Below are 57,671 nucleotides of genomic sequence, written 5' to 3'. Positions count from 1 at the left end.
TATCCGCAAAAGGCATGCGGACTGGCAATAAAAACGGGGAACAAAATCAATGTTACCGACACCCGGATTTCAAACAATGAGCCCAATTACGTCCTTGCCATCGGGCATGGTACAAATCCGGGACAGCAGGAAGACAACAGCTATTTTTACCTGTCGGTTCCCAATGTTTCGGCAGATGAAATGCCCCTGCTGGCAGCCCGGTATGCAAACGAACTGAACTGCAATCTGACAAACGATTCCATTCATGCAATATATGATCAAACGGAAAAAATCACGCAGATTGCATTTTTTAAAGCCGGAAAAATTACACAAAACGGGAAGACCTTCGAATGCGACAACACAGCCATGGTAATGCTGAAAGAAAACCACGGCAACTGGACAATTGCGGTAGGCGACCCAACAGCCGATGTGTATAAAAAACAGATCACCCTTCACCTGTCTGTCCCTTTAAAAGAAGGGAAATATACGTACACTGTGCCCGGTATTTATCCACGAGACGGAGAATATGCCACTGTAAAAAGAGAGGGAAAAAATTCTTCCATTGTAATTGAACTGCCCGACACCCGGGACGAAGCATATTATAATTACCAGTCGGCGCTCTATTCGGGCGTGCCCGTTGTTTTGGAAATTCCCGAAGAGAAATAATACGTCAAACAGGGTCAGCGGCAATTTTTTTTAAAGTTGCCCTCCCAATCGATTTCGACGTTGAACGGGTTGGCAATTTCATGCAGAATTACCGCCATCTGACACCGTGAAACCGGTTCATTGGGCAGAAATGTTCCAAAACCATATTCCGCCCAACTATTTTCAATTTTTTGCAGAAGCAAATCTTCGTCTGCTTTTTTACAGGTTCCCAGAATAATTCCCGTTTTCATAGCTATTTCGCCGGCTTCCTTCCCCGTTACAAAAGCGCCTTCGAAATGGAATTCAACATCCGGAACCAACTCTTTCAGCCCTTCCGACAGGGCTTTTGAAGTCATTACCGAATCGGGATGAAAAAGGGTAAGGTTGGCCCATCCCTGATTTTTACCTTCTCCTTTAATAATGCCGGTTGCACCAATACGCTGAACTGCTTTCCAGTAAGAATCTTCAGGAGTAATGTCAGAATAAGGCTGAATATAAGCGCCCGCATCCAGCAAAGCCTCCTGCACCCTGCGTATGGGCACATCGGCCGGAGCTACCCCGGTCTGAGTCGCCAGGGCTCCCAATACTCCTGCGGCCTGTCCGATAAGCATACAGACAGGCTGCAAACGGGTGGTGCCGTTTACTATATTGGTAACAGAAACGGATTTTTCGGCTACAATCAAATTTTCCTGGTTGGCGGGAATAAGAGCTCCAAGCGGAAGGGTATACGATGGCACCGGGTAAAAATGCAAATCGGGCACTTCCGAGGGGTCCGGATACGCTGCGTGGTGATGATCAACCGCATAATCGCCAACGGCAATTCCTGTCCGGTAAAGGGCCCTCTGCTGATCAAACGGCCGGGCCATATCATTTACGGTAAAACGCACCTTCCCTTTAATACGTCTTGACTCCCGGTGATAAGGAAATAACGGGAACCCGTCGGCGGTAGGAAATTCACCTTCGGCAATGCCCAGGTTATTAAATCCCAATTCTGTTTGCAGGTAATAGATATAACAGCGGGTGTGCCATTTGGCCTTTTTGTAAGCTGCCTGCCGCCCTGCCTCCGACATTTCGACAACGTTCACATAATAATCATTCCCATTTATAGGCCAGTTGATCATAAATTTGTTATTGGGAAGATGCCCATATTCCATCATGTAGTCGCACCCCCATGGTTCACGTTCGTAATTATCCTCTTTGCAGGAGTCGCTGGCACAGGTGCACCGAAATGGGGCAGGATCATAATTTTCAGGACGGGGGATGGTTTTATCGGCTCCTTTGCCGTAATCTTTAAGGATTGCCACGTACGTAAGATCCTGAACAATGTTGTTTGCTTTTTCCGGTGCAATGGCTTCGCCGGTTTCGTGGCGTGAATCCATACCCACATCGTAGGGAATCCCGGCCATTTTAGCCACGTCACCCAGTTCGGTCCCATCAATAATTACGGTTGCTTTAACAGAAAAACGGGCCTCCCCGGCAGTAAAAACTGCGACCCAGCCATCTTCAGTTTTTTTCAGACTGTGAAGTTTGCTGTCAAATTTTACTTCCAGCTTTTGTTCGGCTGAAGCCATTTCCCAAAGAATGTTTGCCCCAACCGAAGGTTCGAATAACACATTGCTGACCCAGCCTGTATTCACCGCTCCGGCGCTCCCGTAATGGTTATACAGCTTTTGCCTGAATTCTTCCCAAAGCCCGGAATAAAGCCTGTAGTTTCCATCAATGGCGCTCACTCCCGCGGAGGTAAGCATTCCTCCCAGCCACGGGGTTTCCTCAACCATTAAAGTAGAAGCTCCCAGGCGCGCCGACTGGATGCCTGCCATGGTACCGCTGGCCCCTCCTCCTATGACTAAAACATCTGCTTCAAGGTCATAGGCCATTTCCTTCCCTGTACAGGAAATAAGGCTGGTCAGCAAAACCAGCCCCAAAAAATGTAACAATTTCATGCTAAAAAAATATCCGGCTAAAAATTCAGAATTATTTTTCGGCTAATCTCCCGAGGGTTTGCCAGCATTGGTACAATCCGCGCGGAACGTGAAAGCATCCTTTCCATTTTCCCCCTTTCAGGTTCAGCAATACTTTGCCCTGCCTGTCGAGGTAACCAAACCATTCGGGGTACTGCTCATCAGCAAAGTGCGACCAGGTGTAATCATGTACTTTTTCAAACCACTCCAGCGATTTTGATGACCCGGTAAGATGATAACTTTTCAGCAAGGAAATGAGGGTTTCAATATGTACCCACCACAGTTTCTGGTCCCACTCAAGTTGCTGGGTCGGATGTCCGCCGGCGTCCATAAAGTAAAAGATGCCTCCGTATTTTTTATCCCAGCCATGCTCCAATGTCTGGTGCATTATCTTTTCGGCTTTCTCAACCACCTCGTTATTATTGAACCGGACCCCTAAATCCATGATAAACCACATGGCCTCGATGGCATGGCCGGGGTTGAGCAGACGTCCGTCAAACGTATCGGAAAACGAGTTATCTGTGTTTACATTTTCAACAACCAGCCCAAGCTCGGGACGGTAAAACACGTTGAGCACTTCGTTCATAACCGACCGGGCTGTTTTTTTTACCTCCTCTTCTCCCAGAATATGTTCCATTTCGAGAGCAAGGTTGCACATTATCATAGGCAACGCAAAATTTTTAAGGTTCCGTGTCCCCGGAAAAGCCTTGTTGTATTTCCCTTTGGGGTTATCCTGACGCTCCACAATCCGGTCGAAGGTTTTGCGGGCAATATCCCTGTACTCGGAATTACCTGTGGCCAGGCCCAGTTGTGCAAAAGCCATTGCGGCAAACGTGTATGAAAAAATGTTGTAGGGCTGCACCAACGGGTTCCCTTCACGGGTCAGACTAAAAAACCAGTTGTGATTGCCATCGTGACCAAACTTTTTAAGAAATTCCCCGCCCTGAACGGCACAACGGAGCCACTCCGGATTTTTTTCCACCTTATTATACAACATTGAAAAAAGCCAGACTTCCCGTGCCTGAAGCCAGATAAATTTATCGGTATCAAATACATTCCCTTCGCGGTCGAGGCAGGTAAAATACCCCCCAAACTCTTTGTCTTGCGATTTATCCAGCCAAAAAGGGAGCACACGATCAAACAACTCGCTTTTATATTTTTGTTCTAATGCCTTGAAATCCATAATATATATTCTTATTTATGCTTTTTATTTTCATCCCTGAGCCAAAACAGTTCAATCTCTTCAAGCGATTTTCCGGTTGTTTCCGGCATTAACCGCCAAACGATGAACATGTAGGGGAAACACATTGCTGCAAAAAGGAAAAAGGTACCTGCCGGTGTCAGATTTTCCAGCATCCACGGGGTAAGCTGACCGATTAGATACGTTCCAATCCACAAAGAAAGGGTCGCGATTGACATGGCAAATCCCCGGATACGCGTAGGATACATTTCTGAAAGAAAAACAAAAATTACAGCACTGATGGAGCCCGCAGTGAAAAAGATATACGCAAGGAAACAAACCAGCAGGAAAACACCAGACAGCCCCAACATACCGGAAAACAAAAAGTAGAAGCCAATAAAAACCAGCGAAAGAACCATTCCTGAAACTCCAAAGTAAACCAGTTTTTTACGCCCCACTTTATCGATAACAAGCAACGCCAGCACGGTTGTCACCATGTTTACCGTACCAATAAGCGATTGATAAAACAGGGAATCTCCACTGGACAGGCCGCTGCTTTCAAAAATGGAAGGCCCGTAGTAAAGCACGGCATTCACCCCCATAAACTGGCCCAATATGGCTATGGCAGAACCGATAATTACCGCTTTACGGAATCCCGGTTGCATGAGCACTTTCCAGTCTGATTTAGCTTCTGATTGTAGTTGCAGCATCTTTTTTGTTTCCAGCACCAGGCGTGCGATGTCTTCTTTTTTCACAAAAATTTTCGCAAAAATTAAAGAGGCCTGGTTCTCCCTTCCTTTTACCAGCAACCAGCGCGGACTTTCAGGAATTAAAAAAGTTACCATAAAAAACAGCGCGGCAGGCAATGTTTCAGCTCCCAGCATCCCGCGCCACGGTTCCAGTCCAAAAACTTTTTGCAAGATTGCGCTCGACGATGAAAAACCGGCAGAAAGATTGAGCAACAAATAGTTGACCAGGTATGCCCCTAAAAAGCCTACCGTTATGGCAAGCTGGTATAACGAAACCAACCGCCCCCGGTGCGAAGCCGGCGATACTTCGGAAATGTACAGCGGGCACACTACCGAAACAATTCCGATTCCTGCGCCTCCCACAATGCGCCAAAGAACCAACTGGTTAAAACTGTTTGAAAGGGCGCACCCCACAGCTGAGGAAGTAAAAAGAAGAGCAGAGAGAATCATGGTGCTTTTCCGGCCCAGGTGATCGCTCAGCCTTCCGGCGAGCACAACCCCAACGATTGATCCAATTAAAGCACACCCCACATACCAGCCACTTTGCATGGTACTTAAGCCGAATTGTTCCGTAACCTGAGACACCGTACCCGAGATAACCGCCGTGTCATACCCAAATAATAATCCGCCCAATGCCGCAACAAATGAGATAAAGGCGACATACCTCATATGGACAAATTTGTTGTCAATGTTCATCTGTTTTTATATTTAATTAACCTATTTCGTTTTCGTTAACCGTACCTTTTTCTTTCCAGGTATTATCCGGGCCAGTGAGTTTCTAATCCCTGGCTACGAATCCACCCCTGAAATTCTTCCAGCAAGTTTCTGTTTTCCCGCACGGCCCTGGGGAGCGTTTTTTTCTTCCGGGCAAAGGCAATCAATGAACCAACAGCTTCGCCAATGCTCCATTCGACCGGGTGCAGCCGGTAACATCCGTTGGTAATATGCGTGGTGCCAATATTTTTATTGGCCGGCAGCAGGTTATTCATACGTTGTGGCAGCAAAGCGCCTAACGGAATTTGAAACGGCAGAGAGCCAAAGTCGATGTAATTGTCGCCCTGGCTGCTGGGATGAAGGTCGATATGATAATACCCTGTTCCCACACTGTCATAAAAACCGGCAGCTTTTTTCCCGGCCTCTTCTCCGGCCACCAGTTTCCGGTTTTCCGCTCCCACATGTTCTTCCAGAATGGTAAACTCTGCCTTAATCCTTCGGGATTCCCTGATGTAAGGATACTTGGCCATTCCGTCATTGGTTCCCATTACATCGCCCCGCAGGCGTAACCCCGGCCAGCCAAGACCTCCGTCAGGCCGCGGCGCTTCGGTCTGCAACCAGTAAAACAGGGATAAACTTAACTGACGGGAAGCTTCGATGTGTTTCTTAAACTCTTTTTCGCTTACATCAATGATGTCCCCTAAAAAATAGTCATTCTGCGGCCAGTTTACAATGGTTATATCGCCGTCATATATTCCGGGGGCAAAATTATTTTTATTGATTATCCGCCGGTAATTCCAAAGGTTCAACACACTCCCTGTCCGTACTCCTTCCGGGTGAAACCCAAGTTCTTTGGGCTCCAAAGTCCTGGGATTTGAATAGTTCAAATCCAACAGTTTCCCTGCCCAGGGCGGTGTCATTTCTGGGACGTAATTACTCCAGAAGCTGTAATCCTCCGGGCGGTCGATAATATTGTTTACCCCGGGCTGATAATCCATGGCAAAACACAAGGTGAATGCCTGGTTATTTTTGGGGTTTCCTTTTTCCGGGGCATGCAGTTCGCCGGTCTGCTTTTTTGATTCGGTACCGGTAACATATTCCGTATTGGTAAGCGGAAGAAGATCGCCACACTCCGTCGCATCGACAAAGTAAGGAGCTTCCAGCACCACTTTCTGATTATTTTTCAGGTTTGTTGCCTCCACAAATTTTACCATGTCGCCGGTAACATCTGCTCTATATATTTTATGTTCCGTCAGCAGTACCAATTTACCGGAACTCATGTAAGGATGCAACATTTCCAGCAACACAGCCACTGCCACTTTGGGTTCGTGACATAGCCGGGAGACAGAACCATCGCCGGGATTGAGATTTTCGCGGTTGCGGGCTCCCTCTGTCAAAGGATAATTGCGTTTATAGTAGGCCCGCACCCGGTTTCTGAAATCCCGATATGAAGAAGGTGCACCATGTGTTTCAATCCAGGAATGCTCATCCGGCGGAACACCTTGCTGCGATAGTTGCCCTCCAATCCAGTCGGTTTCTTCCGTCATTATAACGCTCAGGCCATTGCGGCATGCAGCCAGGGCAGTTGCACATCCCCCCATTCCTCCGCCTGCTATAATAACATCGGCAGATAGCCCGCCGGGACTAACTTTATTCTTTTTATTTGCATTTGCTAAAGCGGAACTCTTTACCGGTGCGGTTAACAGTAACCCTCCGCTTCCGGCAGATACAAGAGTTATAAAATTTCTTCGTTTCATATTTTACTGATTGAGTTAACTTTTTATTTCAGGTTCTGCAAATAGTCCATGTACCGGTTGTATAAATGCCCCGCCTGTAAATAGGCCGATTGAGGGCTCATAAAATGCGAAAACTCAAAGGTAATGGCCTGTTCAATTCCGGCTTTGGCTGCCATTTCAAGTTTCAATAAAAGCTTTTCCCATTTGATGGGCATAAATTTGATGGGCATGTCTCGGTCGAAAGTCTCCGAATTTGTCCAGCATTCAAGGCCAAATTTGTCGGCCAGGGATTTATTGATTTGAAGGAAGCTTGTCAAATCCTGGTAATCCACATGTCCGTCCTGAAACGCCACTATATCAACGGCCCCTTTTATTCCGTCAAAAATTTCGCACCATTCAGTCTCATGTTGTTTCAAGGTAACCCCACAGCTTTTTGTGGTATTGGTCTTGTATTGGGTTACATTTTTGATTCCATCGATATAGGGAGAAATGAGTACTGATAATCCATTTGAAATATCTTTTCCATGCCTGGCCAGTTCCGCATAAAGATCTATAATCCGGCCTGTATCCCGGCTGATTTCATGAGGAATATACCATCCTTTAAAAGCTGGCATTTTCTCATATCTTTTCCAAACCTCATCGATAAATCTTTTATTAATATCGATCTCCTGCCCAAATCTTCCGTCAGTCCAGTATTTACCCGAATCATACAATCCGAAGTAAAAATCCATTCCGTTTTCCTCAGCCAGCTCCAGAAACATCTGAACCAGATCTACCGGCGGACGATGTGCTCCTTCCTGTTGCATCAAAACTTCAGAAGGGAATGTTTGCCATTTCCGATAGCCGGCACGGATAAGAATAACTGTATCGATACCTGCCTTTTTCATATAACTGAAATCTCTCCTCCACTCTTCTCTTCCCCAATTCTGATGCGGGATATCATGGCTTATCTCATCTAAAAAAGTACCCTTTATCTTCATCCTTTTCTCTTTCAGTGTTGTAATAAACTTATATTTTATTCCTATTTTTCATGCTATTAAAGTTGTTTATTTTCAAAGGTATAGTATGCCAGTCCGGCTTATGTTTTACACGCTCGTTTCATAATCCTTTATTTTATCTAACCAGTTAAATTTTAATATGATGGATGTCAAAATAAACACAGCCAGTGAAATGAGCACCCCCTGAGGCTTCCGAAGTACAAAGTACACAGGGGCCGTTATTAAAACGGTTTGCCAAATAATCCCAATAACGATATTGAATGCATCCCGTGGCAAATCCTTGTTTTTGGTTATGCCGGGGTATTTTTTCTTTGCTTTGAGGTAAACCGGTTTCCACCACCCCCAGGGACGCACATTTTTATAAAATTCAATCAGTGTATCATCATCAACAGGTTTGGTAAAAAGACATCCCAAAAAACTGCCGGCCGATGCCATAATAAGGATGATTGGGAACAGGTATATGTCAGGCGTTGCGGGAAAAAACAGAAACTTAATGGTTGAGCCTGCCAGTCCGGCCAGCATTCCCCAAAAATATCCATACCCGTTAAAACGCCACCACACCCATTTTAACACATTTGCAGCGACATATCCACCGTATAACGACGAGGTAATCCAAAGGGTAAGTGAATTAATGGATGCAGAGAAAAAACCAAAAATGATTCCGACCACTACCATACCGATGGAGGAAAAGTAGCTGATACGAATATACCGTTTTCCGGAAGCATTGGGATTGATATACTTTTTGTATAAATCGTTAACAATATAGGCCGGCGCCGAATTAACAAATGCCGAAAAAGTGGACATAAAAGCGGCCAACAACCCGGCCAGAATAATTCCCTTCAGCCCCACAGGCAATAAATTATTTATCACAAACGGAAGTATTTTTTCGAAATCGAAAGTGCCGTTACTCGCCTCCAGCATAGGCCCGACCGACACCAGTGCCAAAATACCCAGTCCGGCAATCATCAGGTACCTTGGCGGATAGAGGACCAGGGAAGTAAGTCCGCTCATCTTGGCGGCATCGCGCGGTGTTTTTGTTGACAATATGCGTTGCATATCGTAACTTGGCACGGGTCCGGCCAGACTGGAAAAAATTCCTTTGAATAACATCATCATTACCATGGCCCCCAACATGCCATATCCGTCTTCAGCAATTTTATCGTTTGCCTGAGCAAAGATGTCAGTCCAATCGAGGCCTCCATCCCAACGCGGAACAATATCAAACCAGCCATTGGGAACCGAAGCTTCTATTTGCTCTGCCGACACATGTTTCATGGCAAACCAGGCTACTGCAATACAGGCAATGGTCATCACAAAAAACTGCATCACCTCTGTGGCCACCACACTATACATACCGCCTTTTATAACATACAATGTGGTAATGGTAAGAAGAATAGTCGCATAGGCATATTCAGAAATAATATGTACCCTGCCCAGCGAAAAAGATAGATCCCAGGGAAAAATCATCACGGCAAATTTCCCGATCCCCACAAAAAAGTAAGCAATAAAGCCAATGGCGCTAATCACCGCAAAAACGACTACAATAATGTGGGAAAACTTCCCGCCGCGGTCATTCCCAAACCGGGTGGTAATCCACTCTGCGCCCGTCATTACATTCGAACGCCGCAGCCAGACAGCCATAAAAATCATGACAAAAATCTGATTCCACACAGGCCAGAGCCAGGGAATCCAAACACTTTTTAACCCATAAACAAAAAAGATAGTAACCGTCCAGGCAGCGCCGGACACATCAAACATTCCGGAACCATTGGATAACCCCAGGTAATACCATTTCAATTGGTTTCCGCCCAAAAAATAGTTTTGTAAGCTTTTCCCGGCTTTTTTTGAAATCCAGAAGCCAATAAAAATGCTAAGTACAATATAAAGGGCAATGATCGATAAATCTATCCAATCGAACTTCATCCCTGATAATTTTACAAAATCTTATTTGTCATATCCGTAAAGTAACTTATATTTTTTTCTATATCCGGTACCGAATTATACCAGTTGTGTTCGTATTCAATGGAAAACAGCCCCTCGAAATTTTGTCGTTTCAACTCGGTTAGCATTCCATTTATATCCAGAATACCTGTTCCCCATATTACGTCGTGTTGTTCTGCTTCGCCCTCTACCTTTTCTTTAATATCTTTAAAATGAAGCGCTTTTACACGGCCGTCCAACTTTTTTAAACACTCCACGGCATCGAGGCCCATTCTCTCCCAATGCCCCACATCGGCACAGGCTCCAATCCGGGCACTCAATCCTTCCACTGCTTCGAGAAACATATCGGGATTCCAATAATTAGAGGGTTTTGGATGATTATGAATGGCGACATCAATTTTATATTTATTTGCCAGACTGTCTACATATTTCAGATGCTTATACTCCGGCTCGCAGGTAATTATTTCAATCCCCATGGCATCGGCAAACCGGAAAAGCTGCTCCCACTCCTGTTCGTCTTTACAAATAACCACCCCGCTGGCCACAATTTTAACCTTTTTCGATTTGGCATATTTTAGCACCTGCTTCCGGGTATTTTTATCCATCCGGAAATCCATTGTCCCTTCCATTCCTTCCCCGAGCGGCTGGCCATAATAAACTTCAATGTATTTTAATCCCAGTTGTTGTGCCTTATCAACTGCCTCCTGAAAAGTAAATTTATGGAAGGTATAACTTTGGACCCCCAGTTTCCAACCGGCTTTTTCAAAATGACTTTTTTGAGCCGCGCCATTTAATGATAAAGCAAAGGAAAAAACAATCAGTATACATTTAACAACAAGTTCTTTTATAGCCATAATTTTTATGAAGTATTAAAAATAAAAAATGAATTAAAAAAAAAGCAGGCAGAGTCGTTACAAAAACAACTCTACCTTATTTCTACTAACTAATCTCAGGGCATATCCGGCAAAGACCACCCACTTCTATATGTGTGATTTATCCATTCTTCTGCCATTTCCCGGGCATTGAATTCGGCATAATCCCTTTTGAATTTTGGATCGCCGTCAATCACTTCAAATTTATCATTCGTAACCACTTTAATTTTATCCGAATCGGAGATATTGGTAAAGCGCATGTTTTCGCCATCCCAGTCCAGAATACGGTTCAATCCCTGAAGACGAACAGCCAGCACACCCATTACCACCATTTCGTTAAACGGGCCGGAATAGGCAAAGTTGGCGTTTGTTTCCGTGCGGTTTTCTGCTGATTCTTTACAAGCCCGGATCCAGTCGCGTTCGTGTGCCCCCGACCATGGTCCGGATTCAGATCCCGGAATTCGGCGTAATACCGGTTCGGGTTCTTTAAAATCTTCCATTTTGGAGTAAGGCAGTAAGGTAGGCTTCATTCCATAATAGCTGGTCATTATTTTACCTTTGGTACCCACGAAGAGCAATCCACCGCCACTGTCTTTCCCTAAAACTTCGCCATCCGGGAGTTCAACAGGACGAGCTGGTAAAAGCCCCCCGTCATACCAGATTACTTTCACTTCAGGCATTCCAACGTTTGGCATACTTTCGCGGGCAGGGAAGGTGTATTTTACGACTTCCGCATGAGGCGGACTTTCGGTATTTACCAACGTGGAAGAACCTTCCACCTGGGAAGGATATTTCAGGTTAAGCGCCCAGAATACCGGGTCGAGCACATGGCAAGCCATATCGCCTAATGCGCCGGTTCCAAAATCCCACCAGCCACGCCAGTTCCACGGAGTATAAGCCGAATGATACGGACGGTAAGCAGCCGGCCCCAGGAACAAATCCCAATTCAATGTTTCCGGAACTTTCATATTTTCGACCGGGCGCTGTAATCCCTGCGGCCAAATGGGGCGATCAGTCCATGCATGTACTTCGGTAACTTCGCCGATTGCCCCGGACCAGATCCATTCGCACACCCTGCGAATATCGCCAAATGAATTCCCCTGGTTGCCCATTTGAGTGGCCACTCCATATTTTTCGGCCAGTTTGGTTAAAAGCCGTGATTCGTAAACGGAATGGGTCAGCGGTTTTTGGGTATACACGTGTTTCCCGAGGGTAATGGAATGCGCTGTTACCCCGGCATGTGTATGATCAGGTGTTGCAACCATTACCGCATCAATGGAGTTACCCGCTTTATCGAGCATCTCACGCCAGTCTTTAAACTTTTGGGCTTTAGGGTAATCCTTGAATGTTTTCCCGGCATAATTCCAGTCCACATCGCACAGGGCCACAATGTTTTCTCCGCTCATATTACGCAGGTTATTGCGGCCCATACCCCCGATACCAACACCGGCTATATTCAGTTTATCACTGGGGGAAACATGCCCGGCAGCTTTGCCCAAAACCGAACCAGGCACCACGGTAAACGCAGCGCCGGCCAAAGCAGTTTTTTTGACAAAATTTCTTCTGTTTATATTCTTCATCTGTTCATAAATTTGTTGTTCAATATATTTATAATTGTTTGTTACTTAATCCTCTAAGTCACACCAAACACAATGAATAACATCACAAATCATCCTCCTTTTTATGCCACAACTTCCATGAACCTTCTCCGCTGGAACGATGAAACTGTATTTTTTGCCAGCTAATCCGGGTTATCCCTTCTCCCCTGAAATACTCTCTGCCAATCTCCTCCCGGTTAAAATATACTTTAGAACGATACGGATCCATCTTTTTTTCTTAAAAATCTAAAAAAAAAGAGAACTTTTGTTTAAAACTGAATGTATATGACGAACCCATAAAGTTCATGCTTCTCATACGCTGTCATTTCACTTTAAAAAACGATTCTTTTTCAACGCCTGATAAAGTTTTGTTGAATCAGGGTGCCCGGCATACGCTTTACTTCCGGGAGCATTTATCAAACCGGTGTACTGGTAAATAAATATTTTTTCCACAAAAGGGGAAACCGCTTCCAGTTGCCTGATAACCCGTTCGGCCGGGGCGGGCAACAGGGCACTTTGGTAAACCTGTCCTTCAAACTGAAAAACTTCCACATCAGCCCAAATCTTTGATTTTGCCGCCTTTTTGTGTAGCTTATATAAACTTTCAAAAAATCCGGCGCTCTCCTCCACCTTTGTTTTTTCAACGCCAATTTCATCCTGGTATGCTATAAAATCGACATCCAGTTGTTCCAGCTGCCGCAGGTAATTATCATCGGCTTTTACATTGCGGGTTCCGTAAGGCGCAATCAGCGTTTTGGCTTTTGGGGTAAGTTTTGTCGCTTCGGCCGTAGAATGGTTTACATAACGGATAAAAAAATCATCATAATGCCCCTGAATCCCTGTTTCGTTGGGATAATACCAGCCATAAAAACTTTTATGATGCCCGTATTTTTCAGCTATTTCATTCATGGCGCGCAGCCTGATTTTCTCAATCTCTTTATCCTGCATCAGAAAAGCAGGCCTGGTCCATTCTCCGTAAAATCCATTGCTCACAAAAAACTTCACGCCATATTTATCAGCGGCGGACAGCACAACTTCCAGGGGATCCTCACAGGCCAACTGGTGCCCGGGGATAAATTTTGACGGATAGAAGGTTTTATCGCGAATGGCCGTATTCAGCAGCACAAGATAACGAATACCGGACTGAGCTATTTCTTTTATTTTATGCTCCCACTGGCTGGCAGTAAAACTGGCCAGGGTAGCGTTCCAATACTTCCCTTCGGCCAAACTATGGTGCTGAAATTCGAACCAGGAGCCTACAATGGGTTTTATTGCATTCGAACTCTTCATTCCTGCCGTAACAGAGGGCATGATTCCAAGTCCCATCGTTGTTGCACTTAACGTTTTTACAAAGCGTCTTCTTGATATCTCAAAGGCCATAATATTTTATCACTTAATTACTCCTACTACCCGGCTTTGCCAGACAGCACTATTTCTTTCATTCTAGTCATTCTCCAAAGCGCGGTCGATGCCCCGTTTAACAGCATTCCACTGGTCGTACATTCTTAAATAAATCATATCGAAAAACATTAACCCGTCGCCCACCGTCAGCGTAATATATACAGCTTCTTCCGCATCGTTTGGCTTGTTTTCATAATTTAATCCGTATAAGCTCCCGATAACATTTACATCTCCCAGGGTAACTTTCTTCGCATTCAGGATCGCCCCTTCAACGGTCCATTCATTTTCTGCGCCGTACAACGTTTTACCGTAAGCTCCCGTCATGTATAAATCCAAAAGGGAGGCATATCCATAGTTTTTGTATTCCGGAGTTGCCCAGGAATAATGGGCAGAAGCATCAAACCGGTTACTGGCCCAGTTCACTCCTTCGTTATAATACGATGAATACCACGATCCGGTGTAGGTGCCAAATTTGATATCCGGATTTACTCCTTTAATTGTTTCCCCTGCCTTTTGGAAAAAATCATGGGTAATTTTCGCCCTGAATTCCAGCCACTGTTTATAATATAATCCTGGTTTTACCTTATCTGCATTCCAGGTAAAAACGGAATAGGGAAATGCATCCACCGTTTTTCCGATATATTTTTCAAACGCAGTTTTTGTGAGCTGAGAAAAATCGCTTTCAATGGAATTAAAACGGGCCCTGTCCAAAATAATACCATCCAGGTTGGAATAATTTTGCGCCAGTTCCCTGATGAGAGACAAAAGATACGCCTGCACTTCCGGATTCACCGGATTAAAAAACTTGGCGTGCGATCTCTCGTCATCCATGATTGAGATAATGCCGGACGGATAATAGAGCTGCGTTGCCCAGGAGCTCTTTTCGCTATCCCGGTACAAAACCCCTCCGTCACGTATATTTCCTCCCACCATGACATTGATGTTTGCATTCACTTTCAGCCCCAGGTTATGTGCTTCTTCGATGAAAGTACCAAGATAATCCCAGGAGGCCGTTCTTTCCACATGATTTAACGTTGTGATTTGCTCCACCAAACTGCTGTTATACAAAACATCTCCACAGGTTGGCCTCACATCCACAACAATTTCCGTGAATCCGGTATATTTTGCTTTAACGAGACAGCTCCGAATATTTTCTTTGCTGTTTGCCAGAAAATCAAAATTTGCCGAAGCATCCATCCATAAAATCCTGGGCTTTTCATTTACCGGAATGGAAGGCAGCTCGACAGGAGGTTCTTTCCATTGCACCTCATCGTCTCCAAGATCATATCCTTCAGAACCAGAACATGCAGTGAATAGCAGCAGACAGATAAATGCGGTATAAAATTTATTATTCATAGCAGCAAGAAAAAAATCGGATCTAAATAATGTCATAATATACACCAAAAAAATATCAACTTAAAAAGAACAGAGAGGCGGCTGAATTTCCGGCAGACGCTTCCTGACATTGATTACTACAGGAAATTTGGCGCCAAAATCCAGCCCTCCTCTTCTACTCTCTATCCGGCTGACGCAAATATTAATAGACTTCCCAAAGTTCTACGCCTCCGTTGGTACACAAGAATGCAACCAACGCAGATTGTCCGTCCGGACTCACCCTCACTTTCACCTCGCCGGTAACATTTCCGTTACTGGCAAAATTTGGATCTAACGGAAACTCCAACCAATTATTCCATTGCCTGAATTTAATAAGATCCATAATCGAATTAATTTTATCCGGTCTGAGCATTACCTTTCTGAGGTCGAAAATCTCCCGCATCCAGTTATACGTATTTTGCTCAAGCATAAACATATAGTAGGCTCCATCCATTTGAGCATAATCAAAAGCATGGCCTCCACCTAACCATTGGTGATAAATTCCCTGAATGTGATGCTCTGATTGATAGATTGGCTGATTGGTTGTTCCATCCATATACGTAATGGCAACTTTGGCAACGCCGCTCTCGTAGCGGGCTACAAAATAGTTGCTGTTGGCCCCCACCTCAATCGGTATAATTTTGGCCTGTACGCCCATGGTATAGTCGAGCGAATAATCCACTCTTCTGGGTTCTTCCGACACTACCTGCCCGTTTTTGATTTCCCATTGCAGGAACATGTTTTTATTGGAGAGGCCCAGGTAGAGGAACGCATGGTCGGTCATATCGCCTCTTACATAAATCTTTCTACCAACCTGTACTCCCGGAATATCCAGTACATATTCGAACAACATTTCAGGGGTTGCCGTTACGCCTTCCCACCAATACATGTGTATTACATCACCTTCAGCCACACCAAAGTTACAAGAAGCAATATTCCCGGCATCATCGGTAGCCATGTGCAGCGGCACGGTTCTTTGCAGGCTGCCCCAGTCGATTCCTTCCATGGAAATATCACCGGCTCTTTCTCCGTCAGAAATGTTGACGTAAAAAAATCCGCCCCTGTCGTGTACCACTACATAATCGCCGCTGAAACCCACCGCACCGTTGTTATGGTTGGTAAAGTTCAATTCAGTGGCTGTTTTTCTCCACAGCGTCTGATGCTGATAAACTACACTTAACCGGGCTTCGATAACGTAAGCCTGTCTTTCTCCGTCGGCTCCTACCACTTCAAACTGATACGGTTCGGAGAGATCCACTGGTCCGACAAAAGCCGGCTCCACACGGGCATTGTTGGGAATATTTGCCGACACACTAATTTTTGTCATATCGGTAGTTTTCAACCCATTTACATCAGCATCAATGGCGATAACACCTTCTGTATCCGTTTCTTCTACTGTAATTTTGGTATCAACCAAATCAGCAGTAAGGAAACTAAGTGCCGTCAGTTTATTTCCGGCTGTAGGGACCAGTTCTTCAGGTTCCTGGCACCCTGTAAGCAGGAAGGCTAAACTGAATATGCACAACGATAATAATATATATACATTTTTTTTCATGATTGTTCTTTTTTTACCAAAGCGGTGTTTGCTTGCATAAAGGATTATTATCTATCTCATTTTGCGGAACAGGGAACTTATAATAGCTCTCTTTAAACACGCGATCCTTATCATCACATTCTACCGTTTCATAAATGAATGTGTCTCCATCCTTCGTGATTTTGGTACCATGCATCCTCACTCCGTTGAGAACTTCTGTTGCCAGTTTCCAACGACGTAAATCCCAGTAGCGTTGTCCCTCAAAAGCGAGTTCAACTTTACGTTCTTCGCGGATAATCTCGCGCAATGCTTCTTTGTCTGAGACAGTGATTTTCGGCAACTTGGCCCTTATACGGACTTTATTGAGCGAAACCAGGGCTTCCTCGCCTCTTCCCAGTTCATTGAGCGCTTCAGCATGATTCAGAAGCACTTCGGCATACCTTACTTCATACCAGGTTTGTGAGCTCACCTCATCCATAGAAGCTTTCTCATCAATCATTTTACGGATATAGTATCCTGTGGTGGTACCTCCGGAACTTTGCTGTGCAGCGTAGGGTTCAAAACCGTCTTGTCCTCCCACAAACGTTTCAATGGTACGTCCTTTCCAGGTTGCACCATTATAGAGCACAGAAGCATAAAAGCGCGGTTCCCTGTTTGCATAAGGATTGGCAGCATGCTCCGGGTTATTCCAGTCGAATTCACTCCCATCGGCCATCCGGTAAGAGTCAACCATTTCAAGTGTAGGCCCGGCAATACCAATAATACCTTCGCTCTTATCGCCTTTGGGGCAATACAAATGATGGAACGAATGTCCTAAAGTACCCCCAAAACGATACGAAAGAACCCCTTCCTTGCTGTCTAATGTTTTGAAAATTTTATCATAGTCCGACTCCAGCCCGTATAAATTACCCTCTTCTTTTATCACCTCTTCTGCTGCGTCAATAGCATCCTGCCATCTTTCAGCATAGAGCATAACTCTCGATTTGTAGCCATATACTCCCCCTCTGGTCAGACGTCCTAAACTGGCAGCGTCCCATTTTGCGGGAAGGTTTTCAGCGGCAAAATCCAGCTCTTTTGTGATAAAATCATAACATTCACTCTCGGTACTTCTTGCTTTATACGCTTCATTCGGGCCATCGATATAGTCCCGGATAATTACTCCGCCATGGCTTCTAACCAGCATAAAATGCAGGAACCCTCTAAAGAACCGGGCCTGGGCTTCCATGAGCAGCTTGTCTTCTTTTGAATAGGTAACATAATTCTCCAGACCATACAGAAACTCATTGATCCGGCGAATCCGGTTGTATTCATATTGATAATCGGACAACACATTGGTTGTCGGGCTAATGATCGGACTCAGGATTGTTTTGTTCACGTCGCCGCCATTAGGTCCCATCACATGCTGGTTGTACTTAACGATGTCGCTAAAACCATCGTTTAATGCCACACCTGCATATTTTTTGCCGTAAGGGCCATACTCATAAATTGGTTTATAAAACCCGTTGATATACAAATATGTATTCTCCTTTGTCTTCCATATCTCTGCTTCTGTGTACACTGTGCGAGGTTCCGGGTTAAGGTATTCCTCGCTACAAGCACCCAACAGAAGAAATGCGGACAGAACAAGTAACTGATATTTCATCTTACTTATTTTCATTGTTGTTCCTTTTTAAAATGTTACACTTAGACCGAACTCGTATGTACGTTGCTGAGGATAATACCCGTTGCTTATCTCCGGAGCTTCCGGGTCGATACCATACTTATTCAGACCGGACCATGTGATAAGATTTGCCCCGGTGAAACTCAACCGGACAGCCTCCAAACCAACTCCTTTTAGGTAGCTGCTATTCAAAGTATATCCTATCTGGGCATTTTTTAACCGAAGATAACTGGCATCACGCATCCACCAGGAGGAAGCCCACCCGTTAGCATTACCCACCTCTGCGGCAACAGTAGTAAGACGGGCAAACTCAGAATCCATGTTTTCAGGAGTCCAGCTGTCTTCTATCAGGAACCTGGGTGAATTACCGTTCCCATGGAAAGGACGGGTATAGATAGTAGCATCTACATGACCATTGCCGTAAACCCCACTTAAAAAGATGTCGCGGATTGCAGCACCCTGGAAAAAGACGGATGCGTCAAAATTCTTCCATGAAGCGCCCATATTGAGGCCGTACATCAATTCAGGGAAGCTACTGTTTCCGAGGAAAGTATAATCCTGAGAACTCTCCACTTTACCATCTCCGTTCAAATCTTTGTAGATAATATCCCCTGGCCTGATCTGGCTAATCTTCTGAAGGTGGCTTAACGTAGGCGTATTCATGATCTGGGCTTCGCTTTCGTAAAGGCCTTCCGCAATAAATCCCATTTTTTCACCCAGTTTTCTTCCGGTACGTTTTTGATACGCCGGTGTATTCGGGCTCTCATTCATTTTCAGGACTTTATTCCTGGACCACCCCAAATTACCTTTAATATTATAATGCACCTGACCCACTTTATTATTATGGCTCAATACCAGTTCCAGACCCCGGTTTGCCACTTCGCCTCCATTCACGGTTCCCGGGTAGTTTCCTCCCAGAGACCAGGGAAACAGGCTGGCACCACTAATCAGGATATCGCGGGTGTGTTTGTAAAAGTAGTCAAACTCTATTCCGAATATCCCTCTGTTAAACATCATTTCGAAACCGAGGTTGTAAGTGGCCGTTTTTTCCCAGGTGATATCCCTGTTTACCTCTCCGGCAGTATATACTGAGATATACTCTTTATCGCCAATATAAATAGTTGGAGGGTTTCTTCTCATCATATTCAGATAAGCAAACTGCCCCACATTCAGGTCGTTACCCAGTACACCGGCCGAAGCGCGAAGTTTCAGGTTCTCGATGACATCCTTTAACCCACTGAAAAAGGGTTCCTCCGAAATTCTCCATCCGGCAGATGCAGCGGGGAAGAAACCCCAACGGTTATCGGGGGCGAAACGGGAAGAACCGTCGTAACGGGCTGCCAGTTCAACCAGGTATTTATTGTCGAAACCGTAATTGATCCTCCCTACAAACCCGGCGCGCTTGAATATACTGCTGTTTCCCCAGACATTAGGTTTTCCGTTATTGTCTTTAATATCATTCCCCATATCCAGTTCATGCAGGGTAGTAACATCATAATCAATGGCCACAGCCCCCAGGTTTTCACCTTCCTGCAACGCCTCCTCAAACAGGAATAATCCGGAAATATCATGTTTACCAAATGTATTCGCATAATTGATTGATGGCTGTAACGTCCTCCGGTAAAACTGACTGTTTGCATGCGTAAAAGATTCAACGTTATTCGCTGTCACAGACAAATTCGTTAATACTTCGGTGTAGGTATTAGAAACAATATCGTAGCTGTTTACCTTTACCGGTGCAGCCCATGCGCGGCGCGTGGTATAATCTTTATCGTAGCTCATTTTAATACCAAACTCCAGCCCTTTCACCCAGGGAAGTTCCCAGGCAAATTTTGCAGAAGACTGCAAAACATTCAACACGGAGTTATTGTAGCCCACATTATTATAAACCACAGGGTTAAACGTGTTGTTTTTATTAAAATGACCTACCGTAGGCAATCCTTCGTAGGTAGTCGGCAAAAACGGGAATACTTTGGATGCCAGTGTTACCGGATTGTTCCAAGACTGGTTAGACACACTGAAATATCCCGATTTGCGATCTTCCTGCCGGGCTGCTAAATCCAGCTCCAACCGAAATCCGTGATTCAGGTTTATATCCACATTCGACCGCACATTATACCGTTTGAAATCGAAGTTGTCAATAATACCATCTTGCGAAAGATAACCTGCCGACAAGAAATATTTTACCGACTCATTCCCCCCGTTCACGTTTATGTTATGATGGGTTGAGAAAGAGCCCGGCTTCATAATCTCATCAAACCAGTTGGTATTTTGTATTTTTCCTTCCGGATCACCATTCAGGGCTTTCTCGTACAGGCTCTGTGTAAAAACCGGATCTTTCCCGTCCATCTCAAGGGCTTTGTTATACCACTTGATGAAGTCTGGCCCGTCGAGGAATTCAGGAAAAAAAGTATTCTGGTTATACGAAACCTTTCCGGTGTAGGTAATTTTTGGCGCCTGTACAGTTCCTCTTTTGGTTGTAACCAGAATGACACCACCAGCCCCCTGAACACCGTAAACTGCCGCAGCAGAAGCATCCTTCAAAATGGATATCCTGTCAATGTCGTTGGGATCCAACTGGGCAAAACTTCGCTGCACTCCATCCACAATCAGGGTAGCTGAACTTTTTCCTAATGTAGAAACTCCCCGCACCCGTATTGAGGCTCCGTCAGACCCTGGTTGTCCGGAAGTTTGCAGGGTAGAAAGACCCGGTAATTTCCCGGCCAGTAAAGAGGTGATATCTCCCGAAGGAGCCTGCAACAGATCTTTGCTTTCAATCTGTGCTACAGATCCTGTAACACTTACCTTCTTTTGGGTACCATAACCTACTACGATGACCTCACCCAGCTCTTCCGTGTCTTGCTCCATTGTAACATTCAAGTAGGTCCTGCCATCCAGAGGAATCTCCTGAACCAAAAACCCCACATAGGAGAAAACCAGTGTACTATTGGCAGATGGTACAGAAAGAGTGAATTCCCCGCTCCCGTCGGTAACGGTACCCTGGTTCGTATCTTTCACCAGGACATTCACACCAATCAGTGTTTCTCCTGTTGCATCAACCACTTTCCCTTTTACATTAACCTGTGCATACGCAACGCTGGTTAAAAAAAAGAATAGTGCCAGAAACAGACTTTGTAAAAATCTGTTCTTCCAAATAAAAGATCGTTTGTCACATTCCATTGATTTTTTTTTTACAGTTTTTAAATTGAATAAAGTTGAATCTCAATTATAAATATTCAGTCCTTCAACTCTCTGAATACAAAATATTTCTGAAAGATTTCAGGTCTTTCGCCCATGCTCTAAGGATCTCTTCCTCCTTTGAGTAAAAACTCCCTCCTTCGAAAGGAGAACGTGGTTTCTTTATCTTCCCTAAAGGTTTTATGGCCATCATCCGCTGTTAGATTTTCTACTATTTTGGTTGAGTCCACGATTCCGTTTTTAGAATTTTATCTTCCCTTCAGTATTTTCATTTCAGAAGATGGATTAATCAACGCCTTCTTCTGCTCTTTGCGTTATCAAATGAATGATGCGGCGATACAATGCCCGGTCAGCCTCCTCTTCGGATTGAGACAACTTGTAAAAAGCATCTCCCCCCTGGTAATAGGCTACTTTTAGTGAATCAAAAACCCCGTTTTTTTCATAAACATCCAGATAATCCGTTAACCGGTATCCCCATCCATTATTTTTCAACGCCCTGTCGTCAAACTCAATTTCCATATTCATCTGAAACTTACGGGCCCTGTCGCAGGCTTCCTGCAAGCGGGAATAAGGAATACTCTCACTAAAGAAATAATTGGGCTGATAATAGGGTACATTAAACCCCAGGTTTCTCCATTCCGAATAGCCATCGGAATTAAAATAGGGAATCCAGTAGAAATCGTATTTTTTCCCATACACATAGTCAGCTACATCTTTCGCCAGGTTTCTACTGTTTGTGGCTTCTTCGGCCAACCAGTAAAATCCAACCAGTTCAACATGTTCAAAGTTCGCATCCTGAAAAAGCTGTTCGGCGAAATCAATGTACCATTTGCAGGCATCAATCCGGTCTTCCTTTCTAAAAAACTGGAGAGACCGGCCATCCAGTTGCCCCCAATCCGTTTGATTAGGAATGGGTTCGGGAATACACAACACAACTTTTCTTTTCTCAAATTCTCCGGTTACCCGTCCGGTTTTACGCATCTCTTCTATCTGTTCGTTCAAGGCATGGATGCCGTTTCCTTTGGCAAAATAGTTTTCCAGCAGATTTTCCCATTCGGTTTTACGTGCAGCCATGGCCTGGTATCCGGAGGCAAAGCCGCGGCCTCGTCCATCGTGGATTTCCAGAAAGAGAAATCCATCGAACAACCACTTTTCTTCTCCGTTAACCTCCGCAGATACATAAGGAGCAAAATGTTCTTTACCCCATTGAATCCTACGGTGAGCGCCACCATCATAAATAAGCACAAGGTCATTCGGCACCGCCTGATAATGCTCCGGTTCACCCGTAGAAGATTCTTCTTTAAAAATTATCTCCTCCTCATTATCGTCGTGGCTTAATTCACGAGAACAAGCCATTATACTTATCATGAGGAAACTTAGAAAAAAGAGAGATGCTTTCTGCAGATTTGTCATCATACAAAAATTTTAAACTCGGATTGAGTATGTATTTATCCTAAACTGAGATTGAATTACCTGCTATCCCGGGAAGTAGCAGATATTTAGAGATGATCAATAATTCTTTTTATGAAAAACTGAATTTTATCATCTTTTTAAAGTAAATTTGTGATGTATATGCAATTACTTTGCCTGCCCATGAGCTTGACGGAGCCATGTGGCAGGCTCTTCTTAGTCTTCTTCGCTACTTTTTTTCATTCCTTTTGATTTAGATTATTATTGTTATTTATTAAATAAGATTTTTTCTTCTTAATACCAGAGCACCAGCGCCCTTAATAGCTGCACTTGTCCCGATTGAGCTAAAGGTAAGTTTACAAGACTGAAGAGGCAATGAAAGAGCAGTATGTACCATCCCCGACTTGATTGACCCGGACAAAATATCTTTTGCCGGCGCAAACTTTCCGCCAATAATTATCACATGCGGGTTTAACAGGTTTATCATATTCCCCAATGCATTCCCAAGTTTGAACCCTATATTATATGTAAGCGAAATGGACAAGGCATCTCCTTTCCCGGCAGCATGAAGGATTTCTTTATAACTAATCTTTTCATTATTTCCATTCATTGCCAGCAATGAAGTTTCTCCGGCTTCCATTTGTTCCTTAAAACTTTCTTCCAGCGCATATCCTGATGCTTCGGTACCAAGGCACCCTCTTTTCCCGCACAAACACAACTTGTTCGATTCAACAATTTGCATATGACCAAATTCACCGGCAAAACCATCATCTCCCGAAACAATTTCGCCGTTCGTAATCATAGTCATACCCAGGCCCTGACTTAAATTAACGACAAAAGCGTTTTTTTCATTTTTGGCTTTCCCAAAAACCTGTTCGGCCAATCCGATCAAGTGCGTATCATTTTCAATATAAGCTGAAAACTGAAAGCTCTCTTCAAAGTATTCGACCAGAGAATTTTCCAAAAAATTAAAGTAGTTGTAGGAATTGCCTGTTTTTGAATTGATTCTTCCGGTAATGCCAATTCCAATTCCTAGAATTTTGTTTCTTTTAATTCCTGACTGCCGGATGGATTCATCAATAAACGCGGTAACCCCTTCCAGGCATTCCTGAGTATTTTCGAGAATAAAATCTTCCTGTTCAACAGAGTATATTTCCTCCATGGCCAGATTGTAAACAGAAAAAGAAAGGCCTTTCAATAAAACGATTACACCAATGGAAAAGGCATAATCTTTATCTACTTTGTACAACGAAGGGCGTCTTCCATTTTCGGTTTCTTTTTTTCCTGACTCAATAATTATCTTGTCTTCAATAAGCTCATTAATAAGTCTTGTACCTGTTGGAATACTTAACCTTACTTTTTTACACAATTCAGGAATCGTTAAAGCCTGCTCCGCTTTATTCAGTATTGAAATAATCTTTCTCTTTTGAGAGTCATGTCTACTTTGATTACTTACATCGTCGATATTTTTCACTAATAGATCCATGCAGGCTTTTGTAACAATTATTATTTGATGGGTACAAGTTTATATTTTTTTTTATTAACTACAAATGATTTTATTAAACTTTTTTTAAATAAAAAAATCATAAATGACTTCAATCATGTTTTTCCCTTCCATTGAACACCTTGGGAAGGTAATATACTGAAACTGAAAATTAATTCAGAGGTAATTGGGTTACCTGAAAAAACTGTTTGAGCCTGCTTTTTTCATAAAATTCACTTCTTCTTTTTCATGAATGTGCAATAAAATGAGGGAAGTAACGTGGAAACCTCCGATTTAGAAAGGCTCCGGTTTGAGAAATGACAACAACCACAAAATAGAGCATTCCGTAACCGCAGGAAAGAGGCTTAATTCTTTTGAGCCAGGCTGTAGTAAAACAAAATTAACACAGACGAACAGACTGACAGAAAGCGCGATAAAACCAGCGCCAGTCCGTTTATCCGGGAAATGGGAATAATCATTCCTCCACAGCAAATAATTCCCAATTATTTTGAAACTTTTTCCTTAAAATTGCAAAAATTAAAAAGTACAAAAAGGCCCATAGCTGCGATGTAAAGCTGAGGCATATCAAAGGATGACAAAGCGTTTACCTAATCAGAAAATGAGCTCCATAAATTCCAGACAAATGAAAAAATATTTTACTCTTTTCGGGTTAATCCTGATCATGTTACCCCTTTTCAGCCTGGGACAGACAGAAAAAGGGAAGTTTATAATCTATGCCGGCACCGATTTGACGGCCGCATTCGGAAAAAATACGATCAAATATGACGGAAATGATCTTAAAAGTATAAAAACAACCGCCATCGAATTTGAGCCGGCATTCGGCTATTTTGTTGCCGACAATTTATCGGTGGGCATAAGCCTTCCGCTGAGTTTCCAGAAGAATGGCTACGACCTTTATGAAATAAAGGAATCCGTTTATGGCGCTTCTTTGTTTGGCAGATACTATCTGGGTGAGAATCAATGGAAGCCTTTTGTTGGCGCCGAGGTTGGGTACCTCGCTTCAAAAAGTTACTCCGAGGTAACCGGTTCTGAGATGGATGATCTTTTTGGCGGGCTCGCGTATGCAGCCAGCATTGGTATGTCAAGTTTTATTAACCAGCATGTTTCTTTCGATTTCTCTGTCGGATATGCACACGCAAATATGGGATACAGTCAGGACCGCGAATTGAAAATGGCAATTTCGGGCATTGGCATTGAAGTTGGACTTTCAATAATTCCGGGGAAATGAAAAAAGTACTTTTAGGCCTGGTCCTTTTAGCGACTATTTCATTTGGCTGTGTGGAGGACGATCCTCATTCATCCAAGGTACTGGAGCTTGGATTATCTACAAAGGAATTATACGCCAAAGGTGTTACCGCACAACAACTCTATATGGCAGGGACAACTCTTGAAAAACTGGTACAGGCCGATGTTCCTGTTTCTGAATTGGCTGACATTGATCCGGTTTGCCTGCATGACATCCTCATGGCAGGAGCCGCAGTGGAGGAACTGTCTGATTTCATCAAGTTGACATCTCCGGAACTGAATGATCTTTTGGAACAAGGATTTGGCATTGGATTTCTTGCCCGTTCAGGATACGATGAAAGGCTTAAAAATGAAGGGTACCTGGGAACCTTAACCGATATAGACGGGAACACTTATGACTGGGTTAAAACAGGAAACCAGATTTGGATGGCAGATGCCCTGAGAACAAGCAGGTATAGTGACGGCGAACCCATAACAAAAGAAATGACAGGCCGCGAAATGGTTATGCTGGAGGATTCGGTAAAGTGCTACCTCGATCCCTGTGATGCGAATCCGATAACTTCTGAAGAATACTGTAATGCCCTGCCCGGTTACTGTTATACATATACTGCGGCAACCCGCCAGTATTATGCCGGCATGGGACAAAAAATTAAAGGTGTATGCCCCGACGGATGGAGGCTCCCCACGAAGGAAGATATAGAGATTTTAAGAGAATACACCTCTTCCAATTATCCACCGGAAAGTTATCAATCGAGTTTAATGGCCCCTTATCTTTGGGATGAGAGTACAATGAAAGGCGATGACTTCTACGGCTTTTCAGCCATCCCTAATGGTAATTACTATTATGATTACCTGACTGGATTCCTTTACATTTCAAATTCACCGGCCTGGGCTGCCTATTACTGGACGAGCGAGAGAAATGATGCCTTTGATAATGAATTCATTGACTACAGGGCTACATACTGGTCTTTGGGAGGCAATCAACTTTTTATGTCCACAGCAGATAAACGATCGGCGTTATGTGTCAGGTGTATTCTGGAGAGCCTGGATTAAAACATCAGGAAGCTGCTAAAAAATAAATCCCCCGCCTGTCTCCGGTATTTTCATCAGGGATAGGCGGGGAAAAGTGCTTCAGGAGCATGCTTGACAAGCTACCCGGGTGAATAGCATGGGTTAGTTGTTCCCTTTAAACGCTGACAGGTCTGCGAGACGCTGTCAGGTTATTCGAGCTACAGGGAAAATCTTATTTCCCACTCTCCCTCGTTGCAAACGGGGAGTGGGGGAAAGCCTATCTGCTGTATAACACATTGCAGATTAAGATCATAATTACTAATTTGCCACACGTATAATCCCCGGTTCTGGTTAACCGGCCCAAATAGATAAAAATGATATTAACCACCCGCAAATTGGTATCAACGGAGCATATTTCCCGGCAAAATGACTGTTTGTGTCATTTAGTCCATACAAACAGCCCGTTTTTTCAAGTCTGTAAAAAAGGACCAACGACAAACCGGCAGGTTCCGTAAAAACCTGCCGGCAGTGATAAATAACGCCCTTTTGAAGGGCACAATATTAACTTTTCAAAAATAACAAATTATGTCTTACTCTGATGATTTTGAACAATGGAAAGAGAACATCGAAAACGTTCCGGAAAAAGATGTTAAGCTGCCAAATCTTCCTATCGATGATTTTGTGGCAAGTACCGAAACCCTGGCCATTGATGCCAGCGAAGACCGCGACGCCTTGGCGGCTGCCGGCCTGGATGTGACGCTGATTGACGAATTGACGCCACTAAGTGGCGCACTGCGTTATTGCCAGGCCAACTGGATGAGTATCTTTCGGGCGCGTGAGGAAGCCCAAAACCAATGGAAAGAACAATCGCCCCAGGCCTTTGAATTCCGTGATGAACTCTTGCATGATTTTTCATTTGCTTACCGTAATCTTGACGATGTTAGAAAGAAAGTGATACGCATCCGCGAAGGCGGAAGTAATGCTGACATGGTACAAGACCTGATTGATTTGGCTGTTTTGGGCGAAAAATACCCGGAACCGCTGGCAGCTATTCATTTCGACATGGAAAAACTTCAACAGGCACGTGCCCTTTCACACAGTATGTCGGAATTGCTGGCTGCCTCAAACGGCGCTGTCGGCGAAGGCAACGAGTCTAAGGTATTGCGTGACAAGGCGTATATCCTGCTGGCCGAAAAGGCCCGGATTATTCGCGAATATGGCCAGTATGTGTTCTGGAAAGACGAAAACAAATTGAAAAGATACTATGCTTAGCAACTTATAAATTACTGATTTTAAACGCCCCTGTGGGATTTGGCCTTCCACGGGGGCTTTTTACCCTTCCCAACGACTTTTCACCCTCCATAATACAATTTTTTGTGCTCTCAACGCGATTTCACCTTCCATAACGGAAATTTTCAGTCTCACAATGAGAATTACCCCCTCCACAACAAGAATTTATATGCTCACAACGGAAAAGGACCCTCCACAACGCAATTTCTGGTGGTCACAGCAGGAATTGAGTGGCCCCTGTGCAACGGTTCAGAATAACGCTCCTGCCATCGCTTCAATATATCCCAATAATGACTCCGACTCAGATGAAAACGATCCCTGATCTCCTGCACAGACATGTGGTTGCCATCAAGCTGGCTAACAATCCACCGGCGAAAACTAATTTCATACTTCCCAAAATCAACTTCAAAATCTTGAAAGCCTTCCATGTGGGTGGTCAAGATGGTCTCTTGTTGTTTACTCATTTTTACTTTACTTTTGTGTCAAGGTATTTCAGTGTATTACAGTAATGAAAAATGGCTGGCAGACCACCAGTATGTATAAATAATATATTAGACCCTGGCTCGAACATTTTCTTTCTCATCATATCAAGCATTCCATTAAATGCCCTGGCGGTATAAACCGGGTCTAACAAAATCCCTTCTGCTTTTGCTAAAAGCATTATCGTTTCAGTTTCCTGCTCAGTAACCACTCCATAACCGCCTTTATCATATTCCCTTTTTAACTGGATTTCAGGCTGCATTTTAAAATCTGGAAGTTGATGTTGTCCAATTACAGATGAATATAGCTCTATAATTTTATCCTCCAATAATTGCCCGTTTGTTTCATCTTTATCAATATTAATTCCTATATACTGGCATCCCAGCTTATAAATATCTTCGCCCGCTAACAATCCGGCATGTGTTCCGCCCGAACTGGAAGCAAAAACAATATAATGGATGGGCATCTCAATTTCAGCCAATTGATTTTTTATCTCTTCTACTGCGTTGGTATATCCTAAAGCACCTATCCAATTGGATCCGCCATACGGTATTATATATGGATGAAAACCTTTCTCTTTTAATTCTTTTTCTACCAAATGCATTCCCTCTCCCTTTCTGTTTTCTTTAGAAAAATGAATTTTGCCACCAACCAAATGTGACAGTAAAAGATTACCATTATAACTCCTGGGTTTTTCTCCTCCTAATAATAAATGGCACTCTATTCCGATACGGGCGCAGGCAGCAGCTGTAATACGGCAGTGGTTCGATTGTAAAGCTCCTGCTGTTATTACAGAATCGCAACCTTTATCCAAAGCATCCTGAAGGAGATACTCCAGTTTCCTGACTTTATTGCCTCCAGTTGCCAAACCATTGTTGTCGTCCCTTTTGATAAATATTCGGTAATCGGGAAACAAGTTTGAAAGTTTCTTTAGTTCATGTAAAGGGGTTGGAAAAAATCCTAATGATATTTTCTTTTTCATATAAATGAATTTTAGTTTATAATAACATGTATTTTTTATTTCATGTTCTGCTTCATCCAGTGAACCATATATTTTCTCATTTTATTAAAAAAAATGATTGTAATCCTTTGGTGCATATAATATTTTATTGTTTTGCTGAAAAAGGTCATGCACTTTTTACTTCATCTATGCAAATCTTTACATCAGAGAATAATACACTGTACAAGCCAACTGTCCCCCCCAAAAAATTACTTGCTGTTTAGATACGTTGCAGGTCGACAAATTCCTGCTTATTCAGATATTTTCCGGATCAACTTTTGAACAGCTTTCAAAGAGGATTTTCCTGATAATATAATCTTCCCTTTCAATACGGCCCGCGATACAATCATTTAACGGGGTGCATTCCGGGATAGATCCGGTCCATGAAATCATGGAGTCCCGGGTCGTTTGTGTCCTTCTATCCTATTCAGAAACAGTTTTGAGTATTGACAGCAAGGAATCCCTAGAAAATTGTTTGTCAGCGATACTTATCAAGTAATCCTTCATCATCTTATCAGCAGGTTTTTCCTACACCGTAATATCTTCTATGTTCTGGTTGTTTTGACATCAAACATAAGTAGGCATGCAAAATAAAACAAGCTGATCTTATTAAACTTTTCAAATTATTTAGGTTTACCTCTTTATTCAATTTCCATTTTGATTTGAAACTTCCATTTTCTCATATTCAGACTGTAATTTTTTAAGATCAATGCTACTTGCATTTCCGTTATGAATTATTAGCAGGTAATACAAAATGACAGGTCTGTCAATAGGTATTGCCACCGGATTTCTTCCCGGAAAAACAACATTTTGCATACTTCTTTTCGAACGTAATATCCATGGTTCCGGATAATTGGGTGTTTCTGGATGGCAGAGGATTGCTATCCCGCTGGTTTCCCCTTCACTGCCAAATGAACCTGAGAAATCCATCCAGGGGCCCGCTTCAATCTGAATCAATTGCGGCGTAACCATCTTATTTTCCGAAACGAATGCCAGATCTCCCGGATGTTTTATCCGCGCACAAAAGCCGCCATAGCCTTTTTCGTCGTCCGAACCTCCGATCTCAACACCGGGTACCAGGGCCGTCAGGGAAATAGCAAAGTCTATTTTACGAATACCGTTTTGAAATTGATGAACTGTTATTGTAGTTTGTTCGCTAAGAAATGGTTTGTCCCCTAATAATGAAGATCTCCAAACGGCATTTATATTCAGTTTGGCGGACTGGTCAACGGTCGTCCGGATATTAGTAACTTCCTGTGCAATGTTTTCCATAATCCAGCCGTCACCCAGGCTTTTGCCGTTGACACTCATTTGATGCCAGGCCCAAAAAATTCCACGGTGGTGGGGGTGGTCAGCCGGAGATTCCTCAGTGAGCGTATCGCCGTTTAGACTGTACAGCGGATGCAGGTAATTGCAGCAAACGTATTGGCCGTTAAGCAACTTCGGCTTCTTCTGATAAAAAAATACATATTGCCCGTTTTCCAGTAATTCTATTCCTTGTTCATTCTCTTTAAATGTAAAGGAGGGTTCTATTTCCCGGGAACTGCAAGAAATTATAAGAAGCAGGAAAAAACAAGACATCCTCAGATGTCGTTTTTTAAAAAGTTTTTTTTCCATGATATTTTTTGTTATGGACACATTTAGGCCAAAAACGAAACTTTTTATCATCAATTAAACGATTTTGCGCTGTACCGGATCCCATTCAACCCTGCGTTTTTCAACATACGATTTATGTGCCATTAAGATAGTCACCCCCTCTTCATAAGCCTTTTCGATATCGCAAGTTGGGGTTTCCCCGGAGCGGATACAATCAATCCAGTTTTTAATGTGAAGGTAGGTAACATCCACATTTCGCCCGTTCACCACTGTCGAAGTTAATCCCCTGGAAGAGTAGTATTTTTCTGTTGCTGAAGTCACTGCATCAATAGCTCCTGACCCCGGAGTAACCGTTAATATCGGGCCTCTTGTGTCAAACGTTCCGTCCTGAATCTGACGTTTGTATTTAGTAGAATCATAGTCGGCAGTAACACTAATCGAACCACCCAGTTCCATTGAGGCGTCGTGTCCCATTATTACACGTCCCCGTTGACGGGCACTCGCCAGGCAACCACTATACATTAGGGTGAGTTCCTTATCCGGGTATTCAAATACTGCCTGGATAAGGTCCGGCATTTCGCGGTTATCCTTCCAGTAGTAAATTCCACCGGAAGCAACTGCTGATTTGGGAATTCCAATCCGTAACAACTGGTTTATGGCATCATATTCGTGTGAAAAAAGCTGACCAAGCATTCCTGTATCGTAATCGAACCACTTTGTCCAGTTATAGTACCTGTCTATACTAAACGGTACTTTTGGCCTGTTGCCAAGCCATTGTTCCCAATCAATGGTTTCAAGACTTCCGGGTTTAGGGTTGCCATCTGCGTCCAGATGCCTAATCCAGGCACCACTGGCAGAGTTCCGATTCGTTGTCGTCTCAATCAACGAAATTTTTCCGAGAATATCTTTTTTTATCATCTCTCTGGCTTGCCCGAAAATTACATTCTCGGTAATCTGATGCCCTAATTGGAAAACCCTGTCGCTGTTTTTTACCGCATTGTAAACTTCATTAAGCTCTTCCTCTGTCAGTGCGATACTTTTCTCACAGTAAACATGTTTACCTGCTTTAACCGCGTCGGTAGTTATTCGTGCGTGGTGATGGTCGGGTGTTGCCACAATAACGGCGTCAATTGAATCATCGGCCAGCATTTCCTGGTAACTGCGATATCTTTTAATATCGTATTCCGCACCGGTTTTACCGTTGACACGAAGGCCTTCTTTGGCGATATCCATCCCTCTTTCAGCATGAAAGTCAAATACATCACAAATACCAACTAAATCTACATTCAAATCCTCCTGTGCCAGCCAGTCTTCAAGATTTCCTCCGGCTTTTCTTGATTTAGCATCGGAAAGGTGCATAAAACCCAGTCCCCTTGCCAATGCACCGGCCCTACTACCAAAACCAATCATGCCCACCCGTAATTTGTTTCCATTTATTACTGAATGCGTTGAATTTTCTTTCGGTATATTTAGGTACTCCAATCCTAATTCTTTGATTACCTGGCCTTCCTTTCTGTTGGCGTATGATCTGTTTTTCATCAACTCATAACCGAAAACCCCTAAAACCGGGACACCCGCCAGCGCTTTTAAAACAGTTCTGCGATTAAGATTATTATTTTGTGGCTGATCCATTTTTTGATTGGCGTTTTGTTTTGATTCTTTCTTATCCATTATTTTCTTTCCTCCTGTTTTTTTCTTTTTATTATACGATTTAAAAACAAATCGAATCCAACAATCTGGCTGGTTGGGAAAATTGCCAGTGCAAACAGTGTCACAGCTTCAATAAGTGTTTTGTTGATTATCAGATAGTTTCCTTCAGATGGTAATGAATATTCCAACCCGGTCAATGGCGGGTTATTCAGGAAATATAAAAAAAGTAAAATTGCTCCGAAGACAGAAGCAGTGCGTGCAAAAAGCCCTAAGATTAAACCTGCTCCTATGGCAATCAGTCCCCAGGTATTCAAAAAATCAACTACATTCAGTACACCTGCATTTGATGTAACCCAGTTTGAAAAACCTGACATAATCCACTGTGATTCACGGAGAAATCTCGCAGACGACCAGCCAGGATTTAATAATTTTGAAAATCCTTCGAATAACAGGTGCCACCCTATAAAAATTCGTAAAACAACCAGAGTTGTCAGTTGCAAGTTGGTAAATGGTTTATTGCTTTTCATAATTAATATATTCTTATTAGTACGTATTGCATCATCTTTATCAAACTATCCACGATTTGGATTAACCGGGATATCTTTTAATTCAGAAATTTTAACAAGTCTTTGTTCTTCGATGCTTTTCCAGGCTGCAGTTCCTACTAAAATGGACATAGCGCCGTCGCGTGTTCCCGCCAAATGTTTATACAGATCGAATATGTTTGGATTTTTAAATATCTTGTCGAGTAAGTGCATATCTCCTCCACCATGTCCTGTACGGATTAGCGGCAGCTTCACCAATTGGAAGTATTCCCTTGTAAATTCCACCTTTCGGGGCGTTGGTATTACCCCAAGGTCTTCAGCCAGGCAATAGCTGACAGATGTCACGAAAAGCATGACTATGATTCCACATCTATAAATATTTTTTCGTTTTAATGAAATAATTTTTGCCATATATTTATTCTTTTAACCAGCCTGTAAGTGCCTGCATTACACCCTCACCAGGGAGCGGTATTATTTTTAGATAGTCTGGATTATTATTAGCATAAATTGCTTCAGGGAAAGCCATTTGGCCTGCAATTAGTTCTTTGTTAGCCGGCACTTTTTTCCCGTCGAGTATTCCGATGAATGTGAGTTTTCTGGGTGCAATACATGCTGCCAAATCTGGCAGGTCATAAGCGGTTAAGGCGCCTGCAACACCCCAGTCAAAAGACAAACTATATTGATACATCTTAGTTTGCGTGATGTTGTGATATGACACCGGCGCTTCAACAAGTGCAATCCCTGTTATTGACGGTTCAAATACTGCAGCATGGAGCAGCGCCGGGCATCGTTCCCCAAACGCAATAGCTTGTATATTTACCGTCTCAATCTCTGGCAGTTCTTTCAAAAAATCGACTACTCTTACAATGTCTCCTGCCTGGATCCCCACAATGCTTCTGCCAATCATCATAGCACCATATCCATGCGAGCCAGGGTAACCTCTGGACGATCGTGTCTCGCCAATACCTAATAAATCCGGGACAGCAACCACGAATCCTTGTTTAACAAGTTTTTCTATATTGCCTCCGGGAGCTATATCTTTTTCTTTTCCATCCGGATGGATGTATATAACCGGAGAATGGATTTTACTGTCGTTAGGAATAGCCAATAATAAGGGTATTACATAATTCTCACCTCTTTCTAATGCATACATTTCAATAGCATATCCATCTCGTTGGTAGCGTCCCCTGAAAACATGTTTGTTTCCTTGTTCAGGCGTAATAAAACCTGAAAGTTCCTTCGCCTTCTGTTTTACAGTTTCCAAATGTGACGGGTTATTCTTTCTGGATTGTTCTAATCCTTTTACTAAATTCTCCGCCTCTGATTTAATCAGATCAAAAACTAATTTTCCTTTATAGGATGTCGAAAGCTGGCCGGTAGGGGTTACATTCAGTTTTTCTTGAGAGAATATTTTCACATCCTTTTCAGCCGGGTCGCCTGGATTTTCCAATTCTTTTTGAAAGAAAGCATAAGTTACTTCATTGTTTTTCCGTGCGAATCCATGCGTATAATCTGCTTCGGACATAGTAATGTTTTCCTGCTTACCAAATGCCCGGTATACTTCTTTTACTTCCTTATATGTCTCCCGTGCACCCTCGATACTGAAAAAGTCATGGGTTGTGCTGACTATCAATGTTGGTTTTGGAGCACGTATTTCCAGAAGATCGGCATGGTCAATGCCGTTAATTAACCCATGATAGAAATTCTGCTCTCCATCCTGGGTTCCTATAGATTCAAAGAGACGCCGGTAAGAAGTAATGTAACAGGAAGGAGCCGAAGCTTTTACACGTTCATCGAAAGCGGCGATAAACGCAGTTTGTGTACCTCCTCCTGAAAGTCCTGTCAAACCAATCCTGTCCGGATCAACTTCTTCCCGCGATAAAAGATAGTCGATTGCACGAATGCCATCCCATATAAAGTATTTTGCTAAGGAATAGCCAGCAAGGAAACACTGGTTGGCCAAAAATGAATGTTCGTGTGTAGCTGAATTCCCAATAACATTTCCGTTTGTATCCAGATCATAATACTGAATTCTTTCCCCCTGACCAATCGGGTCAATTGCAAAGACTATAAATCCTTTTCTTACCAGATTAAGAATTACGTTTTGATATACATCCCGCCGGAAAGATTGAATAGAATGTCCAATTACATTTAATATTGCCGGCTTTTTTTCTGTACCAGAATTAGGAATGAACAGGCAACCGCTAACATAAAAACCTGGTATCGACTCATACATAATTTTTTCAACCCTAAATTCATCTTCCTGAATGATTCCGGTAATTTTGGCATTGAGTGGTGTCTTTTCGGGGAAAGCCCCCACAATAGCTGACAGGGTACTTTTTACTTTTTGTTGCCTTAATATCCAATCTTGTTTGTTTTTTAATTGAGTAATTTGCTGTTCCCTTTTATCCAACAGTTGATATGCCTGCCGGTTGAGATAGAGTTGAAGCATATTTTCCCCGTTGCTCCATTCAACCCACCCGTCGAATACCTTTAGATTTTCTTCCTGGGAGTACATGTATAATGGAGCAAACATACAACCAAATATTAACACTATTTTCACTTGTGTTCTTAGATATTTCATAATATTTTATTTGATAATTATAACATCTGTAAGTCTCAATATCATTATACTAATGATCACATTTATTCTGTAAGCCATTTAATAAGAATAGTACTCGTTTTATCAATTCTATCTGGTATTATTTTTAAATTGTCTGAATTATTTTTTGTGTACACTGATCTCGGATAAGTCATTTGATCAGCAACAAGTTCTTTAACAGCCAGCTTTTTTTCTCCGTCAAGCAATCCGATAAATGCCTGTTTTCTTGGTGCCACACATGCTGCCAAATCTGGCAGGTCATAAGCAGTTAAGGCGCCTGCAACACCCCAGTCAAAAGACAAGCTGTATTGGTACAGCTTTGTTTGCGTGATGTTATAATACGATACCGGCGCTTCAACAAGTGCTATACCTGCAATTGACGGTTCAAATACCGCAGCATGTAGCAATGCCGGACACTGTTCCCCAAATGCAATCGCATGTATGTTTTCTGTCTTAATTTTTCGAAGCCTTTTTAGGAAATCCACAACCCGGACAATATCACCAGCCTGAATGCCAACTATGCTTCTTCCAATCAATATAGCTCCATATCCGTGAGAGCCAGGGTAATCTCTGGAAGATTGCGTTTCGCCAGTACCCAACAAGTCAGGAGCGGCTACTATAAAACCCTGTTTCACCAGTTTTTCAATATTGTCACCGGGGGCTATATCTTTTTCCTTTCCTTCCGGATGAATGTATATAACGGGCGAATAATTTTCATCCCCATCAGGAATCGCAAGTAAAAGCGGGATTTCGTATTCTTTATCTCCCGGTAAAATGTATTTCTCAACAGTATAACCATCACGTTCATAACACCCGGTAAAGATTGGGTTGCCTCCTGTTTTGGGTTGGACATAACCGGAAAGTTCTTTTGCCTTCTGTTTTACAATCTCTAAATGTGACGGATTGTTTTTTCTGGATTCTTCCAGATCTGCTGCAAGCTTTTCAGCCCCGGGTTTGATCAGGTCAAACACCGTTTTCCCATTATACGATGTAGAAACCATGCCTATAGAGGTTACATTCAGTGCGTCCTCAGGTAGTATTTCCAGGTCTTCCTCGATTGGGCTACCAGGGTTTTCCAATTCTTTCTGAAAGAAAGCATAAGTCGCTTCATTATTTTTACGGTTCAACCCGTGCCGGTAATTTGCCTCTGCCAGGCTAATGTTCCCTTCCTGCCCAAATGCCTGGTATACTTTTTTAACCTCTTCAAATGTTTCACGGACACCCTGGATACTGAAAAAATCATTGGTAGTGCCCACAATCAAGGCTGGCTTTGGTGCCTGTACTTCAACCAAGTCTGCATGGTCGAGGCCGTTCGTCAGCCAGTGAAAAAGGGTTTGCTCCCCATCTTGCGGGCCAATTGTTTCGAGCATTCGCCTGTACGACGTAATGTAGCAAGTAGGTGCCGAAGCTTTTATACGATCGTCAAAAGAGCTAATAAATGCCGTTTGCTGGCCACCGCCGGAAGGCCCTGTTAAACCAATTCTGGCTGAGTCAACTTCTTCTCGCGATACAAGGTAGTCGATAGCACGGATGCCGTCCCATATATAATATTTTATCAATGAGCCGCCCATCAGAAAGTACTGGTTGGCTATAAAAGAATGTTCATTTGTTGTCTCCCCTTCAATAACAGATCTTTCTATATTCGGATCATAGTACTGAATTCTTTCTCCTCCGCCAATCGGGTCAATGGCAAAAACAATAAACCCTTTTTTTACTAAGTTCTGGTCAAAGTTTTGATATAAATCGCGACGGAAAGATTGTGCGGAATGCCCTATTACGTTTAGAATAGCTGCCCTCTTTTCTTTTTTACCTTCTGGAATATACAGGCAGCCTGTCACAAAAAATCCGGGCAAAGATTCGAAAATGATCTTCTCTATCCGAAAACCTTCCTTGTGTATAACTCCAGTAATTTTAGCATTGAGTGGTGTTTTATCAGGGAAATCTCCGATAATATCTGACAATATAGTCTTTATTTTTTTTTGTCTGTTTTCCCAATCTTGCTTTGTCTTTAACGAAGCTATTTCTTGTTCACGCCGATCCAGCAAATTGTAGGCTTGCTGGTTGAGGTAAAGTTGTAAAATATTTTCCCCGTTGCTACATTCAATCTTCTTGTATCCCTTGGAAGACCAATTAAATACTTTTAGATTTTCTTTTTGTGCAAGACATGTAGTATGTGGAAAAAATAAAATCCAATACATGAGAAAAATTTGAGTTGCAGATTTTATTGTTTTCATTGTATCTTTATCACTTTACAAACTATAATCACATTTATTTTTTCAAGATGAAAAGATTATTTATACAAAATGGAGCATTGAGAATTGTATTATTTTTCATATAAAGCTGCTGTTCCAATTTAATTTGTTCTTTCAGTAAACAATTTAGTTACTGCATCATTAAATATTTGTCTTTAAATTGAGCGATTGGGTTAAATCATTTCTCATTTTTTACTTGCAAGTATCTTCTATATTATTTTGGCAGGTGGTCATTCATTTGAAGATCCCGGAAATTGAATAAAATCAAGAAAATTTTAAATCAATTTCCGGGATTATTCTACCTGACTATAACACCGATTTATTGGTATAATTAATTGTCCCAGCCAGGATTCTGTTCCAGGTTCGGATTTAGAGTCAACTCTTGCAGTGGGATACTATATAAATAATCCTGATTAGGCCTGAATTGATTTCCATTGGGAATCAGACTTTGTAAGATGTCAATTAACCCATTTTCGTCAAGATGAACAGTTAATTCGGGAAATTCATCCTGTTTAAACGGGTAGCCTTTAAACCTTTTACCAGTGAACAAAGCATGTGCTGCCCAGCGTCTCCAATCCATTTCGCGCAAACCTTCAAAGACGGTTTCCACCCTTCTTTCCCTACGAATCTCGTACAATTCATCCGGGATGGAATATCCATAATCCAGCCTATTTGGGTCGGTACTCTGAGGAATGATTGTAAAATCCGGCATACCAGCCCTGGCACGCAACTGGTTTAGCTGTTCGTATGCTACCACACCATCCAATTCGTATTTGGCCTCGGCATAATTGAGTAATACTTCGGCATAACGAAAAATAATAAATCCCTGATCGTTTTCATCAGCATAATTAAGAGTTTGTGTTGTATTTGTATATTTTCTAAATTGGAAACCTGATGAATTTTGAAAAGCTCCACCTTCATCAATTGGTGGTTTGTCCCATACAATATTAGATATACTGCTAATTACTTCACCCGGTATCCATACATTTTGATGTAACCTTGGGTCACAATTGTTGGCTATAGCCACCATAAAGTCATTTCCTTTTGTTGTTTCAGCTAAGCCCAAATAATCAAAGGAGTCCCCATCCCTACCAAGGTGTGACGTTACATATGACCAGGTAGTTCCATATCCAAATGGATAAGTTGTTGCATAAAAATTAGCATTATGCCCGTATCCCTCATCTATGTTATAAGCTTTGTATAATAGAACCTCATCAATTGATCCCATGTTGCTCATGGAAAACAGGTCGAAGTAGTCTGTCTCCGGATTTCCTGTGTTGTATATACCAACACGATAATTTCCATTCATTAGTTCCTCCGCCGCATCAACACAAGCCTGAAAATATTTGTCGGGATTAGCTCCGGGAGTGCTAAACTGGTCATTAAGCATGGCATGATACTTTTGCCATGTCCCTTCGAAAAGTGCCACACGGGTTTTGAAAGCTAAAACAGCCTCCTTATTAATAGAGTTATTTCCCCAGGGGGCATCATTCCTGCCTGAAATATTCACAAACGCCTGATCCAATAGAATTAATAAGGAATCTACTACCTGGGTTCTCGGATTCCTTGCCTTCATCAATTCCTCATCATCAGGCATCAGCGAATGAGTGTACCAAGGTACATCGCCATACCTTTTTACAAGCTGAAAATAATGATAAGCTTTAAAAAACTGTGCTTCTCCCAGATAATGCTGCCATGTTGAAAAATCATCTTCACACCTACTGTAATTATCAAAAAAGATATTAATAGTTCGGATAATCTCCCATTGTGATTTCCATGTACCTGTTGCAGGCGTTACTCTCCCGGAAAGGAGGTTATTCACTCCAGTACTAACAATATTGTCGGAATTTTCCTCATATCTTACAGATGCGCTGGGAATACCGTCATGACCCTCAACAAAATCGAGATAAAACTGTGCTGTATAATTTTGAAGATCCGCTGATGACTTCCAGTAGTCATTCGTGCTTATCTGGTCTAATGGCGGGCGGTCTATAAAGTCTTCGCATGCCATAACTAACGGCATGGCTAAAATCAATATTAAATATATTCTTTTCATCATTCTTAAATTATAAGTTTGTTAAAAATGCCTAATAAGTTACGGTCACACCTAATGAATAAATTCTGTCAGGCCTGTAATCTTTCCCAGGAGATTTGTATGATCCTGCCACAGACTGCGCATCTAAACCTTTAGGCAAATGATCTACACGAATCAGGTTTTCACCTGTAAAATATACTTTTAGATTCTGAAGGCCCATTTTAGAGCTGAAACTTTTCGGAAAAGTGTACCCCAATTGTACATTTTGTAGTTTAATGTAAGCGTAGTTGGCCAGGTACCTTGAATTAATGTTGAAATTTTTTGCGTTTGCACTTTTACCGGTATATGGCCTCGCATAGTAAGCATCTGTGTTGATGTTTGCTTCGCCTTCGTATAAACCGACATATTTGGTTCCCGGTTGGTCGCGGTAATAATCCAATTGATCCTTTTTGGGGTGAGACCACACGGCATTTTTCCATCCATAATAATTTGTGCCAGTATCAACTGTAAACCCATAGTCTCTTTTTGCCGTTCCTTTCCATAACATGGAAAAGTCAAAACCTTTATAATTTAATCCAGCGAAAATTCCATACTGGTAATGTGGAGCAGAGTACCCAATTATTTTCCGGTCACCAGGGTCGCTGACAGTGTTACTCCCCATATCAATTTTTCCGTCATCATTAAGGTCTTCATACTTAACATCGCCCGTGTTCCATACATTATAAATATATGACTGGTCAACGTGTGCGTCTATTTCTTCCTGGGTTTGGAACAGTCCAAGGGCCGACCAACCCCAAATTTCGTCAATCTGTTGTCCTTCGCGCCAAGTGCTTAATATACCGGTGGGGTTATTAAATTTAGTAACAACTGATTTGGCATCATACAGGTTCAGGTTGACAAAATAACTTAAAGCGTTCCCTAAATTCTGTTTCCACTTCAATACTAACTCAAAGCCCCGTGTACGCAGAGAAGCATTATTTGATCGTGGTACATCTGCTCCTAATACACCTGGCTTTGCTTCAGCCGGGCCAATCATATCAGTGGTATTTCTTTCATACCAGTCAAAATCAATTTGTAATTTCTGATCTAAAAATCCTGCATTTAAACCAAAATTTGTGGTGGATGCGGTTTCCCAGGTTAAGAACTGACTAACTAAAGTAGGCGTTTGAGTATAGCCAATTTGCCCGACAGCATTGTAATTGGGTAGCCAATCAAGACTCGTTTTTGAAATTGGAATTAATGCCAAATCCTGGTAAGCAGCAACTTGCTGGTTCCCAAGCTCACCCCAAGAACCCCTGATCTTCAAGGTATTGATTACAGGAATTATTTGTTTCCAAAAATTTTCCTTACTCACTACCCAGCCAGCCGAGAATGAAGGGAAAAATCCCCACCGGTTCCCCTCCAGGAAGCGGGAGGTGCCATCGTACCGCACATTGGACTCAAACAGGTATTTTTCCTTGTAATTGTAGGAAAACCTGCCAAAAAATCCTTCGGTGGCCCAATGTCCCAAACTCTCCTGTACAGTTGGAACTCCTGTAGCTGTCTGTAGAGATACGATGTCAGGAACTATCAGACCTTTTGCTCCTGATCTCAAGTTTCTATCTGTTCCGGTTTCGTACTGCATACCTGCCATCAGGAAAAAATTATGCATTTCATTCAATCTCCGTTCATACGAAGTGTATGCATTGGTCGTCCAATAATAATCGCTACTATGGATTTTCAAAACTTCGCTGTTAACCCAGGCACCTGAAAGTTCACCGGTTATCCAGTTTTCTTCCCTAAATGCCCGGGAATAACGGGATGAATAATAATCCCAGGACTGATATGCAAAATCTGCGTTTATTTTCCATCCCTGAACAGGTCTTATTTCGGTTTTAAATGTTTGCCAGTTTTCTGTCTTTTCATTGTTGTTAAATCCGGCTTCAAAGAAGTTTCTCACATTGGATTGTGCCCAGTTCCCAAAACTATTGGTAAAGGGTTGCAGTGGACCGGTATTATGAAGAATATGAAACAGGATATTGTAAGTATCATCATTATCTAACCGTCCTGCATTTGGATAGTGCCTTTGGCTTTTCATAAATCGGGTTTCATAGGAAAAATCCCACCAATCGGTGATCTCCGTGTTTATTTTTGCTATCACATTACCCCTCTTAAAATAGTCGTCTCCCCATTCCAGTGTGCTGGCCTGATCTAAATATCCGAGAGCGACATAATAAGCTGTTTTTTCAGAACCGCCTTGGATATTAAAGTTGTGCGAGTGACTAATATCAGAACCTGTTGCCATATCCCAATAATCATTATTGGCATGTCCTGCCAGGTTGCTGGCCCACCATCCGTTAGTTAATGGGTATGCATCCCAGAACTTTACCTGTTCGACTGGAAAATTATCAGGAAATGTCGAGGCGATGTAGTCATAATCTCCATTCTGGTAAGCAATAATTCGGTCAATTGTTTCAGGGGCTACTGCGTAGGTTGAAAAATAATTAAGCTGTCCTTCATTTAACACACGTGCAAATGTGTATGAATCAAGTTCTGGGGGTAATGGCGCTGGAGTGACAAGACTCACGCGTCCATTATAAGTAGCAGAAAACTTTTGGTTCTTTTTACCTGATTTGGTGGTAATGAGAATCACGCCATAAGGGGCACGAGCACCGTAGATGGCTGATGCGGCGGCATCTTTTAGAACAGTAACCGATTCCACATCTCCAGGATTAAGACTATTCATGTTACCTTCAAAGCCGTCAATCAGAACATATGGACTTCCACCGTTTAATGACCCAATTCCCCTAATATCCATGTTCATTTCAGCGCCGGGTTGATAGCCATCCCTGCCAGAAATGGAGAAATCAATCCCAGACAACTGTCCCTGAAGTGCTTGAGACATGTTGGAAGAAGCACGATTTTCCAGCATTTCGCTAGAGACGACATCAACAGACCCAGTAATATTTATCTTTTTTTGAGTGCCATACCCAATTGCCACCACTTCTTCAATCCCAACTGTTTCTTCTTCCATTGTTACATTAATATTGGCTTTTCCTGCCACAAGAATCTCCTGTATTTTCATTCCCACAAATGAAAATTGCAAGGTGGCATCAGCCGGAATATTATTTAACGAATATTCACCGTCGGCATTGGTAACAGTTCCCTGTGTAGTACCTTTCAATACCACGGTAACCCCGGGCAGTGGCTGGCCGCCGGAGTCGGTTACTTTCCCTGAGACTGTTTTGGGTTGCTGAAAGAGGACATCTTTTGCCGGGAGATTTTTTTTCACCAGAATCTGATCCCGCACAATGGTAATAGAAAGCCCTGTTTGTTCACTAACCAGATCGAGTATCTCATCGACCGACGTATTGCGGACTTTTAAGGTAATTGTTTGACCTGTGTTTAAAACGTCGCCGCTAAAAAAGAAAGTCAGATCAGTCTGTTTTTCTATTTCGTCAATAACTTCTTTAATAGTTGCCTCTTTAAATTCTACCTTCAATTTCGCTGGTTGTGCATACGCAGGTGAATAAACACTTGCTGAAAGTTGTACAACAAAAACCATCCAAAAAATGAATGTAAATTTCATAATCATCCAAATTTTTAAGAGATCATTCCTTCGCAGGAAATGACTCATTTCACACTTTTTTTTCATACTTTTGAACTGTTAATTAGTTACTATTTTTATGGTAATTAAGTTGATGAAGCGGAGAATGGGACCACATCCTCCGCTTTCTTATGTCACTTTTTTCTGATCGTTACAACATCTTTGGTTTTATTAAATTCAACATTAAATTTTATTGGCGAGGCATCCCGGATAAGCGCTAAAATCTCGTCCAGTGTTTCGTGCGGTTTAAAGTGCCCTGTATATCTGATGTCTTTAAGTTGTTCATCCGCTATTTCTATCTTTACATTAAACCTCCTTTCCAGTATCTTTTGAATCTCCCGGAGATCCAGGTTTTCTACAACACTTACCCCATCTTTCCAAAGCGATGAATTTGCAAGGTCTGTCTGAATTATTTTATATCTGTTTGTTTTCTTGTTCAGGACATATTTTTCCCCCGGGCTGATTTTATATTCGCGTCCATTTTTTTCAATGGCCACGCTACCCGAATGTAATGTTATGCTGTTTATATTATCATCAGTGTATGCCGATAAGTTAAAAGAAGTCCCTGTTACCCTGACATCAAATCCGGGAGTTTCAACCACAAAAGGTTTTGATGCATCTTTTTCAATTTCAAAGAAGGCTTCTCCGGATAAAACAACTTCCCGCTCTTTTCGATTAAAAGAAGAAGGATACTTAAAATGAGTGTTTGCATTTAAAAACACCCGGCTTCCATCAGAAAGTATAACCTGTGACTTCTCCCCTCCCGGAACAATAATCTCATTCAAAACATACGCTTCCTCATTCTTCGTGTGGGTAACGTTGTTTATAATAATTCCTGAAACAAAGGCAATAGCAACCAGGGCTGCCACCTTTGCCCAACCGGGTAAACTTATTTTTTTATGACGGGGGGTATTTGATTCGGAATGTAATTTTCCCCTGATTCGTAACCACGCTTTTTGGGTTTCGGCAGTGTGCCTTTGGGTAAACTCATTCTCAGCAATATAATTTTTAAAAACCTGGAGATTGTCATCGGCTGAATTTATCCAGTCAACTAATTGTGACTCTTTGCTTTCTGACAATTCACCCTGAAGATATTGTTGAAATATTTTTTGTTTATCCTGAAAACCGTAATTCATAATGTAAAATACTCTATATAAGTAATACAATTATGAAATAAAATACCGCCCCCCATGATGCAAAAAAAATTCTACAACTCTTTAATCATTTCTATTACAACAAGGGCCAAAAGGTAATTCGATGTAAAATGTTCTTTTAATTTTTGAAGCGCTTTGGTATTGTGTTTTTCGACTGTCCTTAATGTAATATTCAGCTTTTGTGCAATCTCTGAATTTTTTAATCCATTAAAACGGGAAAGGTAAAAAACTCTTCTGGTTTGCTCCGGAAGGTTATTCAATACCACTTTAATCTCGCTTTCCATTTCGTTGAAGACAGTTTGATGGTAGGGGTCGCTAAAAAAGTCGGTATAATATAGTTCCTCTCCCTTTATCTTATCCTCTAATTCAGCGTTATAACTATTTACTATTCTTTGATGTTTAATGTAGTTTAAGCAGGCATTCCGTACCAAGGTAAATACATAAGACCGAAATGTGTCTTCTTCAATTTTTTCCCTTTCCTTCCAGATTTTCAAAAAAGCCTCCTGAATAATATCCTCCGCTTCCACCCTATCCGGAATAAACTTAATTGCAAAAGCCATTAAACGGGGGAAATATGCTTTAAAAATAAATTCGAACATTCTTTCATCACCGAATAAAAATTTATTCTTTTCTGAATGTTCGTTCTCTTTAATTAGGTTCATCAGGAACAAAAGTAAATTATTTTGAACGTGATTATAAAAATCAATCCAAAATTACCATTTCAAATTTAATCCGCGCATTTTTCTATAAACAGAAACTTTTTTTATACCGGAATTAACCGGCCTTTCTTCGTAAAACGGCTGAAATAATTTTCAGATACTTTTACCTGAAAATTTTTAGTAGTATTGTATAAAATAAGCAGAAATGAATGAAACATTTAAAATATATCCGGTTTCTGTAGAAGAAGCAAAAAAGATTAACGCTTCTGTTAATGAACCACACCAACACGACTACGAGGAATTGATTATCGGGATTGAAGGGCAACTGGAGCATTTCATTGATTTTGATTCTACCCGGACAGATTCACCCTACGCCAGTTTTATCACAAAAGGGAAGGTACACCGTGTTCAGCCACGGTTAAAAAACGAACTTTTTTTTGCCTGGGTTATTCGGTTTCAAAGCGAATTTATTCCCGAAATCATCTTTCAGCTTTACGGGTTTTACCACAATCAGGCAAATATTGAATTTGAACGGGGAACCTGTTTCGACCGGGTAAACACCCTGTGCGAAATGATGTACCTGGAATATCAGCAGGAGAATCCGGATCTGGCCATTATACGTCACCTCCTTCAGGCGGTGTTTATAATGATTGAATCGCAACGCAAAAAAATTCTTCCGGATACGGAAGGACTTCTTAAAACCCAAAGCCAAACCTTTAAAAACTTCCTTGCCGTGCTGGAGGAAAATTTCAGAAGGCCGGCCGGAGTTTCATTTTATGCCGAAAAGCTATTTATGACACCCCGAAACCTGAACGTAATATGTCAGAACATTCTGCAGCAGAGTGTTTCAGAAATAATTGAAACCAGAAAGCTGACCGAAGCAAAAAATATGCTGATAACCACCGACCTGACCATTGCCGAAATTGGCTTTGAGTTGGGTTACAATGAAAAATCATACTTTACCAACGTCTTTAAGAAGAAAACCGGACAGTCGCCATCGGCTTTTCGGACCTCTATGAAAAAACTCTTTTCCTGATTTTACAACAGCTTTTCCGAAAACTGTAACCACACTGTCCCGGTCTGCCTGTATTTTTGTACCGTTAGTATAAATCATTAAAAAGAAAGAAAATGGCAACAACAAAATGGGTATTAGACCCAACCCACAGTGAACTTTTATTCAGAGTAAAACACCTGATGATAACCAATGTAAAAGGTGAATTCAGAAAAATTTCTGCAGAAATTGACGGCGAGGATTTTACAAAATCTCGTGTTAAAGTAACCATTGACAGCTCATCGGTTTTTACCAATAACGAAGACCGCGACAATCACCTGAAAAGTGGCGACTTTTTCGATGTGGAAAAACACAAGGAGCTTACCTTCGAGTCAACATCGCTTGTTAAAACTGACGACGATGAATTTAAACTCAAAGGAATTCTTACCATTAAAGGTATATCAAAAGAGGTGGTTCTTGATGTTGAGTTTGGCGGAACCAACAAAGACCCCTGGGGAAATGAAAAAGCAGGATTTTCACTCACCGGAAAAATCAACCGGAAAGACTGGGGTTTGAACTGGAATGCTGTACTGGAATCTGGAGGTGTTTTGGTAAGCGATGAGGTTAAAATTCTGGCAGAAGTGCAGTTTATGAAACAAAACTAAGCACAAAGCCACTTTACAGAAGAGACAGAAAACAATAGGAAACAATTAATTAGTGTTCTTGACATGAATCAGTCATTAATAAAAACAATGCAAATAGCCAATACTAATTTTGCGCTATTATTACTTCGGGCCGGGGCAGCTTTGATGATGCTGACACATGGGGTTCCAAAACTGATGCAATTTTTTTCGGGTGAACCCATTGCTTTTGCAAGTGTTTTTGGGATGAGTACGGTTTTATCCCTTGCACTTGCAGTATTTGCAGAAGTAATTTGTTCCATTTTTATATTATTCGGACTGGGGACCCGGCTGTCATCCATTCCGCTTATTATAACCATGCTTATTGCTGCTTTCCATATCCACGGTGCTGATCCCTTTTCCAGCAAGGAAAAGTCCCTGTTATTCGGATTAATTTTTATCGTTCTGTTACTAACAGGAGCCGGGAAATATTCGATTGACTATTTACTTTCAGAAAAGATGAAGAAAAGTCAGTAGTTGCATGATTACTTTGCGTACAAGAGAAAGAGGATGAAAAGAAAACACTTCTTAAAAACAATTTCGGTATTGCCGTTAACAGCTGTTACCATGAAAATGCAAGGATTAAATAAAATGACGGAGACCTTTGAAAATACCGAAAAAATGCCGGTACTTTTTCTTGGTCATGGCAGCCCCATGAATGCCATTGAAGAAAATGAGTTTGTAAGCGGATTCAGAAAAATTTCACAATCGTTTGAGAAACCCAAAGCTGTACTTTGTATTTCCGCGCATTGGGAAACCAGAGGAACGTTAGTCACCGCAATGAAGCATCCACGAACGATACATGATTTTGGAGGATTTCCTAAAAAATTGTTTGAGGTACAATACCCGGCTCCCGGGAGCCCTGAGTTAGCTGAAGAAACCAAAAACCTGGTACAAATGACCGAAATTGGGCTGGACCAAAAATGGGGACTGGACCACGGCGCCTGGTCGGTCATTAAGCACCTGTATCCGGATGCAGACATTCCCGTCATTCAAATGAGCCTCGACTATACCAAATCGCCTGCCTATCATTACCAGCTTGCCCGGGAACTTTCAAAACTGAGGGAAAAGGGAGTCTTGATAGTTGGCAGCGGAAATATGGTACATAACCTGAGAAGGGTTGCCTGGGATAAACTAAATACGGAAGATTTCGGGTTCGACTGGGCCATTGAAGCCAACACAAAAATGAAGGAACTTATCCTGGACAGAAACCACCAACCTTTAATTGCCTATTCGTCCCTGGGAAAAGCGTTCCAGCTTGCTATTCCTACCCCGGAACATTATTTACCACTGCTGTATTCGCTTGCGTTAAGTGGAAAAAAAGAAGAAATTGAACTGTTCAACGATAAAGCTGTTGCGGGCTCATTAACCATGACTTCTGTAAAAATCGGATAATCATCCAGAGGGAACCAAAATCCAGTCTGGCTGGCAGGGAGAGCAATTAAAAACCTAAAGAATTACCCGTTTGCCGGTTCACTGCATCACACAGAATTGGCAGCATATAATCCTCTATTTACATGCATTTTTTGAGTATGATCATTCTAACAACAGGCCCACACATCTGGAAGATATTATTTATAAAAAATTTAATGAAACAGCACCTCTGAGGATACTTCCTGTTCCTCAGTTCCGGGCCCGCTCCATTTTAGCTGAAGGCTTTTTGCAAGCCCCTGCTGGAAATAATCAACTTTTATCGGGTGCCATCCTTTTTTCAAGCCAATTTTTGAGTCGAGCACCTGTGCACGATGTCCTCCATCATTATCAATAATCAACTTGTCATTGATATACAAAACCGCTCCGTCATTTGCTTCGAGCCAGAATCTGTATACACCCGTTTCGAGAACTTTTAGATAACCTGACAGGTTGTAACCAAATGCCCGGCCATCTTTTATGGCATCCACATTAAATGTTTTCAAAACTCCGGTATCCAGAATTGGTGCCAGGCTTTGTTCTTTTGCATTTTTTATCTGGGGCCCTTCACGATAAAGAAACTTAATACCCGGTTTCAAACCATCCACATTTACCGCGTCGAGCATCGCAATTTGTTTAAAATGAACCGTTACCGGATAACCTGGATTTTTGTCATCCGCAAAACTTATTGTTTTCAGAACAGTTGGTTTCGAAACAACAATAGGATCCTGGTATGAATTGGAATGCCTGGTCGGTTCGGTCCCGTCCAGCGTATAATAGATTTTTGAATTCGGTTCAGTTAAAGACATTTTAATTTCGCGGCTGTTGAGAAAAAGGACATCAGAGAATTCGATATCCGGCGATGCTGCAAATTTAAATTTATTGTTGGATGCAACCGGCCTGTCGTCAACATTTGCCCCCCAACTCTTATTTGGCGAATCCCCCATCTCAAAAACAAGGGTTCCTCCATTTATTATATCGGCATGTTTTAAATAACTTTTTGAATACGGATTTTCGTTAAGAATTGCTGATTGTATATAGATGTTTCTTTGGTCATTATGTTTAGCAATAATTTCGAATTTTTTCCCATTTTCAAGGTTCATTGTTACTTTATCAAAAACCGGACTTCCAATGGCATAGTAGTCTAACCCCGGAGTTACCGAATAAAAACCCATAGCACTCATTACGTACCAGGCCGACATTTGGCCGCAGTCTTCGTTTCCCTCTAAACCATCCTGTTGATTTTTATACATTTCAGTAAGAATCCGGCGAACCATTTCCTGAGTTTTCCAGGGAAGGCCAACATAATTATACAGGTAAGCAATATGGTGGCTTGGCTCGTTACCATGTGCATACTGACCAATCAAACCCGTAACATCGCGCAGGTTAATTTTCGAAAAATCGGGTTCTATTGAGAAACAGGAATCAAGCCAGGCTTCAAAAACGGTATCGCCCCCCATTAATTCGATTAAACCGTTAATATCATGCGGAACAAACGTAGAATACTGATAAGCATTTGCTTCAGTATAATGATTGATGGTTTCTTTGGGATCAAAATTATCGACAAACCTGAAATTGCTTTTACGGCCACGCATAAAATTTACTTCAGGAGAAAATACATTTTTATAAAAATTGCCCCGCTGACTGAAACTCTTTTCAATATCGTTATCTAAATCTTTTGCAAGACGGGTAACACACCAGTCATCATAACAATATTCAAGCGTTTTCGAAACCGATTGCCCTTTAAAATCGGCAGGAATAAATCCGTATTGAAGATATAACTCTTTTTCGGGACGGATTGAGTCATTAGCTAATTTGACCATTGCTTGCAGTGCTTTTTGCACATCAAAATCGCGAATTCCTTTTTCATAGGCATCTGCAACAACCGAAAGCGAATGGTAGCCAATCATAGGCGGCACTTCTCCTTCTTCGTTGTTAAACTCCATTATTAACATGCGCCCGTTGTGATCATACCGTTCCAGGAATGTGCGGATAAAATCAACAGTAAGCTCTTGATTGATTATTGTAAACAGAGGGTGAAGTGCGCGAAAAGTATCCCAAAGAGAAAAGTTGGTATAATTGACGAAATCATTTGCAGTATAAACTTTTCCGTTGGTACTGCGATATTTGCCGTCAACGTCCATATATACATTAGGATGAATCATAGAGTGATACAACGACGTGTAAAAAATAATCTGTTCTGTTTCTGTACCCCCTTCAACCTGAATTTTATTCAATTCTTTATTCCAGGTTTGGCGTGCTTCTTTTTTTGCCTGTTCAAAATCCCAGCCGGACATCTCTGATTCAAGATTCTTTCGGGCTCCTTCAATACTGACTGTAGAAATGGCAACCTTAAGTAAAATGGGTTTTTCGTCTTGTTGCTTAAATTTGAAAATACTTTTTATTTCATTGGCTTTTACGGTATCCGGTTCAGTTACCGGCGTGTTGTTTACAGCTATTTCATAATTTTCAAACGGCTCTGAAAAACGGGCTACAAAATAAATTTTGTTGTTATTACAGCCTGAAATCTCATTCCCGTTCACAGTAACAAATCCATTTTCGAGTTTCAGGAAAACTCCCCGGCTTATATTTTGGGGGAATGTATATTTATGGAATGCAACGCGTGTTGAAGCAGTGAGTTCAACCATTATTTCCGGATCATTCAGAACTACCTTATAGTAGCCAGGAGCAGCCGTTTCATTACTATGAAAAAACGCAGACTGTACATCTGAAGTATACAAATCAGGTTTATCTACAGGCATAACTAAAATATCGCCGGGCGCCAAAACACCTCCACCTGCCATCCCGCTTAAATGCGTATGACTAAAACCATAGACTACTCCAGATTTTTTATCATCCTCATATTCCATATACGGACCAGGTTGAATCATTCCATAGGGTAAAACCGGGCCTGTAAACGTATTACCTCCGCCAATTGTGCCAATAAATGGATTTACCAGCGCAGCATAATCTTTTTCTTTGGAGCCTGTTTGTTGCGTACAACCGGCATGGATAAAAACGACTAAAAGAAGCGTAAAAATTTTGAAGTAGTTCATCGTAGACTTATTCTATTTATTATAATATTAATTTATCAAAAGCTACTATTCTCCCGCATTGCCTCTTCACAATTCTATTTTCTCTCCCTGCTCTTTAATTACATTCCCTGCAACTTCAGACTCCGTGGTATCCTCTCCCCATGGAGAAAAAAACTTCCTGACCTTTCCTAAAATAATTTGAAAAATTTTATTTCTAATTTCTGATAGGAGCAAATGTTTATTCTGCATTTACTGGTTTACAAAACTATTTAATTTTTTATTTCTGCAATTTCTTTCCTGTATAATATTTCAGGCTGCCCATACTCACTCCTTTATGTGTTATCCCGATTAAAAAAACAGGTATGATTTTCATCCTGTTCTTTCCTGCAGCTCCCTATTTTATCGCTGGTTTTTGTTACCGGTTTATTCTTTACCAATGCTTTTACCGTCGCATCAAATCCCTTTATTTTCTGATGCTATCCCAAATATTCCTTCAGGTTTGAATGTTGGGTATTTTACATTGAATATTTCTGAGAAGAGGGGCAAAAATCTTAATCCTCTCTTCATTCTCTTTGTGCTTTCTTTGTGGTTAACTTTTTTATATAACCACAGAGGACGCAGAGAAGACACAGAGAACCGCAAAGTAGTTTTACCAACCCAAATGTTTTTTTCTGCTTTGGATATTTCGTAAAAAAAAAACAAATTTCCAATAATCAACAACCAATACCCAATACCCAACAAAAAACTGCTATTTGGATATTGAACATTGAGTATTCTGCATTGGGTATTTTCCGAAAAAAGAAACATATTTTCAATCCTCTCTTCATCCCCTTTGTGCTTTCTTTGTGGTTGTCTTTGGCTAATTTTATTTAACCACAAAGGGCGCAGAGAAGACACAGAGAGTTGCAAAGGTTGTATTGCCAACCTAAATGTTTCTCCATCTTTGGATATTGATTGTTGGGTATTCTACATTTGGATAAGGATAATTAAGACAAACCAATTCGCAACCGCCAGTGGCTATATTTTTTTGTCAAAACCTTATTCTAACATTCAAAACAGAAAACGCTAAAACAACATCCAGGGCATTGCCAAACTAATGGCTGTGGCAGATTCGATACAAACAGAACCAAAACCCGGATCCTTTGCGGTACAAAGAGGCAACTCCCCTTGTTGGCATTCATATAATTTTACTTTGAGAGTACGCCCCTTTTCTTTAAACTTTTCCGGTAAATTGTTGGCATAAAAAACAGGAAAATGAGTGTTCATTCCCTCCATGTATTTGCTCACTCTTTCCTCATCTTCTTCCTGAAATTTAACCAGATACGTTTCATTGCAATCCACTCCTTTTCCGATTACCTTCACCAGGAAAAAATCTCCCCCTCCTGAATCACTCCTGCACCCGGATAGGTAGAAAACAGCCAACAGCACTAATATATATTTAAGATACCTGTTCACCGGGTTATACATTTTTATCTTGTAACATTACTTTCCAAATTACAAGTCATGACATCACGCTGAGCAATAATCTGACTCCTTGTTCCAATATTGCTTAACTGTCATTCTTCACAGGGATATAGCTAATTTGCCTAATATCGTTCAAATCGGAATAATCATACTGGTAAAAACCATCCTCGCCAATCATGAACAGGTAATCGTTTACCGGTATCACATCGAAGGCATCAATATTGGAGAAGCGTGTAATCATATTCTCGTCGATATGAAGTTTATCGGTTACATCATAAACTTTCAGGCCGGCGTCGCCATCGCATACGAACAAAATATCATTGTCAATTCCCAAACCGTAAGGGCCATTGAGCGGATATGATTGCACCAACGTTATATTTTTATAATCCGCAGAAAGTTCCAGCACATCCAAACGGTTCACATTGCTTCCGCACAGGTTTCCGCCACGTAGTGTCACATAAGCGTACCCATCGGAAACGACTACCGGATCGCAACTGGTGATATGCCAAAAATCGCCGATATACTTTGGAACTGTTGCCACGCTGAGGCTGAAAATGCGCATTCCCGACCGTGTACCGAAAAACATGTGGCCGTCATAAATAAACATTGTTTCCACATCCCATCCCACATTCTGATTTCCTATGCTGTGCGGGCTTCCATCGTCTTTCACATCGAACATGTAAAGGGTGGAATGATCCACCGCATACAAATAGTCGCTGTATAGCCCGAACCGCGCCATGCTCCCGCCAATGCCAAATGTACTACCTGGCTGTACTGCACCTCCACTAAAACCACCGTCATTCATGGCATAATCAAATTCTTTAAACCCGCGATAAACCGGATAGTAGTGATACTCCATCTCCTGCCTGACCTTTTTTACTTCCCAGTCAACAACCACCCCTTTCTCTTCATCCACTTTGGCCACACGGTAGTCTTCATTAAAAGGGGGTGTAGTATAAGGGAAAATATCTTCCACCCGGCTCACTTCCTCCGGATTGTTCACATCCGAAATATCAATCGCCACCAAATCAATGTAGCTGTCGGCATACAATGTATTGTTTTTTATGGCGATATCAGCATTCCCCGGAATTTCAATAAACCCTATATTCTCCGGGCTTTCAGGATTCCGGTTGTCGATAATATGGATTCCTTTCAACTCTTCATTAATAAAAATGTACCCATCTTTGAAATAAATCTTTCCGGGATTTTCAAGTTCGCGTGCCACTTTCAATTTTACGGCTTCACGCAAATCTTCGTAACTCATGTAAACAGGTGAGTTAGCAGTAAACACTTCGGTATATTCGTCCATGCAGGAATTGAATGCTGCCAACACCACTAACAGTGTCAATATATTTCTGAATTTAGTCTTCATAATTTTTAGCATTTAGTTGAAAAGAAATCCAAGTTTAATGGTAAGCCGGTTATAATCGATATCAAGTCCATAATCCTTTTCACCTTTATAATGCAGCCGGTGAAACTGGTAACCTAACCCAAACGACATACCAAATCCGGGGGAAAACAAATGCGTATAGCCAATTCCCGGGTTCACCAGTATTCCTCCTTTGGGATCAAGCGTGCCGTAATTATATACCGGCTGGGGCAAAACACTACTCCATACCGGCCACACATCGTAATAAAGCTCACGCGAATCCTCAATTGGAATCTGGCAACCAACCTTTACAAAAAAATAGGGCGTTGACCATGAATTCCGCACTTTGTATTCAACATTCAAAAATGCAGGCAAGTAAGATTCTTTATAGTAGTCGACACCAAAACCTGCCCCAGCCGAGAACTGAGGCGTAATCAGGTAATTTACTGTCCCGGTTACACTGAATGGGGCCGACTGGCTGTTCCGTGAATTTCCGGCAAGAACCCCCATCTCGGCGCGATAAAATAACCGGGAATCCTGCGGCAACGTTTTCATTTCAATCATTCGCATTGCATGGCTGCCAACGACACTATCAATCTCCGCTGAATCGAAAACCCAAATATTGCCGGCTGATTCTACTCTCCATTTTCCGGAATCTTCAACAAACTGGTATTTCCCTTTTAGAATAGTACCATTCTTGAGGTAAACATATCCCTTTTCACTTTGTGCAAAAACAGATGAAGTAAAAAGTAAAGCAAATAGTAATAAATAGAATTTGTTCATAGTTGGAATTTTTCAGTAAAGATGGTAACCAGCATTCATTGGTTGCGTGGGAACTCCAAAAAAAAAGAAAAAACAGTCATGGGGAAAACGGTTCAATCGATTCGGTGCACAACTCATTAGTCCGGGCAATTGGATTAAATATCCTACCGGAACATGGGTCCAACGAAAAACAATTGGGAGTATATCAACTTTTCGCTAATATTTTTGGAAACAGTATATTTTAAAATTCATAGTACAACCCGGTGTAAACTCCCACTCTGTAAGGTCGGAAATTAACTTCCGCATTCCGGTTGATAGAATTTAAATAATAATTCAGACGAGGCTCAACTGCCACTGAAATATGCTTACTTAATGCGTATGTTACACCAACACCCAGAGTCCCTGAAACATTTACAGTTGAAATATCGCGGGTTTTCCCAATGTTTTGTTCTCCGTATTCATTGTCGATATAAGCATTGTTCCCAACGACCAAACCGGCATTAACCCCTCCCACCACTTCCACGTCCATTTTAGAGTCGATTAATAAGTAACGCAGGTACAAGGGAATTTCCACAAAATCGAAAACCTGTGAAAGCTCCCCTTTGGTAAGCAACGAGTTGGAGTAGGTGCCTGCAGTTTCAAGGTTTGCCGCAATTTCAGCGCCCTTTGGCACAGCCTCTAACTCAATAACTCCGGCAGTACTGTTCATTGCCAAACTATTGTTGGCAATGTTCACTGCCGTATTGAAATAATATGACTTTTCATCCGATTCAGGAGCAAAACTGGCTTCGGCCCGTCCGCCGTAAAACTGGGGTGAACTACCTGTTCGCTGGCCATTCTGTGCATAATAAACACCGCTTTCCACACTCCACCGTTTGTTTGCTTTATACTGTACAGAAAGTCCTCCACTCAGGTTACTATTTCCATCTGACGCTTCGTAAGTCATATTGCTGGCATAGTTAGCACCATGACTTGCAGAATAAGAGGAATACCCGGGTGAAATATTCACCCCCATTTTCCAACCGGCCTGCTCTTTCGTTTTTCGGGCATAATGACGTGCATTCTCATTCAGTATGGCATTTTCGAAAGCACGAAGTCCTGAAACATTTTTCACTTCTTTGGGTGTTTCAAGCGAGGTGGTTTCTACTTTGCCGGCCGGCTTCACCTCTGCAGATTCAATCCGTTCCATATATTCCAAATCAGCCAATGCCAGTAAAACATTTTCACGTTCTCCTTCAGGTTCTACCGTTTTTTCACCCCTTTCCTTCTTTGTAACCTTTCTTTCGGGTGCTGCTGCCAACAAAGCCCCCGGATCTTTTTCTTCCTCTGCACCGCTCTCGTCAGGAGCAGGATGTACATTTTTTTGCTCTCCCGGAATCACTTCATTCGTTATTTTCACGGACTCCTTTTCTGCTATTCGCGGAATTGTCTCTTCCGCCGGTTGGCTAAAATACCAGCCAGCAACAAATGCCAGCAGCAGCATAGCCGCAACAGCAACCCAGCTGTAAATGGCTATTCGCTTACTTCTTCGCCGGGAAGCCATTTGTGACTGGATACCATCCCAGACATAGGCAGGAGGTTCTTCCACGAACCCATCCAGTTTATCCCGGAATATTTTATCCATATTTAAATTTTCTTTCATTATGCAGAATAATTTGCATTCGACTTAGCCCCATGATAAAGTTCCAATACTTTATGCTTTAAAATATCTCTTGCTCTCGCAAGGTTTGATTTCGATGTTCCCACCGAAATGTTCATCGCTTCACTTATTTCCTGGTGATTCATTCCTTCCATTACAAACAGGTTGAACACCATGCGGTAACGCGGGGGCAGTTGCTGAACCAGTTCCATCAATTCATCGGCCCCGATTTTCGCCAGGATATCATCCGAAAATTCTACGTCTTCAAATTGCGCCATATCTTCTACCGGCTGAAGTACATACTGCTTACGAAACTTTCCCAGCGAAACATTTACCATAATCCTCCTAATCCATCCTTCAAAAGAACCTTCGTGCCTGAAATTCTGAATATTCAAAAAAACCTTCACAAAACCATCCTGTAAACTATCTTCGGCTTCGGTCCGGTCTTTCGCATATCGCAAACAAACTCCGAACATTTTCGGTGCAAACATCCGGTAAAGTTTCTCCTGCGCACGCGCATTACCCGAGGCACATTCTTTTATAATGTCTTTTAAATCTTCCAAACCATTATGCAAATGTTTTCAAAAGTAAAGATACATTATTGTTCTGTTATCTTCGGTATATCCGTTACTTCCAAAACACACTTTGCGTTCATTCATTTTTGCTGCGAAAACATCAGATAGATGTGAGAACTCAGAAAAGGGTTGCGTGAAAAGCAAAAAAAATGAAAACCGAACGCAACCCTTTTATGCCAGATACCAT

Annotated in this window: 43 protein-coding genes (1 of these 43 only partly in view); 9 read left to right on the top strand and 34 right to left on the bottom strand. The window is 42.0% G+C overall.

The genetic code is table 11. The annotated features are described in order from the left end of the window. Positions 1 to 645: the final stretch of a polysaccharide lyase family 8 super-sandwich domain-containing protein gene (locus tag D1164_RS17535; protein ID WP_119351199.1), read on the top strand. It extends 2,373 nt beyond the left edge of the window; the window shows 645 of its 3,018 coding nt (coding positions 2,374-3,018); the start codon falls outside the window, past its left edge; it ends in the stop codon at positions 643 to 645. Positions 646 to 659: 14 nt separating this feature from the next. On the opposite strand, the gene D1164_RS17530 is transcribed toward D1164_RS17535, so the two are convergent. From D1164_RS17530 to D1164_RS17460, 16 genes are all read right to left on the bottom strand, one after another. After that, positions 660 to 2,567, bottom strand: coding sequence for an FAD-dependent oxidoreductase (locus D1164_RS17530; RefSeq protein ID WP_119351198.1), 1,908 nt, complete (start codon positions 2,565 to 2,567; stop codon positions 660 to 662). 31 nt (positions 2,568 to 2,598) lie between these two features. Continuing rightward, positions 2,599 to 3,768, bottom strand: a complete 1,170-nt coding sequence (locus tag D1164_RS17525; RefSeq protein ID WP_119351197.1) for an AGE family epimerase/isomerase — start codon at positions 3,766 to 3,768, stop codon at positions 2,599 to 2,601. 11 nt (positions 3,769 to 3,779) lie between these two features. Next, on the bottom strand, positions 3,780 to 5,210 hold the full coding sequence (locus tag D1164_RS17520) for a sugar porter family MFS transporter (protein WP_119351196.1): 1,431 nt from the start codon (positions 5,208 to 5,210) through the stop codon (positions 3,780 to 3,782). 62 nt (positions 5,211 to 5,272) lie between these two features. Continuing rightward, complete coding sequence (locus D1164_RS17515; RefSeq protein WP_119351195.1) at positions 5,273 to 6,985, bottom strand: FAD-dependent oxidoreductase; 1,713 nt, start codon at positions 6,983 to 6,985, stop codon at positions 5,273 to 5,275. 23 nt (positions 6,986 to 7,008) lie between these two features. Then, the gene (locus tag D1164_RS17510) at positions 7,009 to 7,944 is read right to left on the bottom strand and encodes a DUF4434 domain-containing protein (RefSeq protein WP_119351194.1); all 936 of its coding nucleotides are present in this window, start codon (positions 7,942 to 7,944) and stop codon (positions 7,009 to 7,011) included. Between the two features lie 105 nt (positions 7,945 to 8,049). Then, on the bottom strand, positions 8,050 to 9,885 hold the full coding sequence (locus D1164_RS17505) for a sodium:solute symporter family protein (RefSeq protein WP_119351193.1): 1,836 nt from the start codon (positions 9,883 to 9,885) through the stop codon (positions 8,050 to 8,052). Between the two features lie 11 nt (positions 9,886 to 9,896). Continuing rightward, on the bottom strand, positions 9,897 to 10,757 hold the full coding sequence (locus D1164_RS17500; RefSeq protein ID WP_119351192.1) for a sugar phosphate isomerase/epimerase family protein: 861 nt from the start codon (positions 10,755 to 10,757) through the stop codon (positions 9,897 to 9,899). Between the two features lie 95 nt (positions 10,758 to 10,852). Continuing rightward, positions 10,853 to 12,355 carry a Gfo/Idh/MocA family protein gene (locus D1164_RS17495; RefSeq protein ID WP_119351191.1) on the bottom strand — a complete coding sequence of 501 codons (1,503 nt, stop codon included), beginning with the start codon at positions 12,353 to 12,355 and terminating at the stop codon, positions 10,853 to 10,855. A gap of 82 nt (positions 12,356 to 12,437) precedes the next feature. Then, positions 12,438 to 12,602: a hypothetical protein gene (locus D1164_RS23820; RefSeq protein ID WP_172594512.1), complete on the bottom strand. Its 165-nt coding sequence runs from the start codon at positions 12,600 to 12,602 to the stop codon at positions 12,438 to 12,440. A 98-nt stretch (positions 12,603 to 12,700) separates the two neighbouring features. Continuing rightward, a complete protein-coding gene (locus tag D1164_RS17490) occupies positions 12,701 to 13,753 on the bottom strand; it encodes a DUF4434 domain-containing protein (RefSeq protein WP_206611054.1) in 1,053 nt (350 codons plus the stop codon). A gap of 63 nt (positions 13,754 to 13,816) precedes the next feature. Next, positions 13,817 to 15,166 (bottom strand): alpha amylase family protein, encoded by a 1,350-nt coding sequence (locus tag D1164_RS17485; RefSeq protein ID WP_119351189.1) that lies wholly within the window; start codon positions 15,164 to 15,166, stop codon positions 13,817 to 13,819. A 145-nt stretch (positions 15,167 to 15,311) separates the two neighbouring features. Continuing rightward, positions 15,312 to 16,703: a DUF5018 domain-containing protein gene (locus D1164_RS17480; RefSeq protein WP_119351188.1), complete on the bottom strand. Its 1,392-nt coding sequence runs from the start codon at positions 16,701 to 16,703 to the stop codon at positions 15,312 to 15,314. Positions 16,704 to 16,716: 13 nt separating this feature from the next. Further along, positions 16,717 to 18,339, bottom strand: coding sequence for a RagB/SusD family nutrient uptake outer membrane protein (locus D1164_RS17475; RefSeq protein ID WP_119351187.1), 1,623 nt, complete (start codon positions 18,337 to 18,339; stop codon positions 16,717 to 16,719). A gap of 12 nt (positions 18,340 to 18,351) precedes the next feature. After that, positions 18,352 to 21,522 (bottom strand): SusC/RagA family TonB-linked outer membrane protein, encoded by a 3,171-nt coding sequence (locus D1164_RS17470; RefSeq protein ID WP_119351186.1) that lies wholly within the window; start codon positions 21,520 to 21,522, stop codon positions 18,352 to 18,354. A 303-nt stretch (positions 21,523 to 21,825) separates the two neighbouring features. After that, a complete protein-coding gene (locus D1164_RS17465; protein ID WP_119351185.1) occupies positions 21,826 to 22,956 on the bottom strand; it encodes a DUF4855 domain-containing protein in 1,131 nt (376 codons plus the stop codon). Positions 22,957 to 23,224: 268 nt separating this feature from the next. Next, the gene (locus D1164_RS17460; protein WP_119351184.1) at positions 23,225 to 24,436 is read right to left on the bottom strand and encodes an ROK family protein; all 1,212 of its coding nucleotides are present in this window, start codon (positions 24,434 to 24,436) and stop codon (positions 23,225 to 23,227) included. A gap of 640 nt (positions 24,437 to 25,076) precedes the next feature. Between D1164_RS17460 and D1164_RS17455 the strand changes: the two genes are divergently transcribed. The 4 genes from D1164_RS17455 (at position 25,077) to D1164_RS23815 (ending at position 28,322) form a co-directional block, all read left to right on the top strand. Beyond that, positions 25,077 to 25,682, top strand: coding sequence for an outer membrane beta-barrel protein (locus D1164_RS17455; protein ID WP_172594511.1), 606 nt, complete (start codon positions 25,077 to 25,079; stop codon positions 25,680 to 25,682). Continuing rightward, entirely contained in the window at positions 25,679 to 26,752 is a 1,074-nt protein-coding gene (locus D1164_RS17450) for a fibrobacter succinogenes major paralogous domain-containing protein (RefSeq protein ID WP_119351182.1), read from the top strand. The genes D1164_RS17455 and D1164_RS17450 overlap by 4 nt, the downstream gene beginning before the upstream one ends. A 543-nt stretch (positions 26,753 to 27,295) precedes the next feature. Continuing rightward, on the top strand, positions 27,296 to 27,982 hold the full coding sequence (locus tag D1164_RS17445) for a hypothetical protein (protein ID WP_119351181.1): 687 nt from the start codon (positions 27,296 to 27,298) through the stop codon (positions 27,980 to 27,982). Positions 27,983 to 28,169: 187 nt separating this feature from the next. Further along, a complete protein-coding gene (locus tag D1164_RS23815) occupies positions 28,170 to 28,322 on the top strand; it encodes a hypothetical protein (RefSeq protein ID WP_172594510.1) in 153 nt (50 codons plus the stop codon). 144 nt (positions 28,323 to 28,466) lie between these two features. Here the strand turns inward: D1164_RS23815 and D1164_RS17435 are convergent, their stop codons facing one another. The 11 genes from D1164_RS17435 to D1164_RS17380 form a co-directional block, all read right to left on the bottom strand. Then, positions 28,467 to 29,462 (bottom strand): D-cysteine desulfhydrase family protein, encoded by a 996-nt coding sequence (locus D1164_RS17435; RefSeq protein ID WP_119351179.1) that lies wholly within the window; start codon positions 29,460 to 29,462, stop codon positions 28,467 to 28,469. A gap of 663 nt (positions 29,463 to 30,125) precedes the next feature. Beyond that, positions 30,126 to 31,097 (bottom strand): DUF6807 family protein, encoded by a 972-nt coding sequence (locus tag D1164_RS17425; RefSeq protein WP_172594509.1) that lies wholly within the window; start codon positions 31,095 to 31,097, stop codon positions 30,126 to 30,128. Positions 31,098 to 31,151: 54 nt separating this feature from the next. After that, complete coding sequence (locus D1164_RS17420; protein ID WP_119351176.1) at positions 31,152 to 32,747, bottom strand: Gfo/Idh/MocA family protein; 1,596 nt, start codon at positions 32,745 to 32,747, stop codon at positions 31,152 to 31,154. Continuing rightward, positions 32,747 to 33,253: a DoxX family membrane protein gene (locus D1164_RS17415; RefSeq protein WP_119351175.1), complete on the bottom strand. Its 507-nt coding sequence runs from the start codon at positions 33,251 to 33,253 to the stop codon at positions 32,747 to 32,749. Before D1164_RS17415 ends, D1164_RS17420 begins: the two co-directional genes overlap by 1 nt. 45 nt (positions 33,254 to 33,298) lie before the next feature. Further along, a complete protein-coding gene (locus D1164_RS17410) occupies positions 33,299 to 33,682 on the bottom strand; it encodes a Gfo/Idh/MocA family oxidoreductase (RefSeq protein ID WP_147372220.1) in 384 nt (127 codons plus the stop codon). A gap of 4 nt (positions 33,683 to 33,686) precedes the next feature. Further along, entirely contained in the window at positions 33,687 to 35,855 is a 2,169-nt protein-coding gene (locus D1164_RS17405; RefSeq protein ID WP_119351173.1) for an alpha/beta hydrolase family protein, read from the bottom strand. Between the two features lie 62 nt (positions 35,856 to 35,917). Further along, on the bottom strand, positions 35,918 to 38,071 hold the full coding sequence (locus D1164_RS17400) for an alpha/beta hydrolase family protein (RefSeq protein WP_172594508.1): 2,154 nt from the start codon (positions 38,069 to 38,071) through the stop codon (positions 35,918 to 35,920). Positions 38,072 to 38,456: 385 nt separating this feature from the next. Next, the gene (locus D1164_RS17395) at positions 38,457 to 40,184 is read right to left on the bottom strand and encodes a RagB/SusD family nutrient uptake outer membrane protein (protein WP_119351171.1); all 1,728 of its coding nucleotides are present in this window, start codon (positions 40,182 to 40,184) and stop codon (positions 38,457 to 38,459) included. A gap of 28 nt (positions 40,185 to 40,212) precedes the next feature. Then, complete coding sequence (locus tag D1164_RS17390) at positions 40,213 to 43,728, bottom strand: TonB-dependent receptor (protein WP_172594507.1); 3,516 nt, start codon at positions 43,726 to 43,728, stop codon at positions 40,213 to 40,215. A gap of 152 nt (positions 43,729 to 43,880) precedes the next feature. Beyond that, positions 43,881 to 44,882, bottom strand: a complete 1,002-nt coding sequence (locus D1164_RS17385) for a FecR family protein (protein WP_119351169.1) — start codon at positions 44,880 to 44,882, stop codon at positions 43,881 to 43,883. A gap of 71 nt (positions 44,883 to 44,953) precedes the next feature. Further along, complete coding sequence (locus tag D1164_RS17380; RefSeq protein ID WP_119351168.1) at positions 44,954 to 45,562, bottom strand: RNA polymerase sigma-70 factor; 609 nt, start codon at positions 45,560 to 45,562, stop codon at positions 44,954 to 44,956. Between the two features lie 202 nt (positions 45,563 to 45,764). Here D1164_RS17380 and D1164_RS17375 point away from each other — a divergent pair, with 202 nt between their 5' ends. The 4 genes from D1164_RS17375 to ygiD all read left to right on the top strand — a co-directional run bounded on the left by D1164_RS17375 (position 45,765) and on the right by ygiD (position 48,625). Then, the gene (locus D1164_RS17375) at positions 45,765 to 46,595 is read left to right on the top strand and encodes a helix-turn-helix domain-containing protein (protein ID WP_119351167.1); all 831 of its coding nucleotides are present in this window, start codon (positions 45,765 to 45,767) and stop codon (positions 46,593 to 46,595) included. Between the two features lie 92 nt (positions 46,596 to 46,687). Then, the gene (locus D1164_RS17370; protein ID WP_119351166.1) at positions 46,688 to 47,215 is read left to right on the top strand and encodes a YceI family protein; all 528 of its coding nucleotides are present in this window, start codon (positions 46,688 to 46,690) and stop codon (positions 47,213 to 47,215) included. A 63-nt stretch (positions 47,216 to 47,278) separates the two neighbouring features. Next, positions 47,279 to 47,707 carry a DoxX family protein gene (locus D1164_RS17365; RefSeq protein ID WP_119351165.1) on the top strand — a complete coding sequence of 143 codons (429 nt, stop codon included), beginning with the start codon at positions 47,279 to 47,281 and terminating at the stop codon, positions 47,705 to 47,707. Between the two features lie 33 nt (positions 47,708 to 47,740). Then, positions 47,741 to 48,625 carry a 4,5-DOPA-extradiol-dioxygenase gene (ygiD, locus tag D1164_RS17360; protein ID WP_119351164.1) on the top strand — a complete coding sequence of 295 codons (885 nt, stop codon included), beginning with the start codon at positions 47,741 to 47,743 and terminating at the stop codon, positions 48,623 to 48,625. 191 nt (positions 48,626 to 48,816) lie between these two features. Here the strand turns inward: ygiD and D1164_RS17355 are convergent, their stop codons facing one another. The 7 genes from D1164_RS17355 to D1164_RS17320 all read right to left on the bottom strand — a co-directional run bounded on the left by D1164_RS17355 (position 48,817) and on the right by D1164_RS17320 (position 57,472). Continuing rightward, positions 48,817 to 51,696, bottom strand: a complete 2,880-nt coding sequence (locus D1164_RS17355) for a GH92 family glycosyl hydrolase (protein WP_119351163.1) — start codon at positions 51,694 to 51,696, stop codon at positions 48,817 to 48,819. Between the two features lie 432 nt (positions 51,697 to 52,128). Continuing rightward, positions 52,129 to 52,599: a hypothetical protein gene (locus D1164_RS17350; protein ID WP_147372219.1), complete on the bottom strand. Its 471-nt coding sequence runs from the start codon at positions 52,597 to 52,599 to the stop codon at positions 52,129 to 52,131. 141 nt (positions 52,600 to 52,740) lie between these two features. Further along, a complete protein-coding gene (locus D1164_RS17345; RefSeq protein ID WP_119351161.1) occupies positions 52,741 to 53,142 on the bottom strand; it encodes a hypothetical protein in 402 nt (133 codons plus the stop codon). An 82-nt stretch (positions 53,143 to 53,224) separates the two neighbouring features. Continuing rightward, positions 53,225 to 54,511, bottom strand: a complete 1,287-nt coding sequence (locus tag D1164_RS17340; protein WP_147372218.1) for an LVIVD repeat-containing protein — start codon at positions 54,509 to 54,511, stop codon at positions 53,225 to 53,227. A 12-nt stretch (positions 54,512 to 54,523) separates the two neighbouring features. After that, complete coding sequence (locus tag D1164_RS17335) at positions 54,524 to 55,291, bottom strand: hypothetical protein (protein WP_119351159.1); 768 nt, start codon at positions 55,289 to 55,291, stop codon at positions 54,524 to 54,526. Between the two features lie 220 nt (positions 55,292 to 55,511). After that, positions 55,512 to 56,894, bottom strand: coding sequence for an outer membrane beta-barrel protein (locus D1164_RS17325; protein WP_172594506.1), 1,383 nt, complete (start codon positions 56,892 to 56,894; stop codon positions 55,512 to 55,514). 17 nt (positions 56,895 to 56,911) lie between these two features. Then, a complete protein-coding gene (locus tag D1164_RS17320) occupies positions 56,912 to 57,472 on the bottom strand; it encodes an RNA polymerase sigma factor (protein WP_119351156.1) in 561 nt (186 codons plus the stop codon). Between the last annotated feature and the right edge of the window lie 199 nt (positions 57,473 to 57,671).

The sequence above is a fragment of the Mariniphaga sediminis genome, assembly GCF_003573545.1.
Classification (GTDB): Bacteria; Bacteroidota; Bacteroidia; order Bacteroidales; family Prolixibacteraceae; genus Mariniphaga; species Mariniphaga sediminis.
This window is presented reverse-complemented; position numbering and strand designations above follow the sequence as displayed.

Excerpts from the sequence above, each read along its gene's own strand:
- D1164_RS17530 (WP_119351198.1), bottom strand. The coding sequence starts at position 2,567 with ATGAAATTGTTACATTTTTTGGGGCTGGTTTTGCTGACCAGCCTTATT.
- D1164_RS17525 (WP_119351197.1), bottom strand. The coding sequence starts at position 3,768 with ATGGATTTCAAGGCATTAGAACAAAAATATAAAAGCGAGTTGTTTGAT.
- D1164_RS17520 (WP_119351196.1), bottom strand. The coding sequence starts at position 5,210 with ATGAACATTGACAACAAATTTGTCCATATGAGGTATGTCGCCTTTATC.
- D1164_RS17515 (WP_119351195.1), bottom strand. The coding sequence starts at position 6,985 with ATGAAACGAAGAAATTTTATAACTCTTGTATCTGCCGGAAGCGGAGGG.
- D1164_RS17510 (WP_119351194.1), bottom strand. The coding sequence starts at position 7,944 with ATGAAGATAAAGGGTACTTTTTTAGATGAGATAAGCCATGATATCCCG.
- D1164_RS17505 (WP_119351193.1), bottom strand. The coding sequence starts at position 9,885 with ATGAAGTTCGATTGGATAGATTTATCGATCATTGCCCTTTATATTGTA.
- D1164_RS17500 (WP_119351192.1), bottom strand. The coding sequence starts at position 10,757 with ATGGCTATAAAAGAACTTGTTGTTAAATGTATACTGATTGTTTTTTCC.
- D1164_RS17495 (WP_119351191.1), bottom strand. The coding sequence starts at position 12,355 with ATGAAGAATATAAACAGAAGAAATTTTGTCAAAAAAACTGCTTTGGCC.
- D1164_RS23820 (WP_172594512.1), bottom strand. The coding sequence starts at position 12,602 with ATGGATCCGTATCGTTCTAAAGTATATTTTAACCGGGAGGAGATTGGC.
- D1164_RS17490 (WP_206611054.1), bottom strand. The coding sequence starts at position 13,753 with ATGGCCTTTGAGATATCAAGAAGACGCTTTGTAAAAACGTTAAGTGCA.
- D1164_RS17485 (WP_119351189.1), bottom strand. The coding sequence starts at position 15,166 with ATGACATTATTTAGATCCGATTTTTTTCTTGCTGCTATGAATAATAAA.
- D1164_RS17480 (WP_119351188.1), bottom strand. The coding sequence starts at position 16,703 with ATGAAAAAAAATGTATATATATTATTATCGTTGTGCATATTCAGTTTA.
- D1164_RS17475 (WP_119351187.1), bottom strand. The coding sequence starts at position 18,339 with ATGAAAATAAGTAAGATGAAATATCAGTTACTTGTTCTGTCCGCATTT.
- D1164_RS17470 (WP_119351186.1), bottom strand. The coding sequence starts at position 21,522 with ATGGAATGTGACAAACGATCTTTTATTTGGAAGAACAGATTTTTACAA.
- D1164_RS17465 (WP_119351185.1), bottom strand. The coding sequence starts at position 22,956 with ATGATGACAAATCTGCAGAAAGCATCTCTCTTTTTTCTAAGTTTCCTC.
- D1164_RS17460 (WP_119351184.1), bottom strand. The coding sequence starts at position 24,436 with ATGGATCTATTAGTGAAAAATATCGACGATGTAAGTAATCAAAGTAGA.
- D1164_RS17455 (WP_172594511.1), top strand. The coding sequence starts at position 25,077 with ATGAAAAAATATTTTACTCTTTTCGGGTTAATCCTGATCATGTTACCC.
- D1164_RS17450 (WP_119351182.1), top strand. The coding sequence starts at position 25,679 with ATGAAAAAAGTACTTTTAGGCCTGGTCCTTTTAGCGACTATTTCATTT.
- D1164_RS17445 (WP_119351181.1), top strand. The coding sequence starts at position 27,296 with ATGTCTTACTCTGATGATTTTGAACAATGGAAAGAGAACATCGAAAAC.
- D1164_RS23815 (WP_172594510.1), top strand. The coding sequence starts at position 28,170 with ATGCTCACAACGGAAAAGGACCCTCCACAACGCAATTTCTGGTGGTCA.
- D1164_RS17435 (WP_119351179.1), bottom strand. The coding sequence starts at position 29,462 with ATGAAAAAGAAAATATCATTAGGATTTTTTCCAACCCCTTTACATGAA.
- D1164_RS17425 (WP_172594509.1), bottom strand. The coding sequence starts at position 31,097 with ATGGAAAAAAAACTTTTTAAAAAACGACATCTGAGGATGTCTTGTTTT.
- D1164_RS17420 (WP_119351176.1), bottom strand. The coding sequence starts at position 32,747 with ATGGATAAGAAAGAATCAAAACAAAACGCCAATCAAAAAATGGATCAG.
- D1164_RS17415 (WP_119351175.1), bottom strand. The coding sequence starts at position 33,253 with ATGAAAAGCAATAAACCATTTACCAACTTGCAACTGACAACTCTGGTT.
- D1164_RS17410 (WP_147372220.1), bottom strand. The coding sequence starts at position 33,682 with ATGGCAAAAATTATTTCATTAAAACGAAAAAATATTTATAGATGTGGA.
- D1164_RS17405 (WP_119351173.1), bottom strand. The coding sequence starts at position 35,855 with ATGAAATATCTAAGAACACAAGTGAAAATAGTGTTAATATTTGGTTGT.
- D1164_RS17400 (WP_172594508.1), bottom strand. The coding sequence starts at position 38,071 with ATGTATTGGATTTTATTTTTTCCACATACTACATGTCTTGCACAAAAA.
- D1164_RS17395 (WP_119351171.1), bottom strand. The coding sequence starts at position 40,184 with ATGATGAAAAGAATATATTTAATATTGATTTTAGCCATGCCGTTAGTT.
- D1164_RS17390 (WP_172594507.1), bottom strand. The coding sequence starts at position 43,728 with ATGAAATTTACATTCATTTTTTGGATGGTTTTTGTTGTACAACTTTCA.
- D1164_RS17385 (WP_119351169.1), bottom strand. The coding sequence starts at position 44,882 with ATGAATTACGGTTTTCAGGATAAACAAAAAATATTTCAACAATATCTT.
- D1164_RS17380 (WP_119351168.1), bottom strand. The coding sequence starts at position 45,562 with ATGAACCTAATTAAAGAGAACGAACATTCAGAAAAGAATAAATTTTTA.
- D1164_RS17375 (WP_119351167.1), top strand. The coding sequence starts at position 45,765 with ATGAATGAAACATTTAAAATATATCCGGTTTCTGTAGAAGAAGCAAAA.
- D1164_RS17370 (WP_119351166.1), top strand. The coding sequence starts at position 46,688 with ATGGCAACAACAAAATGGGTATTAGACCCAACCCACAGTGAACTTTTA.
- D1164_RS17365 (WP_119351165.1), top strand. The coding sequence starts at position 47,279 with ATGAATCAGTCATTAATAAAAACAATGCAAATAGCCAATACTAATTTT.
- ygiD (WP_119351164.1), top strand. The coding sequence starts at position 47,741 with ATGAAAAGAAAACACTTCTTAAAAACAATTTCGGTATTGCCGTTAACA.
- D1164_RS17355 (WP_119351163.1), bottom strand. The coding sequence starts at position 51,696 with ATGAACTACTTCAAAATTTTTACGCTTCTTTTAGTCGTTTTTATCCAT.
- D1164_RS17345 (WP_119351161.1), bottom strand. The coding sequence starts at position 53,142 with ATGTATAACCCGGTGAACAGGTATCTTAAATATATATTAGTGCTGTTG.
- D1164_RS17340 (WP_147372218.1), bottom strand. The coding sequence starts at position 54,511 with ATGAAGACTAAATTCAGAAATATATTGACACTGTTAGTGGTGTTGGCA.
- D1164_RS17335 (WP_119351159.1), bottom strand. The coding sequence starts at position 55,291 with ATGAACAAATTCTATTTATTACTATTTGCTTTACTTTTTACTTCATCT.
- D1164_RS17325 (WP_172594506.1), bottom strand. The coding sequence starts at position 56,894 with ATGGATAAAATATTCCGGGATAAACTGGATGGGTTCGTGGAAGAACCT.